The 54,725-nt window shown below is 64.7% G+C and carries 57 protein-coding genes (1 of these 57 only partly in view); 32 read left to right on the forward strand and 25 right to left on the reverse strand.

All coding sequences use genetic code 11. The features are described from left to right. Window positions 1-233 precede the first annotated feature (233 nt). The 6 genes from ATE64_RS09985 (at window position 234) to ATE64_RS10010 (ending at window position 7,674) form a co-directional block, all read left to right on the forward strand. The gene (locus ATE64_RS09985) at window positions 234-725 is read left to right on the forward strand and encodes a GFA family protein (protein ID WP_058455420.1); all 492 of its coding nucleotides are present in this window, start codon (window positions 234-236) and stop codon (window positions 723-725) included. A gap of 62 nt (window positions 726-787) precedes the next feature. Next, window positions 788-2,023 (forward strand): MFS transporter, encoded by a 1,236-nt coding sequence (locus tag ATE64_RS09990; protein ID WP_058455421.1) that lies wholly within the window; start codon window positions 788-790, stop codon window positions 2,021-2,023. A gap of 70 nt (window positions 2,024-2,093) precedes the next feature. Then, window positions 2,094-3,272 (forward strand): formate-dependent phosphoribosylglycinamide formyltransferase, encoded by a 1,179-nt coding sequence (purT, locus tag ATE64_RS09995; protein WP_058455422.1) that lies wholly within the window; start codon window positions 2,094-2,096, stop codon window positions 3,270-3,272. A 36-nt stretch (window positions 3,273-3,308) separates the two neighbouring features. Next, entirely contained in the window at window positions 3,309-4,328 is a 1,020-nt protein-coding gene (locus ATE64_RS10000) for an alpha/beta hydrolase (RefSeq protein WP_058800334.1), read from the forward strand. 32 nt (window positions 4,329-4,360) lie between these two features. Then, a complete protein-coding gene (gene polA, locus ATE64_RS10005; protein WP_058455424.1) occupies window positions 4,361-7,174 on the forward strand; it encodes a DNA polymerase I in 2,814 nt (937 codons plus the stop codon). Then, window positions 7,171-7,674, forward strand: a complete 504-nt coding sequence (locus tag ATE64_RS10010) for a hypothetical protein (protein WP_058455425.1) — start codon at window positions 7,171-7,173, stop codon at window positions 7,672-7,674. The genes polA and ATE64_RS10010 overlap by 4 nt, the downstream gene beginning before the upstream one ends. A 7-nt stretch (window positions 7,675-7,681) precedes the next feature. On the opposite strand, the gene ATE64_RS10015 is transcribed toward ATE64_RS10010, so the two are convergent. After that, window positions 7,682-8,305, reverse strand: coding sequence for a DUF805 domain-containing protein (locus tag ATE64_RS10015; protein ID WP_058455426.1), 624 nt, complete (start codon window positions 8,303-8,305; stop codon window positions 7,682-7,684). 194 nt (window positions 8,306-8,499) lie between these two features. Between ATE64_RS10015 and ATE64_RS10020 the strand changes: the two genes are divergently transcribed. After that, window positions 8,500-9,171 carry a CDP-alcohol phosphatidyltransferase family protein gene (locus ATE64_RS10020; RefSeq protein ID WP_058455427.1) on the forward strand — a complete coding sequence of 224 codons (672 nt, stop codon included), beginning with the start codon at window positions 8,500-8,502 and terminating at the stop codon, window positions 9,169-9,171. Window positions 9,172-9,191: 20 nt separating this feature from the next. Here the strand turns inward: ATE64_RS10020 and ATE64_RS10025 are convergent, their stop codons facing one another. Next, complete coding sequence (locus ATE64_RS10025; RefSeq protein WP_058455428.1) at window positions 9,192-10,082, reverse strand: prephenate dehydratase; 891 nt, start codon at window positions 10,080-10,082, stop codon at window positions 9,192-9,194. A 167-nt stretch (window positions 10,083-10,249) separates the two neighbouring features. Between ATE64_RS10025 and ATE64_RS10030 the strand changes: the two genes are divergently transcribed. Continuing rightward, window positions 10,250-10,897, forward strand: a complete 648-nt coding sequence (locus tag ATE64_RS10030; protein ID WP_058455429.1) for a cytochrome c family protein — start codon at window positions 10,250-10,252, stop codon at window positions 10,895-10,897. Next, the gene (locus ATE64_RS10035; protein WP_058455430.1) at window positions 10,897-11,331 is read left to right on the forward strand and encodes a cytochrome c family protein; all 435 of its coding nucleotides are present in this window, start codon (window positions 10,897-10,899) and stop codon (window positions 11,329-11,331) included. The genes ATE64_RS10030 and ATE64_RS10035 overlap by 1 nt, the downstream gene beginning before the upstream one ends. A 37-nt stretch (window positions 11,332-11,368) precedes the next feature. On the opposite strand, the gene ATE64_RS10040 is transcribed toward ATE64_RS10035, so the two are convergent. Both ATE64_RS10040 and ATE64_RS10045 read right to left on the reverse strand, forming a co-directional pair. Beyond that, window positions 11,369-12,241 carry an LOG family protein gene (locus ATE64_RS10040; RefSeq protein WP_058455431.1) on the reverse strand — a complete coding sequence of 291 codons (873 nt, stop codon included), beginning with the start codon at window positions 12,239-12,241 and terminating at the stop codon, window positions 11,369-11,371. A 46-nt stretch (window positions 12,242-12,287) separates the two neighbouring features. Beyond that, a complete protein-coding gene (locus tag ATE64_RS10045) occupies window positions 12,288-12,989 on the reverse strand; it encodes an extensin family protein (RefSeq protein ID WP_058455432.1) in 702 nt (233 codons plus the stop codon). 172 nt (window positions 12,990-13,161) lie between these two features. On the opposite strand from ATE64_RS10045, the gene ATE64_RS10050 reads away from it, so the two are divergent. From ATE64_RS10050 to ATE64_RS10060, 3 genes are all read left to right on the forward strand, one after another. Then, window positions 13,162-14,289: a phosphoserine transaminase gene (locus ATE64_RS10050; RefSeq protein WP_058455433.1), complete on the forward strand. Its 1,128-nt coding sequence runs from the start codon at window positions 13,162-13,164 to the stop codon at window positions 14,287-14,289. Between the two features lie 86 nt (window positions 14,290-14,375). Then, window positions 14,376-15,962, forward strand: a complete 1,587-nt coding sequence (serA, locus tag ATE64_RS10055) for a phosphoglycerate dehydrogenase (RefSeq protein ID WP_058455434.1) — start codon at window positions 14,376-14,378, stop codon at window positions 15,960-15,962. Window positions 15,963-16,103: 141 nt separating this feature from the next. Further along, window positions 16,104-17,219 (forward strand): ATP phosphoribosyltransferase regulatory subunit, encoded by a 1,116-nt coding sequence (locus tag ATE64_RS10060; protein ID WP_058455527.1) that lies wholly within the window; start codon window positions 16,104-16,106, stop codon window positions 17,217-17,219. A gap of 74 nt (window positions 17,220-17,293) precedes the next feature. On the opposite strand, the gene ATE64_RS10065 is transcribed toward ATE64_RS10060, so the two are convergent. Then, window positions 17,294-17,698 carry a DOPA 4,5-dioxygenase family protein gene (locus tag ATE64_RS10065; protein WP_231729065.1) on the reverse strand — a complete coding sequence of 135 codons (405 nt, stop codon included), beginning with the start codon at window positions 17,696-17,698 and terminating at the stop codon, window positions 17,294-17,296. 199 nt (window positions 17,699-17,897) lie between these two features. On the opposite strand from ATE64_RS10065, the gene ATE64_RS21595 reads away from it, so the two are divergent. Further along, window positions 17,898-18,032, forward strand: coding sequence for an entericidin EcnA/B family protein (locus ATE64_RS21595; RefSeq protein ID WP_156416504.1), 135 nt, complete (start codon window positions 17,898-17,900; stop codon window positions 18,030-18,032). Window positions 18,033-18,198: 166 nt separating this feature from the next. Here the strand turns inward: ATE64_RS21595 and ATE64_RS10070 are convergent, their stop codons facing one another. Further along, window positions 18,199-19,146, reverse strand: a complete 948-nt coding sequence (locus ATE64_RS10070) for an alpha/beta hydrolase (protein ID WP_058455435.1) — start codon at window positions 19,144-19,146, stop codon at window positions 18,199-18,201. A gap of 147 nt (window positions 19,147-19,293) precedes the next feature. Between ATE64_RS10070 and ATE64_RS10075 the strand changes: the two genes are divergently transcribed. Then, window positions 19,294-20,583, forward strand: a complete 1,290-nt coding sequence (locus ATE64_RS10075) for an adenylosuccinate synthase (RefSeq protein ID WP_058455436.1) — start codon at window positions 19,294-19,296, stop codon at window positions 20,581-20,583. Here the strand turns inward: ATE64_RS10075 and ATE64_RS10080 are convergent. Continuing rightward, a complete protein-coding gene (locus ATE64_RS10080) occupies window positions 20,573-21,463 on the reverse strand; it encodes a haloalkane dehalogenase (RefSeq protein WP_058455437.1) in 891 nt (296 codons plus the stop codon). The two genes, ATE64_RS10075 and ATE64_RS10080, sit on opposite strands and share 11 nt — an antisense overlap. A gap of 79 nt (window positions 21,464-21,542) precedes the next feature. Here ATE64_RS10080 and ATE64_RS10085 point away from each other — a divergent pair, with 79 nt between their 5' ends. Together ATE64_RS10085 and ATE64_RS10090 are read left to right on the forward strand one after the other, a co-directional pair. Beyond that, on the forward strand, window positions 21,543-22,040 hold the full coding sequence (locus ATE64_RS10085) for a L,D-transpeptidase family protein (protein WP_058455438.1): 498 nt from the start codon (window positions 21,543-21,545) through the stop codon (window positions 22,038-22,040). 9 nt (window positions 22,041-22,049) lie between these two features. After that, a complete protein-coding gene (locus ATE64_RS10090) occupies window positions 22,050-22,640 on the forward strand; it encodes an NADPH-dependent FMN reductase (protein WP_058455439.1) in 591 nt (196 codons plus the stop codon). On the opposite strand, the gene ATE64_RS10095 is transcribed toward ATE64_RS10090, so the two are convergent. Then, entirely contained in the window at window positions 22,637-23,953 is a 1,317-nt protein-coding gene (locus ATE64_RS10095; protein ID WP_058455440.1) for an MFS transporter, read from the reverse strand. The genes ATE64_RS10090 and ATE64_RS10095 overlap by 4 nt on opposite strands. Window positions 23,954-24,064: 111 nt before the next feature. On the opposite strand from ATE64_RS10095, the gene ATE64_RS10100 reads away from it, so the two are divergent. After that, window positions 24,065-25,639, forward strand: a complete 1,575-nt coding sequence (locus ATE64_RS10100; RefSeq protein WP_058455441.1) for an amidase — start codon at window positions 24,065-24,067, stop codon at window positions 25,637-25,639. Here ATE64_RS10100 and ATE64_RS10105 read toward each other — a convergent pair whose 3' ends face one another. From ATE64_RS10105 to ATE64_RS10115, 3 genes are read right to left on the reverse strand one after another with little or no spacing between them, the layout of a single operon-like run. Further along, on the reverse strand, window positions 25,640-26,119 hold the full coding sequence (locus ATE64_RS10105; protein ID WP_058455442.1) for a DUF2721 domain-containing protein: 480 nt from the start codon (window positions 26,117-26,119) through the stop codon (window positions 25,640-25,642). It lies immediately after the preceding gene. After that, window positions 26,119-26,877, reverse strand: coding sequence for a caspase family protein (locus ATE64_RS10110; RefSeq protein WP_156416497.1), 759 nt, complete (start codon window positions 26,875-26,877; stop codon window positions 26,119-26,121). Before ATE64_RS10110 ends, ATE64_RS10105 begins: the two co-directional genes overlap by 1 nt. Before the next feature lie 13 nt (window positions 26,878-26,890). Beyond that, on the reverse strand, window positions 26,891-28,102 hold the full coding sequence (locus ATE64_RS10115) for an LL-diaminopimelate aminotransferase (protein WP_058455444.1): 1,212 nt from the start codon (window positions 28,100-28,102) through the stop codon (window positions 26,891-26,893). 128 nt (window positions 28,103-28,230) lie between these two features. Between ATE64_RS10115 and ATE64_RS10120 the strand changes: the two genes are divergently transcribed. From ATE64_RS10120 to clpS, 3 genes are all read left to right on the forward strand, one after another. Then, the gene (locus ATE64_RS10120) at window positions 28,231-30,003 is read left to right on the forward strand and encodes an alpha/beta fold hydrolase (protein ID WP_058455445.1); all 1,773 of its coding nucleotides are present in this window, start codon (window positions 28,231-28,233) and stop codon (window positions 30,001-30,003) included. 123 nt (window positions 30,004-30,126) lie between these two features. After that, the gene (locus tag ATE64_RS10125; RefSeq protein WP_058455446.1) at window positions 30,127-30,879 is read left to right on the forward strand and encodes a phasin family protein; all 753 of its coding nucleotides are present in this window, start codon (window positions 30,127-30,129) and stop codon (window positions 30,877-30,879) included. A 202-nt stretch (window positions 30,880-31,081) separates the two neighbouring features. After that, on the forward strand, window positions 31,082-31,447 hold the full coding sequence (gene clpS, locus ATE64_RS10130; protein ID WP_058455529.1) for an ATP-dependent Clp protease adapter ClpS: 366 nt from the start codon (window positions 31,082-31,084) through the stop codon (window positions 31,445-31,447). Between the two features lie 98 nt (window positions 31,448-31,545). On the opposite strand, the gene ATE64_RS10135 is transcribed toward clpS, so the two are convergent. Next, window positions 31,546-32,034, reverse strand: a complete 489-nt coding sequence (locus tag ATE64_RS10135) for a helix-turn-helix domain-containing protein (RefSeq protein ID WP_058455447.1) — start codon at window positions 32,032-32,034, stop codon at window positions 31,546-31,548. A 78-nt stretch (window positions 32,035-32,112) separates the two neighbouring features. On the opposite strand from ATE64_RS10135, the gene ATE64_RS10140 reads away from it, so the two are divergent. Together ATE64_RS10140 and ATE64_RS10145 are read left to right on the forward strand one after the other, a co-directional pair. Continuing rightward, a complete protein-coding gene (locus ATE64_RS10140; RefSeq protein ID WP_058455448.1) occupies window positions 32,113-32,844 on the forward strand; it encodes an SDR family oxidoreductase in 732 nt (243 codons plus the stop codon). After that, complete coding sequence (locus ATE64_RS10145; RefSeq protein WP_058455449.1) at window positions 32,838-33,440, forward strand: 2-hydroxychromene-2-carboxylate isomerase; 603 nt, start codon at window positions 32,838-32,840, stop codon at window positions 33,438-33,440. Before ATE64_RS10140 ends, ATE64_RS10145 begins: the two co-directional genes overlap by 7 nt. A 56-nt stretch (window positions 33,441-33,496) precedes the next feature. On the opposite strand, the gene ATE64_RS10150 is transcribed toward ATE64_RS10145, so the two are convergent. Continuing rightward, on the reverse strand, window positions 33,497-34,462 hold the full coding sequence (locus ATE64_RS10150; RefSeq protein ID WP_058455450.1) for a DUF3011 domain-containing protein: 966 nt from the start codon (window positions 34,460-34,462) through the stop codon (window positions 33,497-33,499). A 195-nt stretch (window positions 34,463-34,657) separates the two neighbouring features. Here ATE64_RS10150 and ATE64_RS10155 point away from each other — a divergent pair, with 195 nt between their 5' ends. Beyond that, complete coding sequence (locus ATE64_RS10155; protein ID WP_058455451.1) at window positions 34,658-35,125, forward strand: hypothetical protein; 468 nt, start codon at window positions 34,658-34,660, stop codon at window positions 35,123-35,125. A gap of 43 nt (window positions 35,126-35,168) precedes the next feature. Next, a complete protein-coding gene (murA, locus tag ATE64_RS10160; RefSeq protein WP_058455452.1) occupies window positions 35,169-36,452 on the forward strand; it encodes a UDP-N-acetylglucosamine 1-carboxyvinyltransferase in 1,284 nt (427 codons plus the stop codon). 5 nt (window positions 36,453-36,457) lie between these two features. On the opposite strand, the gene ATE64_RS10165 is transcribed toward murA, so the two are convergent. The 5 genes from ATE64_RS10165 to ATE64_RS10185 all read right to left on the reverse strand — a co-directional run bounded on the left by ATE64_RS10165 (window position 36,458) and on the right by ATE64_RS10185 (window position 40,728). Beyond that, entirely contained in the window at window positions 36,458-37,414 is a 957-nt protein-coding gene (locus ATE64_RS10165; protein WP_058455453.1) for a DMT family transporter, read from the reverse strand. After that, complete coding sequence (locus ATE64_RS10170) at window positions 37,411-38,412, reverse strand: beta-eliminating lyase-related protein (RefSeq protein WP_058455530.1); 1,002 nt, start codon at window positions 38,410-38,412, stop codon at window positions 37,411-37,413. The genes ATE64_RS10165 and ATE64_RS10170 overlap by 4 nt, the downstream gene beginning before the upstream one ends. A 160-nt stretch (window positions 38,413-38,572) precedes the next feature. Then, window positions 38,573-38,758, reverse strand: coding sequence for a hypothetical protein (locus ATE64_RS10175; RefSeq protein WP_058455454.1), 186 nt, complete (start codon window positions 38,756-38,758; stop codon window positions 38,573-38,575). Window positions 38,759-38,889: 131 nt separating this feature from the next. Further along, a complete protein-coding gene (locus ATE64_RS10180; protein WP_058455455.1) occupies window positions 38,890-40,107 on the reverse strand; it encodes an argininosuccinate synthase in 1,218 nt (405 codons plus the stop codon). 75 nt (window positions 40,108-40,182) lie between these two features. Beyond that, a complete protein-coding gene (locus tag ATE64_RS10185) occupies window positions 40,183-40,728 on the reverse strand; it encodes a hypothetical protein (RefSeq protein ID WP_058455456.1) in 546 nt (181 codons plus the stop codon). A gap of 82 nt (window positions 40,729-40,810) precedes the next feature. Between ATE64_RS10185 and ATE64_RS10190 the strand changes: the two genes are divergently transcribed. After that, window positions 40,811-41,770: a WYL domain-containing protein gene (locus ATE64_RS10190; RefSeq protein ID WP_058455457.1), complete on the forward strand. Its 960-nt coding sequence runs from the start codon at window positions 40,811-40,813 to the stop codon at window positions 41,768-41,770. 48 nt (window positions 41,771-41,818) lie between these two features. After that, on the forward strand, window positions 41,819-42,256 hold the full coding sequence (locus ATE64_RS10195; protein WP_058455458.1) for a DUF1801 domain-containing protein: 438 nt from the start codon (window positions 41,819-41,821) through the stop codon (window positions 42,254-42,256). Between the two features lie 189 nt (window positions 42,257-42,445). Here the strand turns inward: ATE64_RS10195 and ATE64_RS10200 are convergent, their stop codons facing one another. The 7 genes from ATE64_RS10200 to ATE64_RS10230 all read right to left on the reverse strand — a co-directional run bounded on the left by ATE64_RS10200 (window position 42,446) and on the right by ATE64_RS10230 (window position 49,441). Further along, window positions 42,446-43,717, reverse strand: a complete 1,272-nt coding sequence (locus ATE64_RS10200; RefSeq protein ID WP_058455459.1) for a cyclopropane-fatty-acyl-phospholipid synthase family protein — start codon at window positions 43,715-43,717, stop codon at window positions 42,446-42,448. A 43-nt stretch (window positions 43,718-43,760) separates the two neighbouring features. Then, complete coding sequence (locus ATE64_RS10205) at window positions 43,761-44,540, reverse strand: molybdopterin-dependent oxidoreductase (protein WP_058455460.1); 780 nt, start codon at window positions 44,538-44,540, stop codon at window positions 43,761-43,763. Further along, the gene (locus ATE64_RS10210) at window positions 44,537-45,400 is read right to left on the reverse strand and encodes a cytochrome b/b6 domain-containing protein (protein WP_082657739.1); all 864 of its coding nucleotides are present in this window, start codon (window positions 45,398-45,400) and stop codon (window positions 44,537-44,539) included. The genes ATE64_RS10205 and ATE64_RS10210 overlap by 4 nt, the downstream gene beginning before the upstream one ends. 30 nt (window positions 45,401-45,430) lie before the next feature. Beyond that, window positions 45,431-47,140 (reverse strand): class I adenylate-forming enzyme family protein, encoded by a 1,710-nt coding sequence (locus ATE64_RS10215; protein ID WP_058455461.1) that lies wholly within the window; start codon window positions 47,138-47,140, stop codon window positions 45,431-45,433. A gap of 419 nt (window positions 47,141-47,559) precedes the next feature. Beyond that, the gene (locus tag ATE64_RS10220) at window positions 47,560-48,066 is read right to left on the reverse strand and encodes a HEPN domain-containing protein (RefSeq protein ID WP_058455462.1); all 507 of its coding nucleotides are present in this window, start codon (window positions 48,064-48,066) and stop codon (window positions 47,560-47,562) included. Then, window positions 48,066-49,151: a DUF262 domain-containing protein gene (locus ATE64_RS10225; protein WP_058455463.1), complete on the reverse strand. Its 1,086-nt coding sequence runs from the start codon at window positions 49,149-49,151 to the stop codon at window positions 48,066-48,068. The genes ATE64_RS10220 and ATE64_RS10225 overlap by 1 nt, the downstream gene beginning before the upstream one ends. Before the next feature lie 71 nt (window positions 49,152-49,222). Beyond that, window positions 49,223-49,441 carry a helix-turn-helix transcriptional regulator gene (locus ATE64_RS10230; protein WP_058455464.1) on the reverse strand — a complete coding sequence of 73 codons (219 nt, stop codon included), beginning with the start codon at window positions 49,439-49,441 and terminating at the stop codon, window positions 49,223-49,225. Window positions 49,442-49,545: 104 nt separating this feature from the next. On the opposite strand from ATE64_RS10230, the gene ATE64_RS10235 reads away from it, so the two are divergent. From ATE64_RS10235 to ATE64_RS10260, 6 genes are all read left to right on the forward strand, one after another. After that, a complete protein-coding gene (locus ATE64_RS10235) occupies window positions 49,546-49,770 on the forward strand; it encodes a hypothetical protein (protein WP_058810751.1) in 225 nt (74 codons plus the stop codon). 494 nt (window positions 49,771-50,264) lie between these two features. Beyond that, window positions 50,265-51,086 (forward strand): prolipoprotein diacylglyceryl transferase, encoded by an 822-nt coding sequence (gene lgt / locus ATE64_RS10240; protein WP_231729074.1) that lies wholly within the window; start codon window positions 50,265-50,267, stop codon window positions 51,084-51,086. Beyond that, window positions 51,073-52,143 carry an SAM-dependent methyltransferase gene (locus tag ATE64_RS10245; protein WP_058455467.1) on the forward strand — a complete coding sequence of 357 codons (1,071 nt, stop codon included), beginning with the start codon at window positions 51,073-51,075 and terminating at the stop codon, window positions 52,141-52,143. Before lgt ends, ATE64_RS10245 begins: the two co-directional genes overlap by 14 nt. Then, window positions 52,140-52,658 carry a GNAT family N-acetyltransferase gene (locus tag ATE64_RS10250; RefSeq protein WP_058455468.1) on the forward strand — a complete coding sequence of 173 codons (519 nt, stop codon included), beginning with the start codon at window positions 52,140-52,142 and terminating at the stop codon, window positions 52,656-52,658. Before ATE64_RS10245 ends, ATE64_RS10250 begins: the two co-directional genes overlap by 4 nt. Beyond that, window positions 52,655-53,416 (forward strand): peptidoglycan editing factor PgeF, encoded by a 762-nt coding sequence (gene pgeF / locus ATE64_RS10255; protein WP_058455469.1) that lies wholly within the window; start codon window positions 52,655-52,657, stop codon window positions 53,414-53,416. The genes ATE64_RS10250 and pgeF overlap by 4 nt, the downstream gene beginning before the upstream one ends. A gap of 105 nt (window positions 53,417-53,521) precedes the next feature. Then, window positions 53,522-54,725: the 5' portion of an MFS transporter gene (locus ATE64_RS10260; RefSeq protein ID WP_058455470.1), read on the forward strand. It continues 80 nt past the right edge of the window; the window shows 1,204 of its 1,284 coding nt (coding positions 1-1,204); it begins with the start codon at window positions 53,522-53,524; the stop codon falls past the right edge of the window.

Here is a 54,725-nt window from a genome sequence, read left to right on the forward strand (position 1 = left end):
AAATCGCCCTTGGCTATGGGTTCGATGCGCTGCCGCTATTGGAGCGCCGAGCTCACAATCCTGGCGCCGGACCGGCCGATTGCGGAGATTCGGCGGAGGCCGCCGATCGAGCAGGTCCTGCGGCAGAAGGGCTGCGGGTCGCTTCGGACGAAAAATTATCCCCTGCCGCTGTTTCAGCGCTTAGGGTCAGGACCTTAAAGGATCATCGGACTTTTGAACGGGAGTGAGAATACATGGACAGCCCTGAACGCATCGAAACCGAAGCCTCGGGCGGCTGCCAGTGCGGGGCGGTGCGCTGGCATGTCACCGCGGTGCTCGACACGTCGCACATCTGCCACTGCCGCATGTGCCAGAAGGCCGCCGGCAATTTCTTCGCGGCGCTGATCGGGGTGCCGCGCGATGCGCTGACCTGGACGCGCGGGAGCCCTGCGACCTTCAACAGTTCGGACAAGGCCGCGCGCGGCTTTTGCCACGACTGCGGCACGCCGCTCACCTATGATTATTTCGACAGCAAGCACATCAACCTGACGACGGGCTCGTTCGACGAACCCGCGAAGTTCGCGCCGCGGATGCAGTTCGGCGTCGAAGGCCAGCTTGCCCTCTTCGCCGACCTGCCGATCAGCGCAGAAGGCACCACCGAAGAGACGATGAGCAGCGTCGCCGACGCGATCAAGGCGAGCAATCACCAGCATCCCGACCACGACACGCCGCACTGGCCCGCATAATTCGTCAAGCGCCTCCCCGTCGCCTGTGATATCTCCCTCATGGCTTTGGGGAGGGCTTGCGAATGGCGACACTGCCGATCGGAACGCGCATCAGCCGCGCACGACTGACGTGGGTCGTCGCGCTGATCGCACTGTCGGTCCTGCTCAACTACGTCGATCGCGGCGCGATCGGCGTCGCGGCGCCGCTGATGAAGGACGAGTTGCAACTCACCGCGACCGGCTTCGGGGTCGCGGTGTCCGCCTTTTTCTGGGTCTATGCGCCCGCCTGCCTGTTCGTAGGCTGGCTGTGCGACCGCTACTGCGTCTATCGGGTCTTCGCGTTCGGCGTCGCAATCTGGTCGATCAGCACCGCGCTCACCGGTTTCGTCGGCGGGCTCGCCTCGCTCGTCCTGTTGCGGCTGTTCCTCGGGCTCGGCGAGAGCATCGCCTTTCCGGGCAGCAGCAAGATTTTCGCTGCCGAAGTTCCGGTCGAGCGGCGCGGAATCGCCAATGCATCGGTGTCGGCGGCGCTCGCCTTCGGCCCGGCCGTCGGCGTCCTGCTCGGCGGCGTCATCCTTGGCGGATGGGGATGGCGCGCGGTGTTCTGGGTGTTCGGGCTCGGTACCCTCTTGTGGCTCGTACCTTGGCAAATCGCTTCCGCCCCGCTTCGCGCCCAAAGCATCGTCGCTCCGCCCGGCGAGCGCGTGTCGATCACCGGCCTGCTCCGTATTCCAACGCTTTGGCGCATGGGGTTCGTGCATTTCCTGTCCAACTACGGCTTTTATTTCGTCCTCGCCTGGCTACCGCTCTACCTCGTCAACTCGCGCGGCTATTCGATCGCCGAGATGACCGCGCTGACGACATTGAGCTTCACGACGCAGGGTGTCGTCGCGCTCGCAGGCGGCTGGTTCTCCGATCGGATGGTGGCCGGGGACGCGAACGAGGGCGAGCTTCGCCGCTCGCTGATGATCGCGGGCCAGCTCGCGACCGCTGCGGCGATCGCGGGGATCGCGGTCGCCGAAAGCTCGCTGATGCTCGGGATATGGCTCGCGCTCGCGGGTTTCGGAACCGGGCTGATCGCGACCAACCTGTTTGCGGTCGCGCAGATTTTTGCCGGTCCGCGCGCAGCGGGAAGCTGGGTCGGCGTCCAGAACGCGCTTGGCAATGTGTCGGGGATCGTCGGACCGATTATCACCGGACTGATCGTCGATTATCTCGGTGGCTATACCTATGCCTTCGCGACCGCGGCTGCGCTTGCCGCGCTCGGCGCTCTGCTCTGGTGGGTGCTGATCCCCGAAATCCGCACCCTCGACATCTGAAACCCGCACTGGCGAATCCCGGCGCGCGCGATTAGAGCCGCCGCATTCCAGCCACCGACGGAGCGCGCCCATGACCCCCACCGCCAAAATCCTGCTGCTCGGTTCGGGCGAACTCGGGCGCGAGTTCGTGATCTCGGCAAAGCGGCTCGGTTGCCATGTCGTCGCGTGCGACAGCTATGACGGCGCCCCCGCGATGCAGGTCGCCGACGAGCACGAGGTCTTCTCGATGCTAGACGGCGACGCGCTGCGCGCCGCAATTGAAAGGCACCAGCCCGACCACATCGTGCCCGAGGTCGAGGCGATCCGTACCGAAATCCTCGCCGAGGTCGAAGCAGAGGGCTTCCACGTCGTCCCCTCGGCGCGCGCGGCGCAGCTGACGATGAACCGCGATGCCATCCGCGACCTTGCCGCGAGCGAACTCGGCCTCAAAACCTCGACCTTCGAATATGCAACAAACCGCGAAGAACTGGCGAGCGCTGCCGCACGCATCGGATTTCCGCTCGTCGTAAAGCCCGTCATGTCCTCGTCGGGCAAGGGGCAGAGCACGGTCAAGGACGCCGAGGGGATCGATGCCGCGTGGGATTATGCCGCCGCCGGAATGCGCGGCGACCGGCTGCGCGTGATCGCCGAAGCCTTCATCGACTTCGACTATGAAATCACGCTGCTGACCGTCCGCCACAAGGATGGCGTGTCGTTTTGCCCGCCCATCGGCCACCGGCAGGAACGCGGCGACTATCGCGAAAGCTGGCAGCCCGCGGCGATGTCGGATGCTGCGCTCGCGAGTGCGCAAGATATGGCAACCAAGGTCGTTGGCGCACTCGGCGGGCACGGTATCTTCGGGGTCGAATTTTTCGTGAAGGGCGACGAGGTCATCTTCTCTGAGCTGTCACCCCGCCCGCACGACACCGGCATGGTCACGCTGATCTCGCAGGCGCTGTCGGAATTCGATCTCCACGCCCGCGCGATCCTCGGCCTGCCCATCCCCGCGATCGACGTTCCCGACGCCAGCGCCAGCGCGGTGCTGCTCGCCGACCGCGACGCGGTGGATTTCGCGATCACCGGACTCGCCGACGCATTGACCGCGCCCAATGCCGAGACCGCGGTCGATGCCCGCATCTTCAGCAAGCCCGTCACCCGCCCCTACCGCCGCATGGGCGTCGCACTCGCGAAGGTCGAAGTCGGCTCAACCGACGAGGCGCGTGCGGCGGCGGTCGCGGCGGCGGCCAAGCTGACGATCGAGTATCGCTGACAATTCCGCCGATCGGCGCTATGACGGCGCCGGAGGATGGCTATGCTCCGGTGGCTGGTTCGCATCGTCGCGCTGTTGGTCGCGGTCGCCGCATTATTGTGGTTGACCGTTTCTTACGTGACGCCGCAGCCTGCGATCTGGGCGATCCGCGCCCTGTTCGATTCAGGATCGGATGCAGCGAGCGCAAAGCTGCTCCCGAAAGTCCCAGCCAATATCGAGACGACGGGCGCCGTCCGCTATGACCCGTCCGATCCCGACGCGCTGCTCGATGTCTTTCGCCAGAGAGGTGCAGCGGCGTCCCAACCCGCGATCATCTGGATTCACGGCGGCGGTTTCGTTTCGGGTAATCGCCATATCGTCGCCGAATATCTGAAGATTCTGGCAGCCCGGGGCTTCGTCACCGTGACGGTCGACTATACGATCGCGCCCGAGGCGCATTACCCGACCCCGATACGCCAGACGAACAAGGCGCTAGGCTATATCGTCGCCAATGCGGCGCGTTACGGCATCGATCCCGACCGCGTCCTGATCGGCGGCGACAGCGCCGGGGCCCAGATTGCGGCGCAGGTGGCGGCGCTGGCCACCAACCCCGCTTATGCCAAGGCCGTAGGCATTTCCCCTTCGGTCGGGCCCGATCGGATCAAGGGCGCGATCCTGTTTTGCGGCGCGCACGACGTGACGATGCTCAATCTCGACGGCAAACTCGGCCCCTTTCTGCGCGCGGTCGTCTGGGCCTACGGCGGCAAGCGTGACGCGATGAGCGACCCGGCGTTCCGCCTGATGGCTGTCCCCGATCATGTGACAAAGGATTTCCCGCCCGTCTTTATCACCGCCGGCAATGCCGACCCGCTCCTCGGCCAGTCGAAAAGGCTCGCCAATCGGCTGAAAGCCGCGGGAGCGATAACCGATCCGCTATTCTTTCCTGCGGATTATTCGCCCGCTCTCGGCCACGAATATCAGTTCGATCTCGACAGCCCGGCGGGCCGGCAGGCCTTCGAGCGCACCGTCGCCTTCGCGCGCCGCGTGACAGAGAAGAAAGCGGGACCATCACGCTAGGCCGCCCGCGCCGCCGCTGCTACACCGCCGCCATGTCCGAGAAGAATCATCTCTATCTGGTCGATGGCTCCAGCTACATCTTCCGCGCCTATCACCGCCTGCCGCCGCTGACGAACCCGAGCGGCGTGCCGGTCGGCGCGGTCTATGGCTATACGACGATGCTGTGGAAGCTCGCGAAGGACCTGCACGACGCCGACGGGCCGACGCACCTTGCGGTCATCCTCGACCATAGCAGCCAGTCGTTTCGCAACGAGATTTACGACCAGTATAAGGCGAACCGCCCCGAACCGCCCGAGGATCTGCGCCCGCAATTCCCGCTGATCCGCGACGCGACCCGCGCCTTCTCGCTGCCGTGCATCGAGATGGAGGGGTTCGAGGCCGACGACCTGATCGCCAGCTACGCCGAAGCCGCGGTGCGCGAGGGCTGGGACGTTACCATCGTGTCCTCGGACAAGGATCTGATGCAGCTGATCCGCGAACCCGCCGGCGGCCCGCACGTCGACATGCTCGACACGATGAAGAATGTCCGCCTCGGGCTGGCGGCGGTCGACGAGAAGTTCGGCGTCTCCCCCGACCTTGTCGGCGACGTGCTCGCGCTGATGGGCGACAGCGTCGATAACGTCCCCGGCGTGCGCGGTGTGGGACCGAAGACGGCGACCAAGCTGATCCAGGAATATGGCAACCTCACCGCCGCGCTCGACGGCGCCGGGACGATGAAGGCCAGCAAGCTTCGCGACAATCTGATCGAGCACCGCGGCATGGCTGAACTGTCGCGCATCCTCGTCGACCTCAAGCGCGACGTGCCGCTGCCCGATCCGCTCGATTCGCTGAAGCTCGGCGCAATCCCGCCCGCGCCGCTGAAAGCCTTCCTCGACGAGCATGGGTTCCGCTCGCTCTCGGCCAAACTCGACAATGGCGCGACGCCAAGCGGGCCGCCGACGTTGCCGCGCGCGAACGCGAAGGTTGCGCCCGCGGCTCTCGCCGTTCCGTCGACGCCCACCCTGCCCGCGTGGCCGGCGATCGACCGTGCGCTCTATGAAACGGTGGCGACGCTCGATGCGCTCGACCGCTGGATCGCGGAGGCGCGCGCCGCGCATGTCGTTGCGATCGACACCGAGACGGCAAGCCTCGACAGCGTCACCGGCGACCTCGTCGGGGTCAGCCTGTCGACCAGCGCCGGCAAGGCCTGCTACATCCCGCTCGGCCACGGAGGCACCGACATGTTTGCCGAAAAGCCCGAGCAAATTCCCATGAAGGAAGCGCTCGCACGGCTCGGCGCGCTGTTCGCCGACGATGCAGTGCTCAAGGTCGGGCACAACCTCAAATATGACATCGGCGTGCTGGCGCAGCATGGGCTGACCGTCGCGCCCTATGACGATACGATGGTGATGAGCTTCGCACTCGACGCGGGCAAGCACGGTCATGGCCTCGACGAATTGTCGAAGCTGCACCTCGACCATGTCTGCCTGTCGTTCAAGGAAGTGTGCGGCGCCGGCAAGTCGCAGATCAGCTTTGCCGAGGTGCCGCTCGACCGGGCGACCCAATATGCCGCCGAGGATGCCGAGGTCGCGTGGCGGCTTTGGAAGCTGCTGAAACTCCGCCTGCCGCTCGAAGGCGGGACGCGCGTCTATGAAATGGTCGATCGCCCGCTTGCCGCCATCGTCGAGGGGATGGAGCGCGTCGGCATCACCGTGAACCGCGACTATCTGGCGAAGCTGTCGGCTGAATTCGCAAGCGAGATGCTGCGTATGGAAGGCGAGATTCACGCACTCGCGGGTCAGCCATTCACGATCGGAAGCCCGAAGCAACTCGGCGAAATCCTGTTCGACAAGCTCGGGCTCAAGGGCGGGCGCAAGGGCAAATCGGGCGATTGGTCGACCGACCAGAGCGAACTCGAACGGCTCGAACGCGACGGGGTGCCGATCGCGAGGCTGATCCTCGAATGGCGCCAACTCGCGAAGCTCAAATCCACCTATACCGACGCGCTGCAACAGCAGATCAACGCGAAGACCGGACGCGTGCACACCAGTTACAGCCTCGTCGGAGCGCAGACCGGGCGACTGTCGTCGACCGATCCGAATCTGCAGAATATCCCGATCCGCACCGAAATCGGCCGCCAGATTCGGGACGCCTTCATCGCTGCTCCGGGCAAGGTGCTGATCGCGGCCGACTATAGCCAAATCGAACTCCGCCTGGCTGCGCACATGGCCGATGTTCCCGAACTCAAACAGGCCTTCGCCCAGGGGCAGGATATTCATTCGGCGACCGCGATCGAACTGTTCGGAGAGGTCAACCGCGACACGCGCGGCAAGGCGAAGACGGTCAATTTCTCGATCCTCTACGGCATTTCGCGCTGGGGCCTCGCGAACCGCCTCGAAATCACGCCCGACGAGGCGCAGGCGCTGATCAGCCGCTATTTCGAGCGCTTCCCCGGCATCTCGGACTATATCACCGACACGCTCGAAACGGCGCGGGCGCGCGGCTACACCGAGACACTGTTCGGGCGGAAGACCTGGTTCCCGCGCATCAAGGCGCCGAACCAGAACGAACGCGCGGGCAGCGAGCGCGCCGCGATCAACGCGCCCATTCAGGGCACCAGCGCCGACCTGATCAAGCGCGCGATGGCACGGATGCCGAAGGCGCTGGCGGACGCCGGCCTCGCCGACGTCAAGATGCTGTTGCAGGTCCACGACGAACTCGTCTTCGAGGCGCCCGAGGACAAAGCCGAAGCCGCGGGCGACGTCATTCGCCGCGTCATGATGGGCGCCGCCGAGCCGGTGCTGACGCTCTCGGTCCCGCTGGAGGTCGAGATCGGCATCGGCAAGAGCTGGGGCGAAGCGCATTGATCGCGGCCCCTATCCTCCTGCTGATCGCCGCGCTTGAAGGCGGTCCAACGATCGCGGCCTCGGCTGCGGCGGCAACCGAAACCGCTCCCCCCGCGATCGCCGACGCGGATATCCGCGAATATGCTGCGGTCGCGGGGCGCAAGGTCGCCGGGCGTCCGGTCGGCGGCCCCTATCCCACTGCCGACAAGGTGTTGCTGATTGTCCGCGACGCGAAGGGCTATCCATCGATCGCGGGCAGCTTCGGCTTTCCGGTCAAGCAGCCGCTTCGGCCGCCGCCCGAGGGCACCCTGGCTGTCATCCGCCTGCACCAGCGGTCGGAAACCGTCGTGCCCGGCCCGACTGCCGACGACCTCGCCTTTGTCGTCGCAAACCGCCTGCCGCTGTTCGTGATCGGCGAATGGGCTCGCCCAGCGCCGATGTGGGAGGTCGCGTGGGTCGACGGCGCCGTCCGTTATCGCACTATCGGGGACATCGGCGAAATCGGCCCCTGGCAGGATTAGCCGGGCTTCATTCAGGCGCTGGGCCGAAGCGATTGGGACCGTCGGTCCCGGCGCGCGCCAGCTCGATCGCCAACCAGGCAAGCAGCAGCCCGCCGACGATCGCCGGCCAATCGGGGCCGTGCGTCGACGCGTTCGCCTGCGCCACCCAATCGATCATCGACGCCGGATTGCCGGGCTGACGTTCCATTTTTTCCATGAGCGCCGGTAACCGCTCGGCCGCCTCGGCCGTGCGGCGCGCCTGCCCCAGCCCCGTCGCGAACAGGCCGAACGGCAGGATCAGCGCCCACCAGCCCGCGCGCGCGCGATCGTGCAACCGGCGCGCCGTCGCCGAGAGCAGCAGCAGCGCCCCGATCAGGAAGATGCCGATACTGGCGTAGGCCGCGCTGACCATGCCCTTCATCTGGCTCTCGAACATCGCGCGGCTCGCCTCGGCATCGCCTGGCGCGTTCGCCGCAAGAACGTCCATCGATGGAAAGGCCAGCACGATCTGCATCGCGAACTGCAGGACGATCAACGGGCCGAACACGAGCGCGACGAAAATCCAGAAATCCATCCGGCTGTCGCGGCCGTACGCGCTGAACAGCCGTCCGAACCCGCGCCGCGAAATCCGTCCAACCGAAAAGTCCGCCATATCCCCCCACTTCCGCGACAGTCTATCGACCGCGCGGACAGGTGCCAATCGCCCAACCGCCCCGAATTGGCGGTAAAAGGCCTGCTATTGCGTCAAAGAGGCCCGCCGCCTCTTCCCCACTTGCCCCGCACCATCTATGACAGCGCGATGACATCCCGCTGGCACTTTTGCGACAGCAGCGACGAAAGGCTTTCATGACGACGACCCCGGCGGCGACTGCGCCGACCCGCATTCAGCAGAATATCCTCGCGCGCAGCGAACGCCGCCTGCTTAACTGGATCTGTCCCCGCCTGCCCCATTGGGTCACCCCCGACCAGCTCACCGCGCTCGGTTTCGCGGGTGCGCTGCTCGTCGCCGCCGGCTATATGCTGAGCTGGATCGAGGGTGAGTGGCTTGTGCTTTCGCTGATCGGCTATGTCGTCAACTGGTTTGGCGATTCGCTCGACGGCAGCCTTGCCCGCTGGCGGCGAATCGAGCGCCCCGCTTACGGCTATTTCCTCGACCACAGCGTCGACGCCGTTGGCACGCTGCTGATGATCGGCGCGATCGGCGCAAGCCCCTACATGCGGCTCGACGTCGCGCTGATGGCGGTGATCGGCTATTTCCTGTTGTCGATCCACACCTTCCTCGCCGCGAAGGTCGTCGGCGAGTTCCGCCTGTCCTATATGGCCGGGGGGCCGACCGAATTGCGGCTGATGCTGATGGCGATGACGGTCGCGATGCCGCTTATCGGGGGACACAAAGTTCTTGGCAGCAGCTTCTCGGCCTTCGACCTGTTCGCGCTGGTCGTCGCGAGCATTCTCGTGACGCTGTTCGTGGTCCAGAGCCTCGCGACCGCCCACATGCTCCGCAAACGCGGAGTCTAGAAAGCCCTAGGGTCAGGACCCTAGGGCCGCAGGCGCGCTTGGGGATAAGTGCCGAGCAGGCGCAGCGATTTCGTCTGGAAGTCGAGCTCCTCGAGCGCGCGGTCGATGCGCTCGTCGCCCGGCGCGCCGACGATGTCGGCATAGAATTTCGTCGCGGCGAAGCTACCGCCGACCTGATAGCTTTCAAGCTTGGTCATGTTGACCCCGTTCGTCGCGAAGCCGCCAAGCGCCTTGTAAAGCGCAGCGGGAATATTTTTCACCTCGAATACGAAGGTGGTCATCAGCGGCATGCCCGCCGGCGGTTCGGCCAGCGGTTCCCGCGCCAGAACGACGAAGCGCGTCATATTGTGATCCGCATCCTCCATTCCGGTCCCGTGCAACGTCAGCCCGTACAGTTCGGCGGCGTGCGGCGGCGCCAGAGCGGCGAGCCCAACTTCGTCGCTGTCGGCGACCCATGCGGCGGCGCCCGCGGTATCGCTGTGCGCGATCGGGGAGATATTGTTGGCGCGCAGCCATTTCCGGCACTGTCCAAGCGCCTGCTCGTGGCTCATCGCGCGGGTCACGGGACCGAGGTCGCGGCTCATCAGACCGTAGCGGATCGGCAGGAAATGCTCGCCGACGATATAGAGGCCGGATTCGGGGAGCAGGAAGTGGATGTCGGCGACGCGGCCGTGCAGGCTGTTCTCGATCGGGATGATCGCGCGGTCGACGCTACCGCCCAGCACCGCCTCGATCGCATCCTCGAACGAATAGCAGGGCAGCGGCAGAGAATTCGCGTCATATTCGCGCGCGGCAAGGTCGCTGTTCGCACCGGGCGCTCCCTGAAAGGCCAGCCCGCGCGCCGGATCGGCGAGCGCCGCCGCCTTCATTTCGTCCACCAGATGCTGCGCCGATGCCGTGTAGCTACCCATGACCGCCCTTCCCAACTGCGCCGCGGCGCATAGCGAGGCATGGCAGCGCGCGCAACCGGCGCTGCGTGCGATTTCATCCCCTTGCGCCGCGCACCATGCCCCAGTAAGGGAGCGACCAAATCATATCACGCGCTCAAGGGCGGGCGCCAGCGAACGGGGCTGCAAGCATGGACAATCGCAACAACACTATTGCCGGCTGGGTATTGTTCGCCGGTATTTGCGCACTGGGCCTGACGATCGGCTCGGGCATGTTGTTTGCCAGCCACGATCCCCACAAGCCCGGCTATCCGATCGAGGATGCCGAGGGCGGCGAAGGCGGCGGCGCGTCGGCTGTTCCGCTCCCCAACCTGCTCGCTGCGGCCGATGTCGCAAAGGGCGAGGCGGTGTTCGCCAAGTGCGCGGCGTGCCACACGATCAATCAGGGCGGTGCCAACGGCATCGGCCCCAACCTCTATGCGACGATGGGTGAACCGATCGGCCAGGGCAAGGCGGGCTTCGCCTTTTCAGACGCGCTCAAGAATGTCGGCGGCACCTGGGACTTCGAAAAGATGGACCATTGGCTGACCAGCCCGCGCAAGTTCGCCAACGGCACCAAGATGTCGTTCGCGGGCCTGTCGAACCCGGAAGACCGCGCGAACCTGATCGTCTATCTCAACGCGCAGGGTTCGAACCTGCCGCTGCCCGCGGCCGAAGCCGCTCCGGCCACCGACGCGGCCGCTGCCCCGGCTGCAGGCGCCGGCAAGGCCGCGGCTCCCGCCGAAGCCGCCAAGGGTGCCGAAGGCGCGCCCGCTGCTCCGGCCGAAGCCAAGAAATAATGCGCCTCGCGCCCGTCCTGCTGGCGGGCGCGTTGCTGCTTGCCGGCTGCGGCAAGAGCGAACCGCCCGCCGACACGTCAAGCCCCGAAACGGCTTCTGCCGAAACCGCCGCACCCGCGGTCGAGCCGACCGCCGCGATGGGCGAGCAGGTCTTCAAGCGATGCGTCGCGTGCCACACGATCGACAAGGGTGGCGCCAACGGTATCGGCCCCAACCTCCACGGCGTCGTCGGCCGCGCGGTTGCGGCGCATGAAGGCTTCTCCTATTCGTCGGCCCTGAAGGCGAAGGGCGGCGCTTGGGACGCCGCGAACCTCGACCGGTTCCTTGAAAGCCCGATGAAATACGCCCCGGGCACGCGCATGGCGTTCGCGGGCGTCATCGACGCATCCGATCGCAAGGCGCTGATCCTGTATCTGGAAGCGCAGTCGAAATAACACGAATCCTCCCTGTGCCGCAGGGAGGGTCGTTAGATCAGTGATGTTCGATATTCGCGTAGAAGTCCTGGATGATCGCCCAGGCTTCGTCCGCCGTCTCGACGAATTTGAATAGGTCGAGGTCGCGTGCGCTCACCACGCCTTCTTCGACCAGCGCGTCGAAATTGACGACGCGCTGCCAGAAATCCTTGCCGAACAGGACGATAGGGATCGGCTTGATCTTGCCCGTCTGGATCAAGGTCAGCAGCTCGAACATCTCGTCGAAGGTGCCGAAACCGCCGGGGAACACGGCGACCGCGCGGGCGCGGAGCAGGAAGTGCATCTTCCTGAGCGCGAAATAGTGGAACTGGAAGCTCAGCGACGGGGTGACATAGCGGTTCGGCGCCTGCTCGTGCGGCAACACGATGTTGAGCCCGATCGACTCGCGACCCTCGTCGGCGGCGCCGCGGTTCGCGGCCTCCATGATCGACGGACCGCCGCCCGAGCAGACGACGAAATGGCGGCAGCCTTCCTCGTCGCACGGCACTTGGCTCGCGATCCGCGCGAGGCTGCGCGCTTCGTCGTAATATTTGGCCTTGGCCTTCAGGCGCCGCGCGATGTTGCGCTGGATGTCGTCAGTCGCCGCGGCTTCGAGCGCGTCGGCTTCGGCAGGCTCGGGGATGCGCGCCGAACCATAGATGACCAGCGTCGACTCGATCCCGGCCTCGTCGAGGAGCAGTTCGGGCTTCAGGAGCTCGAGCTGGAAGCGGACCGGACGCAGATCCTCGCGCAGCAGGAAGTCGGTGTCCTGGAAGGCCAGCTTGTAAGCCGGGTCGGCGGTCTGCGGGGTGGTCGTCGCCTGCTTGGCGAACTGGGCGTCATCCTTGGCCTTGTGGAAGCGCGAACGATGGGGTTGCTTGTCTTTTGTCATTGGCGGACGGCTAGCCGTTTCGCGTGACTTTGCCAAGTCAGGCGCCTTATCGGCAGTATCCGTTGCCGCTCATGTCCATGTGGAAATGATTGTAGTGCGCTGCGTTGTAATCGGGGCTCAGCACGGTCCCGAAACGGCGGCACGCCGATTTGTGCAGCGCGCGCAGGAAATCGCGCGATGCCTGATCGCCGTTCCAGCCCCCGTCGAGCATGATGCGGCGCCCGTCGGCGAGCACGAAACCTGCGACGTCGATCGCGTTCGAATAGGCGTGCTGCGAAATCCGTCCCGACCGGCCGCCATAGATGTTGCGGCAGCTGTAGGTGCCATAGGTCTCGATCTTCACGACATCCTGCCCGAAGAACTGGCGCCCCGCCGGCTTCACCGCATAGCGTGCCCACGCCGCGAAATTCTTGGCTAGCGGACAGGTCATCGGGCCCAGGTTGGTGACCGGCATGCCGATGTCGAGCAGCTTCACCGAATCGATCGAGCTGCACCCGCCGCCATGATCCGCATTCGGCAGCGGCGTGAAGCGCACCCCCGCCTGCTTGAGGTCGAAGGCGCATTGCTTCGCGTCCGGGCTGGTGAAGGACGGCGTTCCGGTAACTTGCGGCCGCTGCGGCGCATTGGCGCCCGCGCGCTTCCCGCCCCCCTGTTTCATCACGTCCGGCGCGCCGAAACAGGCCGAAAGCGCCAGGGCAGCAGTCGCCGCGACAAGCACCCGAGGCCGAAGGAAAGCAGGGAATGCCATGGCGCCAATCTGTAACGAATATGGTTAACAAATCGCTAACCCCGGCCCTCGGCTCATCGAAAATTTCGCCCGGCTCGCGCATTTTGTTTGACAGTTGCGCGTCCATCCCTAAACGCGGCGCCGGGCCACGCGGTCCCAACGCCGCGCGAGCTCTCTGTGAGGAGAGTATGACATGACTGACGTGCGTAAACCGCAGGCAAGGCCTGCGCGTCCTTTCTTTTCCTCCGGTCCGTGCGCCAAGCCGCCGGTCTGGTCCCCCGACAAACTCGCCACCGAATCGCTCGGCCGCTCGCATCGCGCCAAGATCGGCAAGACGCGTCTCGCCTATTGCATCGACCTGATGCGCGAGATGCTGCAGCTCCCCGATACCCACCGCATCGGCATCGTGCCCGGATCGGACACCGGCGCCTTTGAGATGGCGATGTGGACGATGCTTGGGCAGCGGCCCGTCACGACGCTCGCGTGGGAGAGCTTCGGCGAGGGCTGGGTCACCGATGCCGCCAAGCAGCTCAAGCTCGATCCGACCGTTATCCGCGCCGACTACGGCGAGCTTCCCGACCTGGGCCAAGTCGACTGGTCGAACGACGTCCTCTTCACCTGGAACGGCACCACCAGCGGCGTCCGCGTGCCCGATGGCGACTGGATCGCCGCCGATCGAGCAGGGCTGAGCTTCGCCGATGCGACCAGCGCGGTGTTCGCCTACGACCTGCCGTGGGACAAGATCGACGTCGCGACCTTCAGCTGGCAGAAAGTGCTTGGCGGCGAAGGCGGCCATGGCGTACTGATCCTCGGCCCGCGCGCGGTTGAGCGGCTTGAGAATTACACCCCCGCCTGGCCGCTGCCCAAGGTCTTCCGCCTCGTCAGCAAGGGCGCGCTCGCCGAGGGCGTGTTCAAGGGCGAGACCATCAACACCCCGTCGATGCTCGCGGTCGAGGACGCGATCTTCGCGCTCGAGTGGGCGAAGTCGCTGGGCGGACTCGACGGCCTGAAAGCGCGCAGCGACGCCAACGCCGCGGCGCTCGACAAGATCGTCACCGACCGCGACTGGCTCAGACACCTCGCCGCCGATCCTGCCAGCCGATCGAAGACCTCGGTCTGCCTGTCGGTCGCCGGCGCCGACGAAGCCTTCATCAAGACGTTCGCCGGGCTGCTCGAAGCCGAAGGCGCGGCCTATGACATCGCGGGCTACCGCGACGCCCCTCCGGGCCTTCGCATCTGGTGCGGCGCGACCGTCGACACCGCCGATATCGAAGCGCTTGGGCCGTGGCTCGACTGGGCCTACGCCTCGCTCAACCCATAACGTCGTCCCAGCGAAAGCTGGGACCGCCATCGATCATCCCCATTCCCAACGATCCCAGCTTTCGCTGGGATGACGGAGAAAATGACATGACCGCTCCCAAAGTTCTGATTTCCGACAAGATGGACCCCAAGGCCGCCACGATCTTCAAGGAACGCGGCATCGACGTCGACGTCATCACCGGCAAGACCAAGGACGAGCTGATCGCGATGATCGGCGCCTATGACGGCCTCGCGATCCGCTCGGCCACCAAGGTCACCGCCGACGTTCTGGCCGCGGCGACGAACCTCAAGGTCGTCGGCCGCGCCGGGATCGGCGTCGACAATGTCGATATCCCCTCGGCGTCGAAGCAGGGGGTCATCGTGATGAATACGCCCTTCGGCAACAGCATCACTACGGCCGAACATGCGATCGCGATGATGTTCGCACTCTCCCGCCAGATCCCCGAAGCGAACGCGCTGACGCAGGCGGGCAAATGGCCAAAGAACGACTTCATGGGCGTCGAGCTGACCTCGAAGACGCTCGGCCTGATCGGCTGCGGCAACATCGGCAGCATCGTTGCCGAGCGTGCGCTGGGCCTGCGCATGAAGGTCGTCGCCTTCGACCCCTTCCTGACGCCTGAGCGCGCGATCGAGCTTGGCGTCGAAAAGGCTGATCTCGACACGCTGCTCGCCAAGGCCGATTTCATCACGCTGCACACGCCGCTGACCGACCAGACGCGCAATATCCTGTCGGCCGAGAATATCGCCAAGGCAAAGAAGGGTGTCCGCATCATCAACTGCGCACGCGGCGGCCTGATCGACGAGGCGGCGCTCAAAGACGCGCTCGACAGCGGCCATGTCGCGGGCGCGGCGCTCGATGTGTTCGCGACCGAGCCGCCTCCGGCCGATCATCCGCTGTTCGGCACCCCGAACTTCATCTGCACCCCGCACCTCGGTGCCTCGACCGACGAGGCGCAGGTCAATGTCGCCATTCAGGTCGCCGAGCAGATCAGCGACTACCTCCTCACCGGCGGGATCACCAATGCGCTCAACGTCCCGAGCCTGTCGGCCGAGGAGGCGCCTAAGCTCCGCCCCTATATGAGCCTTGCCGAAAAGCTCGGCAGCCTCGTCGGCCAGCTTGCGCACGACAATCTGACGACGATCTCGATCGAGGTCGAGGGCGCCGCCGCCGAGCTCAACCTCAAGCCGATCACCGCCGCAGTGCTGACCGGCCTGATGCGCCGCTATTCGGACGCGGTGAACATGGTCAACGCCCCGCACCTTGCGCGCGAACGCGGTCTCGACGTCCGCGAAGTGCGCCACGACCGCGACGGCGACTATCACACGCTCGTCCGCGTAACGGTCGCGACCGAAGCGGGCGACCGTTCGGTCGCGGGCACGCTGTTCAGCAACGGCGACCCGCGCCTGGTCGAGATGTTCGGCATCAAGGTCGAGGCCGATCTCGACGGTCACATGCTCTACATCGTCAACGAGGACGCGCCGGGCTTCATCGGCCGCATCGGCACGACGCTGGGCGACGCGGGGCTCAACATCGGCACCTTCCACCTCGGCCGCCGCGCCGCAGGCGGTGAAGCGGTGCTGCTTTTGAGCCTCGACTCGCCGCTGCCTGAGCCCCTTCTGTGGCAGATCTGTCAGCTTCCGGGCGTGAAGACGGTGAAGGGCCTGAAGTTCTAAGCCCACGTTTCAATCCCCGTTCGTGTCGAGCGAAGTCGAGACACTCATCGTCGATGCACGCCTTCTCGGCATCTCGACTTCGCTCGATGCGAACGGAATTCGGGATTGTTGACTCTCTTCGACCATCCTAAGGCCGCACGCATGACCAAGGCCCCTGCCCTGCTGCCCGAAGGCCTCCGCGACCGCCTGCCCGCGCAGGCCGAGGCCGCGTCGCGCGTCACCCGCGCGCTGGTCGACGCGATGCGCGCGCACGGCTATGGTCGTGTATCGCCGCCGCTCGCCGAGTTCCGCGAGACGCTGGGCGGCGACGACGATCGCAGCTCGCGCGACCTTCTCCGCTTCACCGATCCGGTGTCGCAGCGCACGCTGGCCCTCCGCCCCGACATCACGCGGCAGGTCGGCCGCATCGCGACCTCGCTGCTCGCCAAGGCACCGCGTCCGTTGCGGCTTTGCTACGCCGGCCAGATCGTCAAGCTGCGCGCCAGCCAGCTCCGCCCTGCGCGCGAGATGCTGCAGGTCGGCGCCGAACTGATCGGCAGCGACGGCGTCGCGGCGGCGCGCGAGATCGTCAGCGTCGCGATCGACGCGCTGGAGGCGGCGGGCATCGGTCAAGTGACGATCGATTTCACGCTGCCCGACGCGGTCGGCCTGCTCGCGGGCGGGCCGCTGCCGGTCGCTGCCGAAATCGAAAGCCTGCGCGACGAACTCGACGCCAAGGACGCCGGCGCGCTCGTGCGCATCGGTGCCGAGGCCTATCTGCCGCTACTCCGCGCGACCGGCCCGTTCGACCGCGCGATCGCCGACCTGCGAGCGTTCGATACGTCGGGCGTGCTCACGAGCCGCATCGACGCGCTCGAAGAGATCGGCGCGCCGATCCGCAACCGCGCGAACCTGACTCTCGACCCGACCGAACGCCACGGTTTCGCCTATCAAAGCTGGTTCGGCTTCCAGATCTTCGTCCCCGGCCAGGGCGACGCGATCGGCCGCGGCGGCGGCTATGCCATCCCGGTCGGCGACGAACAGGAAGAGCCCGCGGTCGGCTTCTCGCTCTACCCCGACCCGCTGATCGACGACGGCCTCGGCGTCGAGGATGAGGCCGAACGCCGCATCTTCCTGCCCCTCGGCCACGATCCCGCGCTGGCAACAAGCCTGCGCGCCGACGGCTGGCAGACGGTCGCAGCGCTGTCCGAGGCCGACGACGCCCGCGCGCTCGGTTGCGGCTGGCGGCTTGGTCCCTACGGCCCTGTCGAGGCGTGAGCTGTTCCCCGGCAAAAGCCGGGGCCCATAGCAGCGTCCGATCTGGGCCCCGGCTTTCGCCGGGGAACATGTTCCTAGAAATCCGATACCCCAAACCGCGGAATCCCCTGGTTCACACCGGGTGGATCGAGCACGGTCACGTCGAGTTCGACCGGCTCGCCGATCCAGTGCGCAAGGCTGGTGTGGTCGGCGAGATCGTCGTCGGTGAGCGGATGGACAAGCGCGCGCAGTCCCGTCGCCTCGATCGCCGCGACCACCGCAGGCCGATAGCTGGCCAGGAAGTGCACCTCATATTGCGCGATCGGATGCGGCCCCGCCGCGCCATCGGTCAGCGCGCCGACGAACAGGATCGCCGGATCCGCGCCGAACGCATCGCGGAGCGCGACCGCCGCCGACCGCTCGGCGGGGTCGTAATAGATATGCGCATGATAGGGCGCGTCGGGGTTCGTCATCTCGGCATCGCTTTCCACTTGTGTCATCTCGGGCTTGACCCTGGGTGCGTCATTTGAAGGAAAAGGCGGGTTCCGGGTCAAGCCCGGGATTCGCCCCGGCCCGGCGATCATTTCGAACGCTTCGGCTAGCCCGACGCTGCCGAAGGGAACAATCGTAGCGAACGACGGTTGTCAGAACACCGAAACCAAAATGGGGGCCGATCGCCCTCGTCGCCGGAGAGAAACAATGAAAAAGCTTCTGAAAATTTTCGCAATTGGCAGCTCGATATTGATCCTGTCGGCTTGCAATACGATCGAAGGCGCCGGGAAGGACGTAGGCTCTGTCGGCGACTGTGCCGATGGCGTGAAGGGCAACTGCTAGGCGGCGGGGACCGATATCAGCGGATCACCATTATTGCCGGGTTGCTGCCGTTTCCGATATCGTCATCCCGGGCTTGACTCGCGACCCGCCTTTTCCTTCCAGCTAGGCGCGCCCGAGGTGACGTCCGTCGGAGCCGAAATATCCGATTCTCGCCCCAAAGCTGACCCTACCGCGCTGCAAACAGCTGCTTCAACCACGCATCGACCGTCGCGGTCGGCGCATAGGTCGGATCGCCCAGCCGCCTGTTGATCTCGGCATGGCCCTGCAACCCCTCGCCCGGGAAGCTCCCGCGCTCGACCTTGCTGCCGCCCGACGTCAGCGCCTTGTCCAGCGCTTCGGCCTGCCGGACCCCGTCGGGGCGCTGGACATAGAGCAGCAGGAATTGCGGCGCATTGGGCGCCCCCGCCTGCGAGGTCGGCGACAGCGCCCGCTGCCGCGCCGGATCGGACCCGAACGCCTGAGCATAGGTCTTTTGCATGATCGGCGGCCCGTCCCTCATCTGCGCAGGCACGTCATAGGCGGCGCCGTCGATCGGGACCACCCCCGCGATGTCGGCAAAGCTCAGCCCTGCATCGCGCAGATATTTTTCGTCGGTCCCGACCAGCGCTACCAGGTGCGCGCCCGCGCTATGCCCCATGAGGACGATCCGCCGCCGGTCGATACCCAGCGCGCCGGCGCGGTCGACAAGCGCCTTCACCGCCCCCGCGACATCGGCCGCCTGCTGCTCGACCGTCGCGTCGGGAACGAGCCGATAGTTGATCGACGCGAAGGCATAGCCCAGCTGCGGATAATGCACCGGCTTGTATTGTCCCGTCGCATTGTCCTTGCTGCCCCGCTTCCAGCCGCCACCGTGGACGAAGACGACCAGCGGCGCCGGCCCCTTCGCGTCCTTCGCGCGCCAGATATCGAAATTTTGCAGCGCGTTGCTGCCATAGGAGATCGTCTCGCCGCCCGGCGCCTTCGGACCTTCGTCGGCGCCCATCCGCTCGGCGATCCGCTCGCGCAGCCGGTCGCGCATCTTCTCGCGCGCATCTGCAAAAGGCACTGGCACGGTCACACTCGCGACCGCAAAGGCCGTCAACAGGGCATATCCAAACCAATTTCGTTTCGTCATCGCCTGTCTCCACTATCCCGGCCGTGCAGGTCTTGCCTGCAATTGTCGCAAAATCATCCCGCTTTGGGTTGCCTCCGTGCCCAAATCCGCTAAGGCCGCGCCGGGCCCGCACTGGTCGTTTTTGGCCCGGTTCAGCAGGACAGCATCATGGCAAATGTTACCGTCATCGGGTCGCAATGGGGCGACGAGGGCAAGGGCAAGATTGTCGACTGGCTCGCCAGCCGCGCCGATGCCGTGGTGCGGTTCCAGGGTGGTCATAATGCCGGTCATACGCTCGTCGTCGGCGACCAGGTGTACAAGCTGTCGCTGCTTCCCTCGGGTATCGTCACCGGCACGCTGTCGATCATCGGCAACGGCGTCGTCCTTGATCCGTGGGCGCTGCGCGATGAAATGGCAAAGCTGCGCGGCCAGGGCGTCGAGATCAACGCCGACAATTTCGCGATCGCCGACAATTGCGCGCTGATCCTGCCCTTTCACCGCGACCTCGACGCGCTGCGCGAAACCGCCGCAGGCGCGGGCAAGATCGGTACCACCGGGCGCGGCATTGGCCCGGCCTATGAAGACAAGGTCGGTCGCCGCGCGATCCGCGTCTGCGACTTGGCCCACCTCGACAAGCTTGAACCGCAGCTCGACCGCCTGACCGCGCATCACGACGCACTCCGCGCCGGTTTCGGCCAGCCGCCGATCGACCGCGACAAGCTGGTCGCCGACCTGTCCGAAATCGCCGATTTCGTGCTCGAATATGCGCAGCCCGTCTGGAAGCGGCTGAAGAAGGTCCGCAAGGCCGGCGCGCGCATATTGTTCGAGGGCGCGCAGGGCGTGCTGCTCGACGTCGACCACGGCACTTATCCCTTCGTCACCAGCTCGAACACCGTCAGCGGCACCGCTGCCAGCGGATCGGGGCTCGGCCCTTCGTCGGTGGGCTTCGTGCTCGGCATCGCCAAGGCCTATACGACGCGCGTCGGCAGCGGCCCCTTCCCGACCGAGCTCGAGGACGAGATCGGCCAGCGGCTTGGCGAGCGTGGGCACGAGTTCGGCACCGTCACCGGGCGCAAGCGCCGCTGCGGCTGGTTCGACGCGGTGCTCGTGCGGCAGAGCTGCGCCGTGTCGGGCGTCACCGGCATCGCGCTCACCAAGCTCGACGTGCTCGACGGCTTCGACACGATCCGCATCTGCACCGGCTATCGCCTGCGCGGCAAGATCCTCGACTATTTCCCCTCGCACTCGGCCGATCAGGCCGAGGTCGAACCGATCTACGAGGAAATGGACGGCTGGCACGAATCGACCGCCGGCGCGCGCAGCTATGCCGACCTGCCCGCGCAGGCGATCAAATATATCCAGCGCGTGCAGGAATTGATCGAAACCCCGATCGCGCTCGTCTCGACCAGCCCCGAGCGCGAGGACACGATCCTGATCCGCGATCCGTTCAGCGACTGATCGCCGCCGCGACGTCGCGGATCGCGGCGACGAAGCCTGCCGGATCATTTTCCTGCACGAAATGGCCGCCGTGTAGCGTCCGGTGCGCCATGCCCCGCGCGCCCGGGACGCGGTCGATAAACGGCGCATCGCCGCCGCGCGTGATCGGATCGCCATCGGTAAAGCAGCACAGGAATGGCTTGTCGAATGCTTCCAGCGCGGCCCAGGCGCGCTTCTGGTCAAGGACCGCGACATTGTCGCCGAGCGGCACGAGGGAGGGAAAGACGCGCGCCGCAACTTTCGACGCCCGTGTCGGGAAGGGCGCGTCATAGGCAGCAATTTCCTTTGCCGTCAGTTGCTTCTGCGCGCCCGCATTGACGATCCGCCCGATCGGGAACAGCGGACTGAAGCGGGAAAAAGCGCGCCAGATAGCAAAAGCACGCGGCGCCGGTTGCCCCTCGGGAAGCCCGCCGTTCGACAGCGCGACCCCCGCGAACCGCTCGGGCATTTCGGCAACGAGGCGAAGGCCGATCAGCGAGCCCCAGTCCTGGCAGGCGAGGATGATGTCCTTAAGGTCGAGCGCCTCGATGAATTGCCGCATCCACGCGACCTGCCCGGCATAGCTGTATGCCGAACGATCGAGCGGCTTGTCCGACCGGCCGAAACCGATCAGATCGGGCGCGACGACGCGAAAGCCGGCCTGGACCACCGGACCGATCATATGGCGGTAGAGATAGGACCAGGTCGGCTCGCCGTGCAGCATCAGCACCGGCTGCGCATCGGCGGCGCCCTCGTCGACATAGTGGACGCGCAGCCCGCCCGCGATCTCCACATAGTTCGGCTTGTACGGCCAGTCGGGCAGCCCCTCGAAGCGCGCGTCGGGCGTGCGATAGATCTGCATAGTGTCCCCCCTCTTCCCGGGGTCAGCTTAGCGCCGAGCGCGGCCTTGTCCATGCGCGGCGATCGGTTAAGGTACGGCGATGCGCTTCGCCGTCGCCCTGCCCCTCCTGCTGCTGTCGGCCTGCGGGACCGCGCAATCGCAGCCGCTCGCCGCGGGCACAAAGCTCGACCGACTGATCGTCGACAAGAGCGACCGGGTGCTGATCGGTTATGCGAAGGGGCGCGAAATCGTCCGCTACGCGAATGTCCGACTCGGCGGCTCGCCGGTCGGGCACAAGCGCTTCGAAGGCGACGAGAAGACGCCCGAGGGCAGCTACACGATTAGCGGCCGCAATCCGACAAGCGCCTATCACCTGTCGCTTCGCATTTCCTATCCCAATGCCGCCGACCGCGCTTATGCGGAGGCACGTGGGCGCTCGCCGGGCGGCGACATCTTCATCCACGGCCAGCCCAATGCGTGGCGCGGCCCGGCGATCGCGCGCGACTGGACCGACGGGTGCATCGCGCTGTCGAACGCGGAAATTAAACAATTGTGGGACATCGTGCCCGACGGCACCCCGATCACCATTCGCCCCTAAGGAGCCCGTATGTCGCGCCATATCCTCGTCTTCTACGGCAGCTATCGCCGCGACCGGCAGGGCATCAAGCTTGCGCACTGGCTTGTCGAGGCGATCAAGGCCCGCGGCGACAGCGCCGAACTGATCGACGCCAAGGCGGTCGGTCTGCCGATGCTCGACCGCATGTACAAGGAATACCCGCGCGGCGAGGCACCGCCCGCCATGGAAGAATTGGCGGCAAAGATCCGCGCCGCCGACGGCTTCCTGTTCGTCACCGGCGAATATAATTGGGGGCCGCAGCCGGGGCTCAAGAACCTGACCGACCATTTCCTCGAGGAATGGTTCTGGCGGCCCGCCGCGATCGCCTGCTACTCGGCCGGTCCCTGGTCGGGGGTGCGCGCGATGATGGGGTGGCGCGACATATTGGGCGAGATGGGCATGGCCGTAATCTCCTCGATCCTGCCGGTCGGGCGGATCGGCGGCGCCTTCGATGCCGACGGCAAGCCCACGGGCGACGATGGCGCGCGGCTGGAAAAGAGCTTCCCACGTTTCGCCGACGATCTCGACTGGTGGATCGACGCGGCGAAAGTGCAGCGCGCCGCGAAGGCCCCGCCCTACTAGCCCGTCTTCAGTTCCGCATTGAGCCGCAGGCTGGCGCGCCAGAAGAAGAAAGCCGGGATCAGCCCGAGCCACGCCGCGCCGTAGAGGACGTAGCGCACGCTTTCCTGCCCATAGGTCGGCGCGAGCTGATCCGACAGCACGCCGAACAGGAACGGCCCGAAGCCCAGCCCGATGAGATTCTGTCCGAATAGCATGATCGACGCCGCAACCGCCCGCGCCTGCGGGCGGACGAGCCCCTGAACACAGGCATAAGCCGGGCCGTAATAGGCGGAGTTGAGGATCGTCGGGATGATCAGCAGGGCGACCGCGACGCGCCAGTCCTCCATATAATAGCCGAGAAACAGGATCGGCGCCGCGACCGCCATCCCATAGGCGGGAAAGGTCAGAATGTGCCGCTTGTCGCGCGCGCCGAACCGGTCGGCCATCTTGCCGCCAAGCCACGTACCGAACGCCCCGGCGAGGCCGAGGACGACCGCCATCGACAGCCCAGCCTCGGTGGTCGACAGCCCGTGGCTGCGAATGAAGAAGCTGATGGTCCACAGCGCCTTGCCATAACCGAGGAAGGCGACGACCGACGACGCGATCAATATGTAGATGAAGGCGCGCGAGGCAAAGATTTCGCGCATCGCCTCGCCGGTCGAGAGACGGGTTACCGCCGCAGCAGTCGCCGCGGCTTCGGCGGTGCGGCTGTGCCGCGGCTCGCGCATCACGAACAGCACGACGACTGCAAGCAGTAGCCCGGGCGCACCGACGAGCATCAACGCAATGCGCCACCCGTAAAGATCGTTGACGATCCCGCCGATAATCAGCCCGAGCAGCGATCCGATCGGCACGCCAAGGCCATAGAAGGCAATCGCAGACGAGCGTTTTTCGGCGGGTACGGTGTCCGAAATCAGCGAATGTGCTGCGGGGGTGCATCCTGCCTCGCCTACCCCGACGCCGATGCGCGCGAACAGCAATTGCACGAAATTCTGCGCGAGCCCGCACACCGCGGTCATCGCCGACCAGATCGCGAGCGCGAGGGCGATCAGGCGGACGCGGTTCGTGCCGTCCTTGTCGGCATAGCGCGCGATCGGGATGCCGAGCAGCGCATAGAAGACCGCAAAGGCCGGCCCCGCGAGCAGGCCGAGTTCCGTATCGGTAAGGCCCAGGTCGGCTTTGATCGGCTCGGCGAGGATGTTGACGATCTGACGGTCGAGAAAGTTGAAGATATAGACGATCAGCAGAATCCACAGCATCGTCCGCGCGTGCGCGGCGGCGCTGTCGGAGGGCGGCGGGGCGATGCCGGCGGCAAGCGCAGGTTTATCCGTCATTTTTCTCTCCCGGACGGCCAAGGTGCAGACCGGAGCGCAGCCTGTCAACGCCGCCAAGGCGGGGCGAAACAAGGCGCTTGCAATTGCCGCTACGGCTGCCAGCCTGCGCCTATGAAGAAAATTTCCCTTGCCGCCGCCGTATCGCTTCTCGCTCTCGCGCCCGCCGCTGCAATGCCGCCGCCGCTGCCACCCGTCGCCGAGAAGGATGCTGCGACCTTGCAGGCGGAGATGACGCAGGGTTCGATGTCCGACGAACTGCTCACCACCCTCTTTCTCGACCGGATCACGAAGATCGACGACCATGGCCCAAAGCTCGACGCGGTCATCGCCACCTTTCCCGACGCAGCGAGCGAGGCGAAGCGCCTGTGGGAGGAACGAAAATCCGGCAAGGTCCGCGGGCCGCTCCATGGCATCCCCGTGCTGATCAAGGACAATATCGAGGCGAAGGGTCCGCTGCCGACGACCGCGGGCAGCCAGGCGCTCAAGGATAATGTCACGAACCGCGACGCGCCGATCGTCGCACGTCTGCGCAAGGCGGGCGCGGTCATCCTCGGCAAGACGAACCTCAGCGAATGGGCGAACATTCGCTCGGGCGATTCGACGAGCGGGTGGAGCGCGGTCGGCGGGCTGACGAAGAACCCGCACGCGCTCAACCGCAACGCCTGCGGCTCGTCATCGGGCAGCGGCGCCGCGGTCGCGGCGAGCCTCGCGCCACTCGCGATCGGCACCGAGACCGACGGATCGATCACCTGCCCCGCCGCGATCAACGGCATCGTCGGCTTCAAGCCGACGGTCGGTCTCGTCAGTCGCACCTTCATCGTGCCGATCAGCCACAGCCAGGATACCGCCGGCCCGATGGCGCTGACGGTGCGCGACGCGGCAGCGCTGCTGGGCGTCATCGCAGGGAGCGACCCCGCCGATCCCGCGACCGCCGAGGCCGATGCGCGCAAGACCGACTATGTCGCGAAGCTGTCGTCCGGCGCGCTGAAGGGCAAGCGCATCGGCGTGCTGCGCGATCGGATCGGCGGCCGCGCCGACATCGCGGCGCTGTTTGACGCGGCGCTGAAGGCGATGGAGGGTGCAGGCGCGACGATCGTCGACATCAAGGACAGCCAATCGGGCCTCGACGGCCTTGGCGGCGCCGAGCTCGAAATATTGATGACCGAGCTCAAGGCCGACATCGCCGCCTATCTCGCCGCGCTTCCGGGCAAGGACGGTCCGAAGTCGCTCGCCGAGTTGATCGCCTTCAACAAGGCGCATCCGGAAGAACTGCGCTGGTTCGACCAGTCGCTCTTCGAGCTTGCCGAAACCAAGGGCGGGCTCGACAGCGCCGCCTATGTCGAGGCGAAGGCGACGGCGGCGCGGCTCGCCGGTCCCGAGGGAATCGACCGGCTGCTGAAGGATAACAAGGTCGATTTCCTTGTCGGCGTGACCAACGGCCCGGCCTGGACGACCGACCTCGTCAACGGTGATCATTATACCGGGCCGAGCGTCAGCCAGATGCCCGCGGTCGCCGGCTATCCGCACCTCACCGAACCGATGGGCGCGGTCGAGGGCCTGCCGATCGGCCTCTCTATCATCGGCACGAAGTGGAGCGACGCCGATGTCCTCGCGGCGGGCTATGCCTATGAACAGGCAAGCCGCAAGCGCGTGACGCCGGCCTACCGGACCGGCGCCGCGCCCTGATCAGCGGCCTTGCCGCTTCCGCCGACCGATTTCCTCGATTTCCAGAAGGTCCATCGGAACCTGGATTGCGCGGATTGCCATGCGGACCCCGACGAAGAACAGCACAAGCGAAACGAGCAGCAGAAGCATCGCAAGCGCAAAGGCCCATGATGCGGCGACACCAAGGTTGATGCCGGTAAAGGCCTGGGTGAACAGCAGTGCGACGAGCAGGCAGACGACGATGCCGCACGCGACCGCCGAGCCGATCGAATTGTTGATCACGCCCATGCGGCGGTCCGCCCATCGCAATTCGGCGACGACGCGCGCATGTTCGTCGCCCTCGGTCGCCGCCGAACGCTCCATCAGCGCGCGCGAGCGGTCGACGACGCGCGACAACCGGCCCGTCAGCACGTTGAGCAGGCTGCCCGTTGCGACCAGCAGGAACACCGGCGTGACCGACAACTGGATCGTCTGGGCAATCGCTCCCGCGTCGGTCGCCATCAATACCCCCCGGCCGCGCTGGCCGCCCCGGCGAAGGGGTCGTTGCGGCATCCGCCATAGAATAAAAGATTCCGCTGATGCGCGCGCCCGGCCCCCGCGATCTCGTCGAGCATGATCGCACGCGTCGGCAGCGCCGCCGCACCGCCGCGCGCCGGATAGTCGCCAGGCAACAAGGCGATCCGGCCGCGATGCTCGACACCATGCCCGGTCACATAGATTAGCGACGTGTCCGCGTCGGCCGACCGCAGGCCATGCGCGGTGAGCGCAGCCCGCAATTCGGCGCTGTCCCGCGCCACCACCATCTCGGTCGCGAAACCCGTCGATCGCAGCGCCCGCGAGATCCGGATGGCATCGAACGCGGCCCCGGGCAGCGACGGCAATTGGGTATCGAGCCGATATTCGGCAAATACGGCGACCAGTGCGACGCGGCGCTCGCCAGGCGCCGGCACGCCCAGCCGCCAGCCATCGTCGGCAAGCGCACCCGCGACCGGATGATGCAATTCGTCGCTATAGGCCGCGGTCAGTTCGAGCAGCCGGGGAAGCGCATCGCGAAACGCTGTATGGCCATCCTCCGCAACCTTGACGAGCGCCGACGCCAACGGATTGCCGCCGAACGCGTCGCGGTCCATCGCTTCCTCGCCCGGCGCGACCGAGGTGATCAGCACGGTCGGCGCGACATCGGCAGCCTGCGCGCTCGCGCCCGCAGCAAACAGATGCGCGGCGACGATCAGTGCCATCCGGTGCACGGCGGCCGGCATCGTCTCCGGGCCTTCAGCCCGCTGCAACCGAGGGCGTGTTCACGCCATGCATCTGCAGGAATTTGCGAATGTTGCGCGCGGCCTGACGGATCCGCTGCTCGTTCTCGACCATGGCGATGCGGACAAAACCCTCGCCATCTTCGCCATAGCCGACGCCGGGCGCGACCGCGACCTTGGCGTGGGTCAGGAGCTGCTTCGAAAACTCGAGGCTACCCATCTCGCGGAGCGCGGGGGGCAGCGGTGCCCATGCGAACATCGACGCAGGCGGGCTCGGAATGTCCCATCCGGCGCGCGAAAAACTCTCCACCATGACGTCGCGGCGCTTCTGATAGAGTTCGCGGTTTTTCGCGACGATGTCCTGCGGTCCGTTGAGCGCCGCGCAAGCGGCGGCCTGGATCGGCGTGAAGGCGCCATAGTCGAGGTACGACTTCACGCGCGTCATCGCCGCGATCAGGCGCTTGTTGCCGACCGCGAAACCCATGCGCCACCCCGCCATCGAATAGGTCTTCGACATCGACGTGAATTCGATCGCGACATCCTTGGCGCCCGGCACCTGCAGAATCGAGGGCGTGGGGTTGCCGTCGTAGTAGAGTTCCGAATAGGCAAGGTCGCTGAGAACCCAGACCTTGTTCTCCTTCGCCCAGGCGACGAGCCGCTCGTAAAAAGCGAGATCGACGGTCTCAGCGGTCGGGTTCGACGGGTAGTTGACGACGAGGATCGACGGGCGCGGCACGGTGAAGGCCATCGCGCGGTCGAGCGCGCGCCAGTAATTCTCGTCGGGGGTCGTCGGCACACTGCGGATCGTCGCGCCGGCGATGATGAAGCCGAAGGTGTGGATCGGATAGCTGGGGTTCGGCGCCAGCACGACGTCGCCGGGGCCGGTGATCGCGGTCGCCAGGCTCGCAAGCCCTTCCTTCGATCCCATCGTCACGACGACCTCGCTTTCGGGGTCGAGTTCGACGTTGAAGCGGCGCGCATAATAATTGGCCTGCGCGCGGCGGAGTCCCGGAATGCCCTTCGACTGCGAATAGCCGTGCGCATCGGGCTTCATCGCCACTTCGCACAATTTCTCGATGACATGCGCCGGCGGCGGCAGGTCGGGGTTGCCCATCCCCAGGTCGATGATGTCTTCGCCCGCGGCCCGCGCGGCCGCTCGCATCGCATTCACTTCGGCGATGACATAGGGCGGCAGGCGCTTGATGCGATAGAATTCATCTTCGGACATGGGAAACTAGAACAACTCCTTTTCGTGTGCGCTGACCTATTTGTTCAAGTTGACGCTTGCGGCAGTCTCGCCAGCCGCATCGCGGCTTGTTATAGGCATTATATCGGCACTGACCAGCAGGAACGAGCATGAGCGATACGGGTAAGGACGACACCAGCGACACGCCGAATCCCTTCCTGCCCTCGCCCGAAGACATACAGCATTGGACGAGCGTCATGGGCCGCGCGCAGCAGATGATGCTCGAATATGCGCTCGGTCAGGCGAACCAGGGCAACAGCGCCGCCGCCGGCCTGTTCGACCCCGCGAGCTGGCTGCAGAACCCGACGACGCAGGCCTGGGCCGAGCAGTCGACCAAGATGTGGGAGCAGGGCGCGCGCTTCTGGACCTCGCTCGCGACGCTCCAGCCGCCCTTCGCGCCCGCCGCCGATGCGCCCAAGGACAAGCGCTTCGCCGACCCCGACTGGACCGCGAACCCGGTCTTCGCGCTGATCCGCCAGACCTATGGCCTGCTGACCGAACAATTGTTGACGACAACACGCACGATGGCGGGGCTCGATGACCATGCGCGGGCGAAGATGGAGTTCGCGGCACGGAACATGGCCGAGGCGCTGTCGCCCTCCAACCTCGCGATCACCAATCCCGAAGTGATCAAGCGCGCGGTCGAGACGCGCGGCGAAAGCCTGCTCAAGGGCTTGAAGCACATGCTCACCGACCTGTCGCGCGGGCAGCTCTCCCATGTCGACCCCGACGCGTTCGAGGTCGGCGTGAACATCGCGACGACGCCGGGGAAGGTGATCCACGAGACCGACCTTTACCAGCTCATCCAATATGAACCGACGACGAAGGACGTCTTTACCGTCCCGCTTGTCATCTTCCCGCCGTGGATCAACCGCTTCTACATCCTCGACCTCAATCCGGCGAAGAGCTTTGTCGCCTGGGCGGTCGAACAGGGGCTGACGGTGTTCATGGTGTCGTGGAAATCGGCCGATACCTCGATGAGCGAAATCGTCTGGGACGACTATATTGCGTCGCAGGTCGACGCGATCGATACCGTGCGCGAGTTGCTGGACGTTCCGCACGTCCACAGCATCGGCTATTGCGTCGCGGGCACGACGCTTGCCGCGACACTGGCGATGCTCGCCGCGCGCGGCGAGGGCGACAAGGTCAAGTCGGTGACCTTCTTCACCGCGCAGGTCGATTTCGAGCTCGCGGGCGACCTCAAGATGTTCGTCGACGACAGCTATCTGGCGCTGCTCCAGCAGCTTTCGGCGGGCGGGTTCCTCGACGGCCGCTATATGGCCGCGACCTTCAATTCGCTGCGCGGACGCGACCTGATCTGGAACTATGTCGTCGGCAATTATCTGCTCGGCAATGACTATCCGCCGTTCGATCTGCTCTACTGGAACGGCGACGTCACCAACCTGCCCGCGAAGTGGCACCGGCAATATCTGATCGACCTCTATCGCGACAATCGCATGGTGATCCCGAACAGCCTGTCGGCGATGGGCACACCGATCGATCTCAAGAAGATCGAGACTCCGGCCTATATCCAGGCGGGGCGCGAGGATCATATCGCGCCGCTCGCCAGCGTCTGGCGGTTGATGGACCATCTGTCGGGACCGAAGACCTTCCTGCTTGCCGGCTCGGGCCATATTGCGGGCGTCGTCAATCCGCCCGCCGCTGGCAAATACCAGTATTGGACCGGCGACAACGATGCCGCGACGCTCGACGATTTTATCGCGAGCGCGACCGAGACCAAGGGCAGCTGGTGGCCGCACTGGATCGGCTGGATTTCGGAACAGGATAGCGCAAAAACGGCTGCAAAAGGCGCGCGCATTCCGGGAAAAGGTGCTAAAAAGGCGATAGAGGATGCGCCCGGCCGCTATGTCAAGCAGCGGTAATATCGGGAAATCATAAGGCCAACGAGATCGAGGCGAGTCTATTTTTGTGCACTGCACAAAAAATGTCTTGAAATCCCCGATCCACTCCTATATTGTGCACTGCAACATAAAGGAGTTGTCACGATGGCTACCAAGATGGATAGTGCCGAAAAGGCTTTCGAAGCCGCGACGCTGGAAACCGCCGCCAAGCCGGTGGCTGCTCCCGCCGCACCGGTTGCTGCTGCCGCGCCCGCGGTGGAAGCAAAGGCCGCTCCGGCGCCCGTGAAGACCAAGACTGTCGCGGCGAAGGCCAAGCCGGTCCAAAAGAAAGCCGCAAAGCCGGCACCGAAGAAGATCGCCGCCAAGAAGGCGGTCGCGAAGACCATTGCCCCGAAGCCCGTCAAGGCAGCGCCGAAGCCGGCCGCCGCCGTCACAAAAGGATTCAAGACCATGAACGACACCGTCAAGAAGTTCGCCGAAGAAGCCAAGACCCGCACCGAAGCGCTGACCGCCGATTTCAACGAAAAGGCGAAGGAAGCCATGGCGAAGACCAGCAAGCTCGCTGAAGAAGCGGTCGAATTCAACAAGGCGAACGTCGAAGCGCTCGTCGAATCGGGCAAGATCGCTGCCAAGGGCATCGAAACGCTCGGCCAGGAAGGCGTCGCCTTCGCTCGCAAGAGCTTCGAAGACACGACCGCTGCGCTCAAGGGCTACACTGCGGTCAAGTCGCCGGCCGAATTCCTGAAGCTCTATGCCGAAAACAGCAAGAAGGCGTTCGACGCCGCTGTTGCGCAGACGTCGAAGACCAGCGAACTCGTCGTCAAGCTGACGAACGACAGCTTCGCGCCGATCTCGAACCGCGTTTCGGTCATCACTTCGAAGATGAAGGCAGCCTAAGGCCTTCACCTTCCCGTTGGCGCGGGCCTTCCCCCCCTCCTCTCCCCGTCCGCGCCGACACCATCAAGACCGCTCGCTTCCTTCGGGGGGCGGGCGGTTCTTGTTTCTCTGCTCCGCTTTTCTTCCAGCCACTCCCCACACGAGACGGAATTAACCACCCCGCCCTCTTGCGATTCCGCATCGGCTTGCGATATTCCCGATGATGATGCTTCCGGCTTCGATCCCTCATGTCGTCCGCGCAATGGCGGGCAAGGATGACGACACGTCCGGTGCGCCGGGTGTCGGCATCGCGACGCGCACGCGCGCGAAGCCCAAGAAGCCCTCGATGTACAAGGTGCTGCTGCTCAACGACGACTATACGCCGATGGAATTCGTCGTGATGGTGCTGCAGCGCTTCTTCAACATGGACATCGAACGCGCGACGCAGGTGATGCTTCACGTCCACCAGCAGGGCGTCGGCGTGTGCGGCGTGTTCAGCTATGAAGTCGCCGAGACCAAGGTCAACCAGGTGATGGACGCCGCGCGGCAGAACCAGCACCCGCTGCAGTGCACGCTGGAAAAGGCATAAAAATTCTTCGTCATTGCGAGGAGCCGCAGGCGACGCGGCAATCTGGCGGTGCGGAAACCGCTCTGGATTGCTTCGCTTCGCTCGCAATGACGAGATGACTAGCCGGCCCTTGCCGCCTGCTCGGCCCTGAGCGCTTCCGACGGCTCCCCTTTCAGATCGCCATAGCGCAGCGGCTCGCCGCACCCCGGACAGACGGTCGATGTGCCGACATCGGTTCCACACGCGCGGTGAACGTAGCGCATCGCCGGCCCGCCGATTTCGCCGTCTTCATAGGCCCAACGCTCAGCCCAGTTGCGCATCGCGTAGAGGACGTCGAACAGATCCTTGCCCTTTGCGGTCAGACGGTATTCGTGGCGCGGCGGGCGCTCCTGATAGGCGTGCCGCTCGACCACTCCCTGCTTTTCCATCAGCTTGAGCCGCGCCGAGACGAGTTGCGGCCCGAGCCCGGTGTTCGCCGCGATCGCCTCGAACCGCCGCCGACCGAAGAACAGATCGCGCAGGATCAGCAGCACCGCGCGGTCGCCAAGCAGCTCGGCCGACCGTCCAACGGGGCAGAAGGTATCCGACAGATCCGTGCGTTTGGGCATCGCTCACCTCTACGGCGAAATAATCGCTTGTAACTATGATTATCATAGTTACTATCGGGCGCAAGAGGAGAGTCGCCCATGCCCAATCCCGCAGCCGTCATCATAGGCGCCGGCGATGCCACGGGCGGCGCGATCGCGCGCGCCTTCGCCGCCGAGGGGCTCACCGCCTGCGTCAACCGCCGCGAGCGCAACGCCGACGCGCTCGAAGCGCTGGCGCAGTCGATCCGCGGCGAAGGGTATCGGGCACGCGCTTTCCCCGCCGACGCCCGCAACGAAGAGGCGATGATCGCCCTCTTCGACCAGGTCGAAGCCGAAGTCGGGCCGGTGGAAGTCGCGGTGTTCAACATCGGTGCCAATGTGAACTTCCCGATCGCCGAAACGACGGTGCGCGTTTACACCAAAGTCTGGGAAATGGCCTGCCTCGGCGGTTTCCTGATGGGCCGCGAGGCGGCGAAACGCATGAGCCCGCGCGGCCGCGGCACGATCATCTTCACCGGCGCGACCGCCAGCCTGCGCGGCGGTTCGGGCTTCTCAGCCTTCTCGGGCGCCAAGGGCGCTCTCCGCATGCTCGCGCAATCGATGGCGCGCGAATTGGGTCCCAAGGGCATCCATGTCGCGCACACGATCATCGACGGCGCGATCGACACCGAGTTCATCAAGGGCCGCCATCCCGATTTCGACAATGCGAAGGCGCAGGAGCTGATCCTGAATCCGGGCGCCATCGCGGCCAATTATGTGATGCTCCACAAACAGCCGAGAAGCGCATGGACGCACGAACTCGACCTCCGTCCCTGGGGAGAGAAATGGTGACCAAAAGCCTTGAACTCATCTTCGATTTCGGCAGCCCCAACGCCTATCTGACGTTGAAAGTGCTACCCGAATTGCTCGAGCGCACCGGCGCCGACCTGATCATCACGCCGTGCCTGCTCGGCGGCATCTTCAAGGCGACGGGCAACAAGGCGCCGATGATCCAATATGCCGAAGCGCCCGCGAAACTGGCCTATGAAAACCTCGAAATGCGGCGCTTCATTGCGCGGCACGGCTTGACGAAGTTTCGCCTCAACCCGCATTTCCCCGTCAACACGCTGACGATCATGCGCGGCGCGATCGTTGCCGAGGATGAGGGCAATCTCGACGATTATGTCGACGCGGTGAACCGCGCGATGTGGGAGGAAGGCCTGAAAATGGACGATCCCGAAATCATCGCGACCTTCCTTTCGGCGAACGGCTTCGATGGCCCCGTGCTTCTCGCGCGCACGCAGGAGCCCGGGATCAAGGCAAGGCTTGTCGCCAATACCGACGCCGCGGTCGCACGCGGTGTATTCGGCATCCCGACCTTCTTCGTCGGGGACGAGATGTTCTTCGGCAAGGATCGCCTCGGTCAGGTTGAAGAGGCACTCGCCTGACCATCGCTCGCCGCCCCCGCCTCACGCGGAGGCCCCAAGGCCGAAGCCGATGACCCTCAATTGAAATCGAGCTGGATGATGTCACTCGGCGTCGCGCGGCAATACATCTCGATCGGCTTGGCGCCGTCGGGATAGGTCGCGGTCATCGCCGCGCGGATGCGCCAGCCGCCATTGCCCTGTTCGAGCGAAACGAGCTTGTCATAGGACAGCTTCGTCCCGCCGGTAGCACCGATCTGCCGCGCGGCATCGTTCATGCAATTCTGCACCGACGGCCGCGCCGCGCTCGGCAGGCCGCTCAGATTGGCGCTCAGCGCGGCCGGGCCGGCCGATGCGGGCGGTGGCGCACTTTCCTCCGGCGTGCCGTCGGCCTTTTTCTTCTTCTGGCTCGCCAGTAGTGCGAGCAGCCCGCCGGCGACGACGATCCCGCCGATGATCAGCCCGGTGCTCGGGCCCTTGTCCTTGTCGGGCTTCGGACCCGGCAGCGGCGCCAGATTGGCGTAGCCATAGCCGAATTCGGCGCGGCAGCCGTTGGTGACCCAGACATAGTCGGCGCCATAGCCCCATTGCCGTCCGGCGTTGCATTTGCCGCCGAGCTTGCGCACGAGCTCGACGCGGCCATTGGTCTGCACCGCGCATTGTTCATAACGGTTGCTGCGCGATTCGCAGCGGAGCGTCCCAGCGAAATCATTCCCCGGATAGGCGCCGCCGGCATAGCCATAGCGAAATTCGGCGCGGCACCCGCCCGACACCCAGACGCCGTCGGCATCGAATCCCCAATCGCGCCCCTTCGAGCAACGCCCGCCGATCACACGGGTCAGTTCGACGCGATTGTCGGTGCGGACGTTGCAGCGTTGCTGGCGGTTACCATAGGATTCGCAGCGGATCGTGCCCGCCCATCCCTGATTATAGCCCGAGCCCGGCGGCGGCGGATAGGGATAGGTGGTCTGCGCAAAAGCCGGGACGGCAAGCTGGCCCGTGACGAACGACGCGGCCGTGATGACCGAAATGACGCGGTTCCGCATAGCTGTTTCTCCCCTGCTGATATCGTGCTTCGACCGTCCTCAATTGCTTCGACTATCGCCGTGTATAGTTTCACATTTCCTGCTCCGGCGCCACGAGCAAAGACGCCATTCCTGCACGCAGCATGGCTTCCCTTGCCCGCGCGCATCATCTAGCCTCGTTCCGGGTCGCGCCACCGCAAGCAAGGGAGCCGACATATGACGACATCGATCATCGACGGGCGCATCGAAGCCGCCGACCTCAAGCGCACAAAGGGAGGCGTCTCGGTTTTTCGCAGCCTCACGTTCCAGCCCGACGCCGGCCCGACGCGCACGATCAAGAATGCGGTGGTGAAGGACAATGTTGCGAGCGAGCTCGTGCCCGGCACGGCCGGCCGCTTCTATATCTACAACGCCTTCGACCTGAAGGGCGTCCACGGCGTCCGCACTCGCGACGGCCGCGCGACCTACGGCTTCGCCACGAACAACAAGAAGATCTTCCTCATCGTCGGCATCGTCAACATCGCGTGGATCGCGCTGCGCGTGTTCGCAATCGACGGACAGGTGCCGCTGCTCGCCATCCTGCTGATGATCCTCTCGGTCGCGGGCTTCGTCTTCATGAGCAAGGGCGAGAAGGACGCGAAGGCGCAATTCGACGGCGACGCAGGCTATGCACCGCCAGCATAGCTAGTCGGCTTGCGCGCGCCGACGCATCGGCTAATGACGACGGATGGATCAAATCGTCATTCGCGGCGGCCAGCGACTCAAGGGCCGTATTCCAATCTCCGGCGCCAAGAATGCCGCGCTGACCCTGCTGCCTTGCGCGCTGCTCACCGACGAGCCGCTGACCTTGCGCAACCTGCCGCGCCTCGCCGACGTCGACGGCTTCGGCCACCTGCTCAACCAGCTCGGCTGCTCGACGACGATCGAGGGCTCGCGGCCCGAAGATTTCGGCCGCGTGATGACCGCGCGCGCGACGACGCTGACCTCGACCGTGGCGCCCTATGACATCGTCCGCAAGATGCGTGCGTCGATCCTCGTCCTCGGCCCGCTCCTCGCCCGCGCAGGCGAAGCAACGGTGTCGCTTCCCGGCGGCTGCGCGATCGGTAACCGTCCGATCGACCTGCACCTCAAAGCGCTCGAAGCCTTCGGTGCCGAGATCGAGCTCGCCTCGGGCTATGTGAAGGCCGTCGCGCCCGGCGGGCGACTCAAGGGCGGCAAGTTCACCTTCCCCGTCGTCTCGGTCGGCGCGACCGAAAATGCCGTCATGGCGGCGGTTCTCGCCGGCGGCACCTGCGTCCTCGAAAATGCGGCGCGCGAGCCCGAGATCGTCGACCTCTGCAACTGTCTCGTCGCGATGGGCGCGCATATCGACGGGATCGGCACCGAGACACTGACGATCGAGGGCGTCGACCGCCTCCACGGCGCGACCTACCGCGTGATGGCCGACCGCATCGAGGCGGGCAGCTATGCCTGCGCCGCCGTCATCACGCAGGGCGACGTCGAGCTGGTCGGCGCCAAGGCCGACGAGATGGAAGCCACGCTCACCGCGCTGCGCGAAGCCGGCGCCACCGTCGAGGCCACCAAGGGCGGGATCCGCGTCGCGATGGACGGCCGCGCGCAGCCGGTCACGCTGTCGACCGCGCCCTACCCAGGCTTCGCGACCGATATGCAGGCGCAGTTCATGGCGATGGCGACGCTCGGCACCGGCGCGTCGCTGTTCACCGAGACCATCTTCGAGAACCGCTACATGCACGTTCCCGAGCTCGCGCGCATGGGCTGCGACATCCAGGTCAAGGGCCGTACCGCGATCGTCCGCGGCGTTGACCATCTGGTCGGCGCGCCGGTGATGGCGACCGACCTTCGCGCCTCGATGAGCCTGATCATCGCGGGTCTCGCCGCCGAGGGCCAGACCGAGGTCAACCGCGTCTATCACCTCGACCGCGGCTACGAACGGCTGGAGGAGAAGCTGCAGGCGGTCGGCGCCGATATCGAACGGATCAGCGCAGGCTGACGCCTCTAGTCCGGATCGACGGGCACAGACACCATATTGCCGCTGACCGACGGCCGCTCGGGCCGTTTCGCGACCGCGATCACCAGTCCGATCAACGCCACGATGCCGCCCGCGATCGACAGCGGTGCCCAGCGATAGCCCTCGAACACCGTCGAAAAGCCCATCGCGATGATCGGAATCAGCACGCTCGACCAAGCGGCCTGCCCCGGCCCGACCGCGCGGATGACATTGAAATAGAGCGGAAAGGTTACCGCGCTGGCGATGATGCCCAGATAGAGTATTCCGCCCAGATAGACCCCCGTCTTCTCGATCACCGGCGGCCCGGTCGTTATCCATGCATAGCTTCCGTCGGCGAGCGCCCCGAACAGCATCGCCCATGCAATCATCACGACCATCGACTGCGCGCGCGCGATTCCGGTCCCCTGCATCACATTGGCGGTCGACGCGCTCATCACACCGGCCAGCGTCAGCAGCGTCCCCATGATCACCTCGTCCGCCCCCAAAGCAGCGGCGCGATATTCGTGCAGGATCATCAGCGCGACGCCGACGATCGCAATCCCCGCCCCGGCAAGGAAGCGGCGTTCGAGCGGCGTCTTCAGAAACAACCGCCCCAGCAACGTGTTCGGCACTATCAGCAGAGCGAAGAGCACTGCGACAAGGCCCGAAGTGATATGCTGCTCGGCGCGATAGACGAAGTTGAAATTCAACGCGAACTGCGCCAGCCCGAGGACCGCGGCAAAGGCCATCGCGCGCGGTTCCAGCCACAGTCGTTCGCGCCGCGCCGCGGCAAAGACGAACATCGCCGCCCCGGCGACCACGAAGCGATAGGTCACCGACCAGCTCGGCGGCACGACACCCAGCTGACCCTTGATCACGATCCACGTCGATCCCCAGATCAGCGTGACCAGCGCGAAGGGCAGAAAGACGCGTGGCGAAAGCAGCGTCGTCGGCTGCTCGCTCATAGCCCGGCGATGGCGGCCGCCAGCGGCGCGACCGCGGCGGCATCCTGATCCCAGCTCACGACGAGGCGGATCGCGCCGTCGCCCCAGTCATAGAAATCGAATCCCTGCGCGCGCAGGTCCGCCGCCTCTTCGGCGCTGATCCGCACGAACAGCTCGTTCGCCTCGACCGGATGCATCAGCCGCGGACCGCACGCCGCCGCAAGCGCGGCCGCGCCGGCGTTCGCGGCGCGCGCGTTGGCAAGCCAGAGATCGTCCTTCAGCATCGCGCGGATCTGCGCCGCGACGAAACGTCCCTTACTCAGCAGGTGCCCCCCGCGCTTCTTGAGCTCGCGCACCCCCGCGCCGCCGCTGCCGCCGAAAAAGACCAGCGCCTCGGCCATCATCGCGCCATTTTTGGTGAAGCCGAACGACAGCGCATCGACCCCGGCGCGCCAGGTGACGTCGGCGGGCGAGCAGCCGAGGAACGCAACCGCATTGGCGAAGCGCGCACCATCCATGTGCAGCTTCATCCCGCTCGCCTTGGCGACCTCGCTGATCGCGCCGATTTCGCTCGCACGCCAGGCGAGTCCATATTCGGTCGCGTTGGTGATGCTGATCGCGGCGGGCTGGACCTGATGGACGTCTTTGCGGATACCCGCGATCCGTTTCCTCAGCGCCTCGGCATCGATCTTCGCTCCCGCGCCGGGGAGCGTCATCAACTGCGCACCGCCCGAATAGAAGGTCGGCGCGCCGCACTCGTCGACCTCGATATGCGCTTCCTCGTAACAGAGTATGCCCTGCCAAGGCCGTACGAAATGCGCGAGGATGATGCTGTTTGCGGCCGTCCCGGTCGCGATCCACACGACCTCGCAATCGGTTTCGAACAGGTCGGAAAAGGCGGCATCGAGCGACTGGCTGAGCGCATCGCCGTCATACGCCGTGTCGACATGATTGGCGGCGGCGAGAGCCTCCATCACCGCCGGATGGACGGTGGCGGCATTGTCGGAAAAGAAGCGCAGCGCGGTCATGCCGCGCCCTTAGCGCAGGAATCGCGATCGCGCTAACATGTTAATATTTTGGCGGCACGCCCCGCCGAACCAAAGGGCTCGGCGCTCGTTCCCCGCGGGTGGGATCCGCCCCATGAGCCGGTGCAGCGCAGCGGAGGAAACCGATGCGCGGCTAGCCCTGCGGATTGCGATACAGCCAGTAGCCGTGCGTTCGGGAACGTCGGAACTCGTAGCGGCCGGGCATGATAAGCCGGGTGCGCATCCCGTTGCGGCTCAGAAATTTGACGAAACGCGGCAAGATGACAGAACAGGACTGCCATTCATGGGTCGCGACGTCGATGGGTGCATGTTGTGTCATAAAGTACCACCTTGATGGGTGGCCGATCTCGTTCCGTCGCCGGAATTATATCCCTCTATTGCCATAAAGATAGCCGGTTACGGGCCGCAGCCGACGGCTGTGCCCGATATGCCGCACGGCTCGCCGAGGGATCAGCGGTCGCGTTTCGCCAGCAGCTTCAGGCGCAGCGCGTTCAATTTGATGAAGCCGGCCGCATCCTTCTGGTCATAGGCGCCGGCATCGTCCTCGAAGGTCACATGCCGCTCGCTGTAGAGGCTGTTCGGCGACTTGCGTCCGACGACGCTGGCATTGCCCTTGTAGAGCTTCAAACGCACAGTGCCCGACACCTTCTCCTGGCTGAGGTCGATCGCCGCCTGCAGCATCTCGCGCTCGGGCGCGAACCAGAAGCCGTTGTAGATGAGTTCGGCATATTTCGGCATCAGCTCGTCTTTCAGATGCGCCGCGCCGCGGTCGAGCGTGATGCTTTCGATGCCGCGATGCGCGCGGGCATAGATTTCGCCGCCCGGCGTCTCGTACATGCCGCGCGACTTCATGCCGACGAAGCGGTTCTCGACGAGGTCGAGGCGGCCAATGCCATGCTTGCGGCCAAGGTCGTTGAGTGCCGCAAGCAGCGTCGCGGGCGACATCGCCTGCCCGTTCAGCGCAACGCCGTCGCCCTTCTCGAAATCGACCGTGATATATTCGGGCGCGTCGGGGGCATCCTCGGGATTGACGGTGCGCGAATAGACATAATCGGGGGTCTCGTCCCACGGGTTCTCGAGCACCTTGCCTTCCGACGAGGTGTGGAGGAGGTTCGCGTCGGTCGAGAACGGACTCTCGCCGCGCTTGTCCTTCGGCACCGGAATCTGGTTCTTTTCGGCAAAGTCGATCAGCGCGGTGCGGCTCGTCAGATCCCATTCGCGCCACGGTGCGATCACCTTGATATCGGGATTGAGCGCATAGGCGCTGAGTTCGAAGCGCACCTGATCGTTGCCCTTGCCCGTCGCGCCATGCGCGACCGCGTCGGCGCCAACTTCCTTCGCGATTTCGACGAGCCGCTTCGAAATGAGCGGACGCGCGATCGAGGTGCCGAGCAGATAATCGCCCTCGTAACGCGCGTTGGCACGCATCATCGGGAAGACGAAGTCGCGGACGAATTCCTCGCGCAGATCGTCCATGAAGATATGCTCGGGCTTGATCCCCATCAGCTCGGCCTTGGCGCGCGCCGGCTCGAGCTCCTCGCCCTGCCCGAGGTCGGCGGTGAAGGTCACGACCTCGCAGCCATAGGTGACCTGCAGCCACTTCAGGATAACGCTGGTATCGAGACCGCCCGAATAGGCGAGGACGACGCGCTTGAAGGACTCGGACATGATGGCACCTTTGGCGAGGGAAAGACGCGGGCGCGGCTAGCAGCCCGCCGCCAATGGTGCAACCGGCTTGGCCGCTCAGCCGACGCGCGTCCAGTCCATGAACCATCCGTCGTCCCACGTCTTTCCGCCGTCGCGCGAGACCCCCTGGAACCAGCGGCAGCTTTTGGGCGTAATGCGGTCCCAGACGCCGCGATAGAGTTCGGGTCCCTTGTCGCCCTCGGACAGGAATGTGCCGACGCCATTTTCGAACACGCCAAGCTGGCCGGGGACGCCGACGACACCCGACTTGGCGTTGACCCAGTGGTCGGACCAGATTTTCTTGTCGACGTCGAGCAGGCGAAGCCCCATGCCCGAGAAATTGCGGGCAGGGATGCGAAGCTCCTCGATACTGGCAATGCCGCCGAGGATCGCGACCACGGTCGCCTCGCCGGGAAATTCGATCCACTTCTCGCCTTCGCGGAACTTGTTGTGGATGCGCCATTCGCCGGTCAGGAAATCGAAGTCGCCGGGCTTGCCGACGGGAGGCGGGTCGATCGCGGCGGATGCCGCGACGGGGATCAGGCTGGACATGAAGGCTCCTGCGCTAAGGGCGATGATGGTGCGGCGGTCGATCTGGGCCATGGGTCGCTCCCTCGGTGACCAAGCCTGCCTACGCCCCCTATCCTGACATTTTCTGTCAGTTATTTTCTGCTAAAGAAGAAAAATGCGCGCGAGCCGCCTTCTCTCGATCCTGATCCTGTTGCAGTTGCGCCAGCGGCTGACCGCCGCCGATCTCGCCGCCGAGTTCGAGGTGTCCGAACGCACCATCTATCGCGACATCGATGCGCTGAGCGCCGCGGGCGTGCCCGTCTATGGCGACCGCGGGCCCGGCGGCGGGTTTCAGTTGCTCGGCGGCTATCGCACGCGGCTGACCGGCCTGTCGGCGGGCGAGGCCGAAGCGATGGCGATGATCGGCCTGCCCGGTCCCGCCGCAGAACTGGGGCTTGGCACGGCGACGAACGCCGCGCGCAACAAATTGCTCGCAGCCTTGCCCGGCGGCGGCGGGGCGCTGGCCGACCGGATGGCGGCGCGCTTCCATCTCGACGCCGTCGACTGGTATCGCGGCAGCGAGGCGCTGCCGCATCTGCCCCGCCTCGCGCGCGCGGTCCTCGACCAGCAGTCGTTGGCGATGCGCTACGAAAGCTGGCAGGGGGTGCGCGACTGGGCGGTCGATCCGCTCGGCCTCGTGCTGAAGGCGGGCATCTGGTACCTCGCCGCGCACGGCGCCGGAAAAGTCCGCATCTTCCGGATCGCCAATATCGAAGAACTCACCGTGGGCGACGCGCCGTTCGACCGTCCAGCCGATTTCCACCTCGCGAGCTGGTGGCAGGCCGAGCAGGCACGATTCGAGGCCGAGCTGTTTGCCACTATGGCGACCGTTCGCGCGTCGCTTGACGGATGCAAGCGACTGGCCGCGCAATCACCACGCGGCGCCGAGGCGGTTGCCCGCGCCGACGCTCCGGACGCCAAAGGCTGGCGTGCCATGGCAATGATGGTGGAGGACAGCGACCATGGCGCGCGCGACATGCTCGCGCTCGGCGCCGAGGTCGAAGTGCTCGCCCCCGCCAGCTTCCGCCGGCGCGTCGGCGCCCTCGCACGCACGATCGCCGCTAGGCATCGTTGACTGGATTCCCGCGTCCAAAACGCTAGTCTGGCGCCAGGGAGGCACGCGATGGGCAAGACCGAGATCAAGACCAAGGCGACCGGAGTCAGCGTTGCCGATTTTATCGCTGCCGTCCCGAGCGAAAAGCGGCGCGAGGAAGCCGCCATCGTCGAGGCGATCCACCGCCGCGTCACGGGCGTCGAGCCGAAGATGTGGGGGCCATCGATCATCGGCTATGGCAGCTATGACTATATTTATGACAGCGGCCGTTCGGGCACGATGTGCCGCGCCGGATTTTCGCCGCGCAAGGCCGCGATGACGCTCTATCTGATGGGGCATTATGAAGAGCGTCAGCCCGAGGCGGACGCACTGCTGGAAAAGCTCGGCAAATACAAGAATGGCAAGTCTTGCCTCTATATCAACAAGCTGACGGACGTCGATCTGAACATACTCGAACAGCTGGTTGCGCTGAGCTGGGATGTGATGAACGCACGCTACCCGACGTAGCTGAATGGCCGGTTTCGATCGGTAGCGGACCTAGACGATCCTCCCCCACCGGGGGAGGGGGACCACCCGTAGGGTGGTGGAGGGGCACAGGAGATATAGGCCGCGCCAGACTGCACGTACCCCTCCACCATGCTTCGCATGGTCCCCCTCCCCGTGCCGGGGAGGATCGGCACCGTCCGCTTTCCACCCCTAAGCGGACGTCCGTCCATCTTTCACGTCGCGACGCGGAAGATGGCGTCTCTCGGCCTCCGCCATATAGTCGCGCGTCAGCGGTAGCGCGTGGCGGCTGCGCGCGAACTGGATCTGGTAATTGCCCATCCCGCCACTTTCGAACGCCGCGGTCGCGCCGGCGAGGTAGAAGCACCACATGCGGAAGAATCGCGCGCCCATCATCGCCACGATCTCGGCCTCGTGCGCCAGCGTGTTGGTGTACCATTGACGCAGCGTCAGCGCATAATGCAGCCTTAGCGTCTCGACATCGGTCGCGATCAGCCGGCTTTTCTCGCTGGCGGCGAGGGTCTCGCTGAGCGCGGGGATATAGCCGCCGGGGAAGATATATTTGCGTGTGAAGGCGTCGGTCGCGCCCGGCCGCCCGAAGCGCCCGATCGTGTGGAGCAACATCACCCCGTCGGCCGAGAGCAGGTTCGCACATGCGCGAAAGAAAGTGTCGAAATTGGCCGCGCCGACATGCTCAAACATCCCGACGGATACGATGCGGTCGAACCCGCCGGTCTCGTGCGCCGCAAGGTCGCGATAATCGATCAACTCGAAGCGAACGCGGTCGGCAACCCCCGCCTCTTCGGCGCGCTGCCGCGCGAGCTCGAGCTGTTCGGTCGACAATGTGATCCCGAGCACCTCGACCGCTTCCAGTTTCGCGAGCGTGATCGCCATCCCGCCCCAGCCGCAGCCGATGTCGAGGATCCGCTGGCCCGGCCGCAGCGCGAGTTTCGCAGCGATATGCGCCTTCTTGGCCTCCTGCGCCTCGTCGAGCGTCATGCCCTCACGCGGCCAATAGGCGCAGCTATATTGCATGTCGCGGTCGAGAAAGAGGCGATAGAGGTCGTTGCCGATGTCGTAATGGTGCTCGACATTCGCACGCGACTGGCGCTGCCGGTTGATCGAGCCGAGCCGCGTCTTCACCCAGTCGCCCCATTGGCCGAGCCGCGTCTTGTCCTTGAGCTTCGCGCCGCGATCCCATGGCGTATTCATGCGCAGCAGGCCGATCAGGCCCATGATGTCGCCCTCGGTAATTTCCATTTCGCCGTCCATGAAGGCCTCGCCCGCGCCGAGCCGCGGGTCGAGGATCACGCGCCGCATCGCGCGGCGCGTCGCGAAGCGGACGCTGACTTCGGGAAAGCCGGGCGCGGGCGCGCCAAAGGTCCCGGCCCCGCCGTCAGGGTCGATGACGGTCAGCCTGCCACGATGGATAACACGCGAAAGAAACGGCCTGAGTATGGACAAAAGTGCGACCTCATCATCATTGCATCTGCCGCCCTGTTACCAACTAGATACCGGCATACCATTCATAATCAATGCGATCTTCCCAGAAACCGCCCTTTCCTGCCCCGATTTGGTCGAGACTCGCGACCGCTTCGATCCCGGTCAGATATTTCGCATGCTTATACCCCAGCTGCCGTTCGATCCTGAGGCGCAGCGGCGCGCCGTTGGCGATCGGCAGCACCGCGCCGTTCATCGCCCAGGCCAGGATCGTCTGCGGGTGGAGCGAATCGACCATGTCGCAGCTTTCATAATAGAACGCGTCGTCGATCCTGTCGGCACAGCGGAACACGATATAGCGCGCGCGGTCCTTCACCCCCGCTGCCTCAAGGATGCGGCGGAGCTGCGGCCCGGTCCACTCGCCGATCGCGCTCCACCCCTCGACGCAGTCGTGGCGGGTGATCTGCGTGCGCTGGGGCATCGCGCGAATATCGGCCATCGACAGCGACAGCGGCCGCGCGACGAGGCCCGACACGGTAATGCGCCAATCGGCGAAGCCCGCCGCGGCGTGCACGGCATAGGCGGCGCCATCCGGCAGCTTTGTGCCGTTCGAGCGAAAGACCGGCGACAGGTCGGCGCGGGTGAATTCGCGCGCCAGCGCATCGCGGTCCATCAGCGCGCGCTGGCTCGCCCGGTTCATCTCCTCGCCCATCGACAAGATCTTGCGCACCGCCGGCGCCTCGCTGATCGCGTCGCAACCCGACAGCAGCGGCAGTGCGCCCGCCGCCGCGACGAGCCCGCCCGCCCGCGCGATCAGCCGGCGACGCGGCAGCAGGACGCCGCTCATGCCTCGCCCTCCCTCTCGGGCGGCAGCGTGAACCAGCCGCTGATCATCGAGCGCACCTCGTTGATCGGCCCGGCGAGGATCACCATCATGATGTGGACGAGGAAGAAGAGGACAAGCAGCCACGCCGCAATGAAATGGATCGAACGCGCCGACTGGCGCCCGCCGAACAGGTCGAGCAGCCAGGGCCAGGCGGCATCCATTCCCGGCGACATGGTGAGCCCGGTGAAGATCATCAGCGGCAGCAGGCCGAAGATCACGCCGATATAACTAAGCTTTTGCAGGATATTGTACCGCGCTGCCGCCTCGCCCCGCGGAAAGCGCAGCCGCGCATGATCCTTGATGTCGTGCCAGATATGCCGCGGCGACCATTCGGCGCGGCGGACGTGCAAATCCCTTCGGATGTGCCCGCCGAAAAGGCTCCAGACCATGTAGAGCGTCAGGCCGACCGACAGCACCCACGCGAAGAACAGGTGCCAGCGCCGCCCGGCCGCGAGATCGTAGCTGGTCGGGATCGTCGCCCAGCCCGGAAAGGCCCAGGTCTTTTCCTCGCCCCCGGCATTGGTCCAGCGCCCGAGCACACCGGTCGTCTCGATCCGCGTCTCGCCGAAGCGGACATAGCCGGTGTCGGAAGTCGCCCCGATCGCGAACCACGCCCGATCGGGGTTCGCGCCATATTGCCCCCAGTAAAGCCGCGGATGCGCGTTGAAGATCATCAGCCCGCTCATCAGCATGACGAGCAGCGTAACCGCATTCAGCCAATGCCAGATGCGCGTCGGCAGCCGGTGGCGATAGACGCGCACCGGCGCGAGCGTTTCCGGAACCGGCGCCGGCGGAACGTCGGGGGAGTCAGCTTCGGCCATATCCCTCTTTCGCTCCTTCGCCCGGTTCGGTTACGCGGTCACCTCCGACTTATACTCCTCGCGATAGCGATTGCGCAAAGACACTTTGTCGATCTTTTCGCTGCCGAGCTTGGGCAGCGCCTCGTTCGACATCCAGATCCGGCACGGCACCTTGTACGGCGCGAGGCGCGCGTTGAGGAACGCGGTCAGCTCGTCGGCGGTCAACGCGCTGCCGGGCTTCATCCAGACGACCGCGCCGACGCATTCGCCGAGTCGTTCGTCGGGCAAGCCGAAAACCGCGCATTCATTGACCTCGGCATGTTCATAGATCGCGGCCTCGACCTCCTGGCAACTGATATTCTCGCCGCCGCGGATGATGATGTCCTTCTTGCGGTCGACGATGAACAAATAACCGTCGGCGTCGAGATAGCCGAGGTCGCCCGAACGGAAATAGCCATTGTCGAAGAAGGCCGCCTTGGTCGCCGCCTCATTGTTCCAATAGCCCTCGAAATTGCAGACCGAGCGCATGCAAACCTCGCCGACGCTACCCTGCGGCAGTTCGTTCCCCAGCTCGTCGAGGATCGCCAGATCGACGAGCGGCTTCGACGCCGGGCCGGTCGACAGCGGCTTCTCGACATAATTCTCGTTGATGATGCCGCAGCCCACGGCGTTGGTCTCGGTGAGGCCATAGCCTAGCAGCGGTTTCGCATCGCCCATCTCCGACGCGAGGCGGCGGACATGCTCGGGCGGACGCGGCGCGCCGCCGCCGGCGTAGCTCTTGCAGGTCGACAGATCGTAATTCTTGCGGTTCGGACTGACGAGAATTTCGTAGCTCATCAGCGGCACGCCGACGAAATAATTGCATTTCTCGTCCTGGATCAGCCGCATCGCCTCGTCGGCGTTCCACTTCGGCATGAGCACCAGCTTGCGCCCGAGCGCGAAGCTCTGAAGAAACACGGGAATCTCGGCCGTTACATGGAACAGAGGCGTGCAGATCAGGGTGGCGGGCTGGATGTCCGACATCAGCCCGTCCTCGGTCAGCAGGTGGACGATGCTCGCGGTCTGCGTCACATAGTTGAAGATCGCCTGCACCACCGCCTCGTGGCGCGAATAGGCGCCCTTCGACTGGCCGGTCGAGCCCGAGGTAAAGAGGATCGTCGCCAGATCCTGCCCGGTCAGCACCGGCAGCGCGGTCTCGGCGCTGCCGCCCGCCGCCAGCGGCGCGATCGCTTCGTCGATCGGCTTCGTGATGTCGAGCGCAACGACCTGGGCGCCATGGCTGACGCCCGGCTCGGCGAGCCGCGCGGCGCGCTGCGCGTCGGCGATCACGAGCTTCGCCTCGGCATCGTCGATTCCCGCCGCCAGCTCGCCGCCCTGCCACCAGCCGTTGAGCAGGGTCGCACAGCCGCCCGCGAGCAGGATGCCGATATAGGCGACACACCACGCATTTGCGTTGCGCATGGCAAGGCCGACGCGGTCACCGCGCTGGACGCCGTGGCCATCGATGAGGCCCGCCGCGACCTTGCGCGCCGCGGCATAGACCTGTTTGAAGCTCAGCCGCTCGTCGCCCTCGACCAGAAAGGTGGCATCGCCGTGCATCGCGCTGAAATAGGCGACATAATCGGCAAGGTTCGTCGGCGCGTTGGTGATGAACGGCAGCTGGCGGCCGAAGCGTTCGACGGAACCGACCTGGATCGGACCGCCCGGCCCCGTGATCAGATTATACGCGGATTCCAGGCGCAGATCGAGCGCGGAAGGCATGGGGCATCTCTCCTCTTGGTCTCGCTCGCCTTACCCCCTATGGGGAAGGCCTCTCCTGGGGAAGGACAGCGCGACTATATGTTTCTTTTTGGAAATTTTGAGTTCGTTTTTGAAACATATAGTGGTGAACCTTCGCGCGCAACAGCGCGAAAATCAAGGTTTTCTAGGGTTTCGGTAAAAAGCAGCAGCTGTTGAGGGTGGGATACACCATTGGAGTTCGGTGCCCTCGTATGCGGACACGCCGAATTGATCCCTCGGAAATTATTTATTAAATATCAGTTGCTTATAGCGCAGTTAGACTGATTACCCTCTTCCGCCGTTCGACGATGAAAATCAGGCGAACGGCTATGGATTTCCCCAGTGAAACACATAGGCGAGTGCTACATTTTCTGAGACCAATTTCGGTAAGATGCTTTCGGCTACCTCACCATGGTGCGAAACAGGCAATGGATCACTTCTTTACCAGCTGTATACTGATCCTTTATCTCGACATAATTTGTAGTATTCGGCAATGTTCCTTCATGAACAAACTGGTGACGCCAAGTAATAACATTATTATAAGCCGATTTAGGACTCTTTGAGTGAGCGCGAACATAATCGTTCTCTGCCTTATCAAGATTTCTACCAAATCGATCTAGATATCTTATGCCGAACATTTTAACATGCTCGTCCTTCAATTCCTTCAACTTAATCCGACCGTTCATTCGAGAGAATTTTGCGCGGGTCACGCTTCCTAGGACTACGTGCTTCTTTTCGGCAAACTCATAGAAGATGTCTTTAATAGCCAACTCATAGGCCGTCACGGCCGAAGTAGCGATGAAGCCGGTGTAACGTGCCTCCACAAAGGGATCCTCGAGCCCCTCCATCAAGGGATCGACGTGCGCCAGGTAGTCCTCGACGAGGGTAAAGCGATCACTGTAGACCATTAGTAGATCAGGTGTTTTTCAGCCAATGCCAGTCTCAGCTCGACTTCCTTCGGGTCGCTAGTGTTGAAGAATATCGCGTTGCGATAATCTTTATCAGCTATCAGCTTCGTGAATCTTTGCTTGAGGTCTTTTGGTATCTTATTTGAGTGACGAATTAGGGTTGCCATCACGGAGTCCATCGCCGCAAGGTTCAGTGGACCCCGAACATGAAAAGGCTTGGGGTCGAGTTGACCGACGATCAGCTCAGTTACCTCACGAAAACGCTCACCAAATTTATCTATCTTGCCCGAATTCTTGCCCTTGGTGTGTATCTTCATCTGCTGATTGAGAAACTCCTTCATTGGCTTCTCATAATCGTCTCCACGCTCGGTCATCGCGAATATTCGGAGGATCATCTCAACGTCGCGCTGATGCTTGTCGAGCGGCTGACGAGACAAAATCTTCCGCCAGTTTGGATCCTCGTTAAGATCATGGAGTTCGTCGACCAGTGCGCCATGGAATACGCAGTTTCGGATTTCCTGCGGACGCAGCGGAGTCCCGCCCGTATTCAGGCGCTCAAAAATATGAAACATGCTGGTGCTCTGGTTCACCGGCGCAAGCTGCTTGATGTTCACAGCGCGAAGGACGGCGCTCTTTAACTTGCGTTGTTCCTGCTCTGTCAAATCGACGAATTTTTTGCCCGAGTAGGGGCTACCTTTAGATAGGCCGGTGAGCCGAAAGACTGACCTACGACCCTGCATATTTTCAGGTCCGAAATAGCCTTCGAAAAAATATATCACGCTCATGATCCGCTGTTGGCCATCTATCACGAGATTCTTGTTCTCGCCGTCGATATAGAAGAAAACCTGAGGCACAGGCAGGCCGAGCAAAAAGCTCTCTATCAGCAAGCTAGACTGCTTAATGTTCCACACAAAGTTACGCTGGAACGATGGGACAGTAATGTCTTTATCCCGCCACATATCGTGGATTACGGCGAGTGTCAGATCAGACGGATATGTCGCGATATCGAACTCGATATGAGTGCCAAGCTCTTCATCGTCCGACTCTTCTTCAACTTCGATCTCGTCGTCAAAAACCTTAGCCATGCCAACCCCCTTGATTGGAGATGCAATAGCGAAGAAGGTGCTCGGCTGCCAGGGGCAAAGGGAGGGCGAGACTATTCGGCGCTAATAGGCTTTAAGAGATCGATCGGTTCACCACCGAGCGGCCGGCTCAACTCGTGAAGTGTGAGCACCGTCGGATTCCGACGCCCACGCTCAAGGCCGCTGAGATATTGCTGACTGACCCCTGTAAGCTCGGACGCCTGCTCTTGGGTCAGTCCGCGAGCCATTCGCAGCCTTTTAAAGTTCAACCCTACCTGGAGGCGCACGTCCATGGGACATCCCTGCCGCAGTAGGGGCTTGAACTTTATCAACTATAATATGTAATAACCTTAGCCTGTCACGGTGGGCAACGGTGGCTGGCGCCAGTCGGGGGATAATGAAAATGGAATGGGAACCAGATCAGTCGCCAAAGAAGGGCGAGGGTCTTACGGCAAATCAAATGCTCCTAGCAGTCGTAGCCGTCATCGGCTTGGCGATCCTCTACAATGTCACGCGCCTGCCCGAGGGCCACCCGTTCAAGGAGTGTGAGCACATCTTTGGGGTGGATCAGCGGTGCTCGGCCAAGATCGCTGCGCGCGACATCATGATGGGCCGCCCCTGACGGATCGATGCGAAGCAAGTTAATTACGCCCCCTGTTCCCCGCCTATTTGGTAGCGACATGACGGCCGCTTATCTGGGCATCAGCCAACGGATGTTGGACCATCTTCGTCTCAGAGGTGATTTCCCCGAGCCGATAAGAATCGGTCGCCGAATACTCTGGGACCGTAAGGCGCTAGATGCCTTCGCAGACAGCCTTGCGCTACCTGCGCATGATCCATGGGATGACGTAAGCGCCTTGGGGTAACGGGGCGTCACTTACCCGACATGCAAGCATGCAAAATGCCCGCTAGCCGCAGCGGCGCCGTATCGGCTACATGCGATGAAATTTTGCTCGATTTGTATCCCACTTTGCTCATGCCGTTTAGACGACATTAGACAGCATAAGACAATTCCGGGATACACGAATTTACGAAAATGGTGAAATTTCAATGGCTTCACAATATCTTTTTGCAACCTTAGCCGAAGCGACGCAATATCTTAACTTTCATGACCTGATGGGTGAGCATAGCGAGGTCGCTTTCAGCGTGTTCGGCTGGCCGATCCGCTGGTATGCGCTCGCCTATCTGGCCGGTATTTTCCTCGGCTATTGGTATCTGCTGAAGCTGATCGCGCAGCCCGGCGCCCCGATGGCGCGGCGCCATGCCGACGACATGATCTTCTATGCCATGCTCGGGATCATCCTCGGCGGCCGACTCGGCTATGTCCTGTTCTACAATCTCGAATCCTACCTCAAGGAGCCGGTCGATATCTTCAAATTGTGGGATGGCGGCATGTCGCTGCACGGCGGCGTGATCGGCGTGCTCGTTGCGATCTGGTATGTGACGCGCAAGGAAAAGCTCAGCTTCCTGCGCTTCTGCGACTATATCGCGTGCGTCATTCCCTTCGGTCTCTTCCTCGGCCGCCTTGCCAATTTCGTGAATGGCGAGCTGTGGGGCCGCGTAACGACCGTGCCATGGGCGATCATCTTTCCGCGCGGCGGCGACCTGCCGCGCCACCCGAGCCAGCTTTACGAAGCCGGGCTCGAAGGACTGGTGATGATGGCGGTCCTCGCCTATTTCTTCTGGCGCACCGACGCGCGCTACAAACCGGGTTTCCTCGTCGGCATGGCGTCGCTGATCTACGGTCTCAGCCGCTTCACGGTCGAATTTTTCCGCGAGCCCGACGTCCAGCGCCAGTGGGTGGTTGACGCCACCGGCCTCTCGATGGGCCAGTGGCTGACGGTGCCGATGATCGTGATCGGCCTCTGGCTCATCGCGACCGCGAAGCGCCGGCGCCGGCGGGTCGAGCCGGTCGCCGGGCCCGATGCCGTTGCCTGACGGCCCGCCCGCTCCCGACCAATTGCTCAAGGATATCGCCGCCGCCCGGCCGATGACGGTCGCCGACTATATGGCGGCGGCGAACGCTCATTATTATGCGACGCGCGACCCGCTCGGACGAGCGGGCGATTTCACCACCGCGCCCGAAATCAGCCAGATGTTCGGCGAGCTGGTCGGTATCTGGATCGCCGATCTGTGGAGCCGCGCGGGCGGCCCACCGTTCCGTTATGTCGAGCTCGGCCCCGGCCGCGGTACGCTCGCCGCCGATGCGCTCCGCGCCGCCGCGCGTTTCGGCTGCACGCCGGTCGGCGCCCATCTCGTCGAAACCAGCCCCACCTTGCGCGCCGTCCAGTCGGCGCGCCTCGCGCAGGCCGAACATCATGACGAGGTCGACGCGCTCCCGGACGACGCGCCGCTGGTCATCGTCGCCAACGAATTCTTCGATGCGCTGCCGGTCCACCAATATGTGAAGACCGCCGACGGCTGGCGCGAACGAATGGTCGAGCGCCGCGATGGCAGGCTCGCGCCGAGAGCCGGCGAAACGCCGGCCGACGACGCGATTCCCGCCGTCCTGCGTGACCGGCCCGAGGGGACGATCGTCGAAACGACGCCGGTCTCGGCCGCGATCATGCAGCGCTGCGCCTTCCGCATCACGCGGCAGGGCGGCGCGATGCTCGCGATCGACTATGGCTATGCGGGGCCCGCCGCAGGCGACACGCTGCAGGCGGTGAAGGCCCACAAATATGTCGATCCCTTCGTCGATCCCGGCGAGGCCGACCTCACCGCGCATGTCGATTTCACCACCCTTGCCGACGCGGCACGTCCGGCGGGCGTTACCATCAGCCGCCTTACGACACAGGGCGACTGGCTGAGGCGTCTCGGCATCGACGCGCGGCTGAAGTCGCTCACCGCCGCCGCCCCCGACCGCGCCGCCGAACTCGAAAGCCAGCGCGACCGCCTTGTCGAGCCCGGCGAAATGGGCGAACTGTTCAAGCTGATCGCGATCACCGCGCCGGGCTGGCCCGCGCCCGCAGGATTTTCAGGAGACCCCGCATGACCGCCATCGTCTTGGCGAAGCCCGAGGATGCCGAAGCGATCGCGATGTTCGCGAACGGCTCCTTTACCGATACCTTCGGGCATATCTACGACCCTGCCGACCTGTCGGCCTTCCTTGCCGATTGGAACCCTCCGGAGCGCGTCCGCGCGCAGATCGGGGATGCCGGGCACGGCATCGCGCTGGTGCGCGACGATGCGGGCGCGATCCTCGGCTATATCAAGATGGGCCCGGTCGAATTCGACCTGCCGCCCGAGCAACCCACCGACGACGCGGTCGAACTCCACCAGCTTTACGTTGCCGAAGCCGCGAAGGGCACCGGCGTCGCCGCCCGACTGATGGAATGGGGTATCGCATGGGCGCGCGAACGTGCGTCGATCCTCTACCTCACCGTGTTCACCGAGAACCACCGCGCGCAGGCCTTTTACCGCCGCTACGGCTTCTACGACGTCGGCCGCAACGAATTCCGCGTCGGCAATCATATCGACGAAGATCGCTTCTTCAGGCTCGACCTGTGAGCGCGCCATTCGTCGTCGCGCCGACGCTCGCGAATGTGCCGCACGGCTTCTTCGGCCGTCAGGGCGGCGTCTCGACCGGCGACCTCGCTTCGCTCAACTGCGGCCTCGGATCGGGCGACGACCCGGCGCTGATCGCCGAGAACCGCCATCGCGCCACCGAAGCGGTGCTGCCCGGCGCGGCGCTCGCCGGCCTCTACCAGGTCCACGGCAACCGCTGCGTGATCGTCGACGACAGCACCGACCTTGCCGCGCGGCCCGAGGCCGACGCGCTCGCAACGCGAACCCGCGGCATCCTGCTCGGTATATTGACCGCCGATTGCGTCCCCGTACTCTTCGCCGACGCTGAAGCCGGGGTCATCGGTGCGGCACACGCGGGCTGGAAGGGGGCTATCGCCGGGGTGACCGACGCAACGCTCGCCGCGATGGAAGGGCTCGGCGCGAGCCGCACGAACATCGCGGTCGCTATCGGCCCCTGCATCGGGCGCGCCTCCTACGAGGTCGACGACGGCTTCGTGCAGCGCTTTCTCGCCGACGATCCCCAGAACGAGCACTTCTTCGCGGGCGGCAAACCCGGCCATGCGATGTTCGACATCGCCGCCTATGTCGCGGCGCGGCTCGCTACGGCGGGGGTCAGCCGAATTGCCATCGGCGGGCAGGATACCTACGCCGAAGAGGCGGACTATTTCAGCTATCGCCGCGCGTGCCATCGAGGCGAAAACAGCTACGGTCGGCAGATATCGCTGATCGGCTTGAGGTAATTCTTCGTCACCCCGGACTTGATCCGGGGTCCAGCTTCATCGAAGACAGATGGATGCCGGATCAAGTCCGGCATAACGAACGAAGGATGGCGGGAGACAAGACGGATGAAGGCCTTGGCGATCCCGCGCAAACGGCTCGTATCGATCATCGGCGGATCGGCAGGGAATCTCGTCGAATGGTACGACTGGTTCGCCTACGCCGCCTTCGCCATCTATTTCGCCCCCGTCTTCTTCCCGAAGGCCGACCCGACCGCGCAGCTCCTCAGCACCGCCGCGATCTTTGCGGTCGGCTTCGTCATGCGCCCGATCGGCGCGTGGGTGATGGGGCGCTTCGCCGACACGCGCGGGCGCAAGGCGGGGCTGTCATTGTCGGTCGCGCTGATGTTCAGCGGCTCGATGCTGATCGCCGTCGCGCCGACCTATGCCGCCGCCGGACTGCTCGGCCCGACGACGTTGCTCGTCGCGCGAATGCTGCAGGGGTTGTCGCTCGGCGGCGAATATGGCGCCAGCGCGACCTATCTCTCCGAAATGGCGCCGAAGGATCATCGCGGCTTCTGGGCGAGCTTTCAGTATATGACGCTGATCGGCGGCCAGCTCTGCGCGATCTTCGTCGCGGTGATCTTGCAGGCCTTTCTGACGGAAGCCGAACTCACCGCCTGGGGCTGGCGCATCCCCTTCGTGATCGGCGCGGTGCTCGCGCTCGCGGTCTATCTCCTCCGCCGCAATCTCGCCGAAACGCCCTCGTTCGAGAATCAGGCGGTCGACCGCCCGGTCTCGACCGCGAAGCTGCTCTGGAAAGAGCATCGCCGCGAGAGCATCCTCGTCGGCATGTTGTCGGCGGGCGGCGGCCTCGCCGCCTATACCTACACCAGCTATATGCAGAAATATCTGTTCAACACCGTCGGCTTCGACAAGGCGACCGCGACCTACATCGTCGCCGTCGCGCTCATCTGGTTCACGCTGATGCAGCCGGTCTTTGGCGCGCTCGCCGATCGTTTCGGGCGCAAGCCGATGCTGCTCCTCTTCGGGATCGGCGGCGCACTGGTCGCGGCGCCGACCTTCCTGACGCTGGAAACGGTCAGCTCGCCGGTGGTCGCGACCTTGCTGATCCTGATCCCGCTGACCTTCCAGGCGGGCTACACCGCGAACAATGCGCTGGTGAAGGCCGAGCTGTTCCCGGCGCATATCCGCGGGCTCGGTGTCGCGCTGCCCTACGCGGTCGGCAATGCGATCTTCGGTGGCACCGTCGAAATGGTCGCGCTCGCGCTCAAGGGCGCCGGCGTCGAATGGCTGTTCTATTTCTATGTCG

It is taken from the genome of Sphingopyxis sp. H073 (assembly GCF_001468395.1).
Taxonomy (GTDB): Bacteria; Pseudomonadota; Alphaproteobacteria; order Sphingomonadales; family Sphingomonadaceae; genus Sphingopyxis.

Bases quoted from the DNA above. Each gene is read 5' to 3' on its own strand.
- ATE64_RS09985 (WP_058455420.1), top strand. From the start codon at position 234: ATGGACAGCCCTGAACGCATCGAAACCGAAGCCTCGGGCGGCTGCCAG.
- ATE64_RS09990 (WP_058455421.1), top strand. From the start codon at position 788: ATGGCGACACTGCCGATCGGAACGCGCATCAGCCGCGCACGACTGACG.
- purT (WP_058455422.1), top strand. From the start codon at position 2,094: ATGACCCCCACCGCCAAAATCCTGCTGCTCGGTTCGGGCGAACTCGGG.
- ATE64_RS10000 (WP_058800334.1), top strand. From the start codon at position 3,309: ATGGCTATGCTCCGGTGGCTGGTTCGCATCGTCGCGCTGTTGGTCGCG.
- polA (WP_058455424.1), top strand. From the start codon at position 4,361: ATGTCCGAGAAGAATCATCTCTATCTGGTCGATGGCTCCAGCTACATC.
- ATE64_RS10015 (WP_058455426.1), bottom strand. From the start codon at position 8,305: ATGGCGGACTTTTCGGTTGGACGGATTTCGCGGCGCGGGTTCGGACGG.
- ATE64_RS10020 (WP_058455427.1), top strand. From the start codon at position 8,500: ATGACGACGACCCCGGCGGCGACTGCGCCGACCCGCATTCAGCAGAAT.
- ATE64_RS10025 (WP_058455428.1), bottom strand. From the start codon at position 10,082: ATGGGTAGCTACACGGCATCGGCGCAGCATCTGGTGGACGAAATGAAG.
- ATE64_RS10030 (WP_058455429.1), top strand. From the start codon at position 10,250: ATGGACAATCGCAACAACACTATTGCCGGCTGGGTATTGTTCGCCGGT.
- ATE64_RS10035 (WP_058455430.1), top strand. From the start codon at position 10,897: ATGCGCCTCGCGCCCGTCCTGCTGGCGGGCGCGTTGCTGCTTGCCGGC.
- ATE64_RS10040 (WP_058455431.1), bottom strand. From the start codon at position 12,241: ATGACAAAAGACAAGCAACCCCATCGTTCGCGCTTCCACAAGGCCAAG.
- ATE64_RS10045 (WP_058455432.1), bottom strand. From the start codon at position 12,989: ATGGCATTCCCTGCTTTCCTTCGGCCTCGGGTGCTTGTCGCGGCGACT.
- ATE64_RS10050 (WP_058455433.1), top strand. From the start codon at position 13,162: ATGACTGACGTGCGTAAACCGCAGGCAAGGCCTGCGCGTCCTTTCTTT.
- serA (WP_058455434.1), top strand. From the start codon at position 14,376: ATGACCGCTCCCAAAGTTCTGATTTCCGACAAGATGGACCCCAAGGCC.
- ATE64_RS10060 (WP_058455527.1), top strand. From the start codon at position 16,104: ATGACCAAGGCCCCTGCCCTGCTGCCCGAAGGCCTCCGCGACCGCCTG.
- ATE64_RS10065 (WP_231729065.1), bottom strand. From the start codon at position 17,698: ATGACACAAGTGGAAAGCGATGCCGAGATGACGAACCCCGACGCGCCC.
- ATE64_RS21595 (WP_156416504.1), top strand. From the start codon at position 17,898: ATGAAAAAGCTTCTGAAAATTTTCGCAATTGGCAGCTCGATATTGATC.
- ATE64_RS10070 (WP_058455435.1), bottom strand. From the start codon at position 19,146: ATGACGAAACGAAATTGGTTTGGATATGCCCTGTTGACGGCCTTTGCG.
- ATE64_RS10075 (WP_058455436.1), top strand. From the start codon at position 19,294: ATGGCAAATGTTACCGTCATCGGGTCGCAATGGGGCGACGAGGGCAAG.
- ATE64_RS10080 (WP_058455437.1), bottom strand. From the start codon at position 21,463: ATGCAGATCTATCGCACGCCCGACGCGCGCTTCGAGGGGCTGCCCGAC.
- ATE64_RS10085 (WP_058455438.1), top strand. From the start codon at position 21,543: ATGCGCTTCGCCGTCGCCCTGCCCCTCCTGCTGCTGTCGGCCTGCGGG.
- ATE64_RS10090 (WP_058455439.1), top strand. From the start codon at position 22,050: ATGTCGCGCCATATCCTCGTCTTCTACGGCAGCTATCGCCGCGACCGG.
- ATE64_RS10095 (WP_058455440.1), bottom strand. From the start codon at position 23,953: ATGACGGATAAACCTGCGCTTGCCGCCGGCATCGCCCCGCCGCCCTCC.
- ATE64_RS10100 (WP_058455441.1), top strand. From the start codon at position 24,065: ATGAAGAAAATTTCCCTTGCCGCCGCCGTATCGCTTCTCGCTCTCGCG.
- ATE64_RS10105 (WP_058455442.1), bottom strand. From the start codon at position 26,119: ATGGCGACCGACGCGGGAGCGATTGCCCAGACGATCCAGTTGTCGGTC.
- ATE64_RS10110 (WP_156416497.1), bottom strand. From the start codon at position 26,877: ATGCCGGCCGCCGTGCACCGGATGGCACTGATCGTCGCCGCGCATCTG.
- ATE64_RS10115 (WP_058455444.1), bottom strand. From the start codon at position 28,102: ATGTCCGAAGATGAATTCTATCGCATCAAGCGCCTGCCGCCCTATGTC.
- ATE64_RS10120 (WP_058455445.1), top strand. From the start codon at position 28,231: ATGAGCGATACGGGTAAGGACGACACCAGCGACACGCCGAATCCCTTC.
- ATE64_RS10125 (WP_058455446.1), top strand. From the start codon at position 30,127: ATGGCTACCAAGATGGATAGTGCCGAAAAGGCTTTCGAAGCCGCGACG.
- clpS (WP_058455529.1), top strand. From the start codon at position 31,082: ATGATGCTTCCGGCTTCGATCCCTCATGTCGTCCGCGCAATGGCGGGC.
- ATE64_RS10135 (WP_058455447.1), bottom strand. From the start codon at position 32,034: ATGCCCAAACGCACGGATCTGTCGGATACCTTCTGCCCCGTTGGACGG.
- ATE64_RS10140 (WP_058455448.1), top strand. From the start codon at position 32,113: ATGCCCAATCCCGCAGCCGTCATCATAGGCGCCGGCGATGCCACGGGC.
- ATE64_RS10145 (WP_058455449.1), top strand. From the start codon at position 32,838: ATGGTGACCAAAAGCCTTGAACTCATCTTCGATTTCGGCAGCCCCAAC.
- ATE64_RS10150 (WP_058455450.1), bottom strand. From the start codon at position 34,462: ATGCGGAACCGCGTCATTTCGGTCATCACGGCCGCGTCGTTCGTCACG.
- ATE64_RS10155 (WP_058455451.1), top strand. From the start codon at position 34,658: ATGACGACATCGATCATCGACGGGCGCATCGAAGCCGCCGACCTCAAG.
- murA (WP_058455452.1), top strand. From the start codon at position 35,169: ATGGATCAAATCGTCATTCGCGGCGGCCAGCGACTCAAGGGCCGTATT.
- ATE64_RS10165 (WP_058455453.1), bottom strand. From the start codon at position 37,414: ATGAGCGAGCAGCCGACGACGCTGCTTTCGCCACGCGTCTTTCTGCCC.
- ATE64_RS10175 (WP_058455454.1), bottom strand. From the start codon at position 38,758: ATGACACAACATGCACCCATCGACGTCGCGACCCATGAATGGCAGTCC.
- ATE64_RS10180 (WP_058455455.1), bottom strand. From the start codon at position 40,107: ATGTCCGAGTCCTTCAAGCGCGTCGTCCTCGCCTATTCGGGCGGTCTC.
- ATE64_RS10185 (WP_058455456.1), bottom strand. From the start codon at position 40,728: ATGGCCCAGATCGACCGCCGCACCATCATCGCCCTTAGCGCAGGAGCC.
- ATE64_RS10190 (WP_058455457.1), top strand. From the start codon at position 40,811: ATGCGCGCGAGCCGCCTTCTCTCGATCCTGATCCTGTTGCAGTTGCGC.
- ATE64_RS10195 (WP_058455458.1), top strand. From the start codon at position 41,819: ATGGGCAAGACCGAGATCAAGACCAAGGCGACCGGAGTCAGCGTTGCC.
- ATE64_RS10205 (WP_058455460.1), bottom strand. From the start codon at position 44,540: ATGAGCGGCGTCCTGCTGCCGCGTCGCCGGCTGATCGCGCGGGCGGGC.
- ATE64_RS10210 (WP_082657739.1), bottom strand. From the start codon at position 45,400: ATGGCCGAAGCTGACTCCCCCGACGTTCCGCCGGCGCCGGTTCCGGAA.
- ATE64_RS10215 (WP_058455461.1), bottom strand. From the start codon at position 47,140: ATGCCTTCCGCGCTCGATCTGCGCCTGGAATCCGCGTATAATCTGATC.
- ATE64_RS10220 (WP_058455462.1), bottom strand. From the start codon at position 48,066: ATGGTCTACAGTGATCGCTTTACCCTCGTCGAGGACTACCTGGCGCAC.
- ATE64_RS10225 (WP_058455463.1), bottom strand. From the start codon at position 49,151: ATGGCTAAGGTTTTTGACGACGAGATCGAAGTTGAAGAAGAGTCGGAC.
- ATE64_RS10230 (WP_058455464.1), bottom strand. From the start codon at position 49,441: ATGGACGTGCGCCTCCAGGTAGGGTTGAACTTTAAAAGGCTGCGAATG.
- ATE64_RS10235 (WP_058810751.1), top strand. From the start codon at position 49,546: ATGAAAATGGAATGGGAACCAGATCAGTCGCCAAAGAAGGGCGAGGGT.
- lgt (WP_231729074.1), top strand. From the start codon at position 50,265: ATGGGTGAGCATAGCGAGGTCGCTTTCAGCGTGTTCGGCTGGCCGATC.
- ATE64_RS10245 (WP_058455467.1), top strand. From the start codon at position 51,073: ATGCCGTTGCCTGACGGCCCGCCCGCTCCCGACCAATTGCTCAAGGAT.
- ATE64_RS10250 (WP_058455468.1), top strand. From the start codon at position 52,140: ATGACCGCCATCGTCTTGGCGAAGCCCGAGGATGCCGAAGCGATCGCG.